Here is a 53,252-nt window from a genome sequence, read left to right as displayed (position 1 = left end):
TGGGGGTATCCACGCCCTCCATCGGCAACCAGGCGCCACTGGTCACGATCACCAGCGCCGTCATCGTGCAGACAATGATCGTGTCGATGAAGGTGCCGAGCATGGCCACTGAGCCCTGCAGCACCGGATCGCCGGGCTTCGCCGCGGCCTGGGCGATCGGAGCCGTACCTAAACCAGCCTCATTGGAGAACACCCCCCGGGCGATGCCCTTCTGAATCATCACGCCCAGGGCGCCACCAGCCAGGGCTTGGGCGCTGAAGGCATCCTGAACAATCAGCGAAAGGGCCGCCGGGATCTCCGCCAGGTGCGACAACAGGATCGTGGCCGCACCACCAACGTAGATCACCGCCATGAACGGCACCACAGCGGAGGCGACGCGGCCGATGCGCTCGATGCCGCCGATGATCACGGCGAAGGTGATCGCCGCAAACACAATGCCCGTGGCGAGGGGCGGCACACCCAGAGAGATGTTGAGCGCTTTGGCGAGCTCATGGGCCTGCACGCCATTGCCGATGCCAAAACCCGCCAGCGTGCCGAACACGGCGAAGAGCACCGCCAGCCAATTCCAGGCCGGACCAAGGCCGTTGCGAATCACATACATCGGCCCGCCGACGTGTTCACCCAACTCGTCGACCTCGCGGTGGTGAACGGCGAGCAACGACTCGGCGTATTTGGTGGCCATGCCCACCAGGGCAATCAGCCACATCCAAAACACAGCCCCAGGGCCGCCCACACCAATGGCGCCGGCCACGCCAGCCACGTTGCCGGTGCCGATCGTGGCGGCCAACGCCGTCATCAACGACTGGAAGGCGCTGACGTCGCCTTCACCGCCGGAATGACGGATCGAGAGCAAGGTTTGCCGCACCGCAAAACCGATGCGGCGCAAGGGCATGAACCGCAGCCCCACCAACAGATACAAACCGGTGAGACCAATCAACCAAAGGGTGATCGGTCCCCACACGACGCCATTGATTTGATCCAGCAGGTCTTTCAACGGGCCTCCCGCAGCCAAACTTGCGGGATCGTGTCATATCTGCAGCAACTCAGCTGTTGGGGCTGAGTGCTTCGAAACGGAACACCTGCTTGCCGGCGGGCGTGTCGCCAAAGGCTTCGGTCTCCACCACGCGCTCACTCAACACCCAGGGGCCTTCGCCCGCGAGGGGCACAAAGGTGTCGGTGAAGGTGCTCTTGCCACCGCGGGCGGCGCCAGTGGCGGGATCGGCGTACTGGCTGCTGTAGCTGTGGCTGAGATAGCCACTGCCGGTGTCGGTGGTGCTTTCGGTGAAGATCGTCACCACGGTGCCGTGGATGTGGCGGTGCACCATCGTCACCACGTCATCTTTGATGCGATAGCGATCACCGGCATTTTTGCCGCCCACGATCACCTCGGTGCCCACCGCATCGGTGTCGCCAGCGGTGAAGGTGTTCTCGCCGTGGGTCTGCTCAAAGCTGCGGCGCACCCGGTGGATGCACACCTCCCAGAGCTGGGAGGCGATCGCCTTGTGGATTTCCTCGTTGTCGATGCCCTCCACCTGGGCCTTCAGATCAGCACCCACCTTGAAGGTGCCCTCCACGCGCTGGTCGCCCTGCTCCCAGACGCAACGGCCGCTGTAACCAGCAAAGCCAGGATCCCAGGTGTAGCGGTTTTCGTAAGCGGCGCGGAATGCGGCGGTGCAATCGGTGCCGGCAGTGAGCACAGCAGGGCTGGGGGCAACGGTCACGGCAGCAAGGCAGGTGACTTCAGGCTACGGGGTTGAGCCCGGTGGCTGCCCCTCAGCTGTGAATGTCCTGCAGAGCATTCACCTGCAGCTGCTGGACTTGGAGGGCGGCGATGCCTTCCACGGCGGCGCGGGCTCCGGCGAGGGTGGTCACCGTGGTGACGGCGTAATCGATGGCCGCGCGGCGCAGGTATCTGTCGTCGTGGGCGGCCTGGCGGCCAACGGGGGTGTTGATCACCAGCTGGATCTCACCGGAGCGGATCGCGTCTTCGATGTTGGGGCGGCCCTCATGCACCTTGAGCACTGGCTCCACGCTGAGACCGACTTCGGTGAGCCAGCGAGCCGTGCCTTCGGTGGCCACCAGACGGAAGCCCAGCTGCGCCAGGCGTTGAGCCACCGGCAGCAGGGCCGGCTTGTCGCGGTCGTGGGTGGAGAGGAACACAGTGCCGCTGGTGGGCAGGGCTTCGCTGGCGGCGAGTTCGGCCTTGGCGTAGGCGAGGCCGAAGCCTGTGGCGGTGCCCATCACCTCGCCAGTGCTGCGCATCTCAGGGCCAAGGATGGAATCGGCTCCGGGGAAGCGCTTGAACGGCAACACCGCTTCCTTCACCGCCTGCAGCGGCGGCACGGGCTCGGTGGTGAGGCCGATCTGCTCGAGCGTTTTGCCCGACATGATCTGGCTGGCCACCTTCGCCAGGGGCACGCCGGTGGCCTTGGCCACGAAGGGCACTGTGCGGGAGGCACGAGGGTTGGCCTCAATGATGTAGACGTCGCCGTCCTTAATCGCGAACTGCAGGTTGATCAGGCCGTTCACCTGCAGCGCCAGCGCCAGCGCTTCGCTCCACTGGCGAATCGTGGCCAGGGCCTGCTGCTCAAGGCTCACCGCCGGCAGGGCACAGGCGGAGTCACCGGAGTGCACGCCGGCGGGCTCGATGTGCTCCATCAGGCCGCCGATCACCACGCGGCCGGTGGCATCGCAGAGGGCATCCACATCCACCTCGGTGGCGTTTTCGAGGTATTGATCGATCAGCACCGGGTGATCGGGCTCCACGTTCACCGCCTCGCTCATGTAGCGGTTGAGTTCTTCCTCACCGAACACCACCTCCATGGCGCGGCCGCCGAGCACGTAGCTGGGGCGCACCACCACCGGATAGCCCACCCGCTCGGCGATCACACGCGCTTCGGCTTCGCTGCGGGCCAGGCCGTTGCGGGGCTGGCGAATGTCGAGCTTGCGCAGGATCGCCTCGAACTGCTCGCGATCTTCGGCTGTATCGATCGATTCAGGCGAGGTGCCCCAGATGCGGGTGCCGGTGGCCTGGCCAGCGGGAGATTCGAGCCAGCGCAGCAGCGGGATCGCCAGCTTGAGCGGTGTCTGGCCGCCGAACTGCACGATCACCCCCTCGGGCTTTTCGGCCTCGATCACGTTGAGCACGTCTTCAAAGGTGAGCGGCTCGAAGTAGAGGCGATCGGAGGTGTCGTAGTCGGTCGACACCGTTTCTGGGTTGGAGTTCACCATCACCGTGGCGAAGCCCTCGGCCTGCAACGCGAAGGAGGCGTGCACGCAGCAGTAGTCGAACTCGATGCCCTGGCCGATGCGGTTGGGACCGCCGCCCAGGATCATCACCTTGCGGCGGGTTTCGGGCTGCACCTCGCTTTCCGGGGCGATCAGCTCCAGGGAGCCGTCATCGCGCAGGCGCTCGATCGGCCGCTCGTAGGTGGCGTAGTGATACGGGGTGGTGGAGGCAAATTCGGCGGCGCAGGTGTCAACGGTTTTGAACACCGCGTTCACCCCCAGGCGCTGGCGCTGGTTGCGCACCGCGAGCTCCTGGGCTCCAGTGGCCCAGGCGATCTGACGGTCGGAGAAGCCCAACTGCTTGAGGGCGAGCAGCGCCTCCGCATCGAGATCCTCCAGGCGCGAGCCCTTAAGCCACCGCTGCTCCGCCTCGATGATGCGCCGCAGCTTCGCCAGGAACCAGGGATCGATCGCCGAGATGCGGTGGATGTCGGCATCGGAGTAGCCGTTCACCATCGCCGTGCGCACCGCAAAGATGCGATCAGGGGAGGGCGTGCGCAGGGTGCGATCGAGATCCGAGCGCTCGGGGCTGGGATCGGGCCGGTCGCAGCCCCAGCCGGCGTGGCCGGTTTCCAGAGAACGCAACGCCTTCTGGAACGACTCCTCAAAGTTGCGGCCGATCGCCATCGCTTCACCCACCGACTTCATCGCCGTGGTGAGCACCGCCGGGCTACCGCGGAATTTTTCAAACGCGAAGCGCGGCACCTTCGTGACCACGTAATCAATGGTGGGTTCGAAGCAGGCCGGCGTCTTGCCGGTGATGTCGTTGAGGATTTCGTCGAGGGTGTAGCCCACGGCCAGGCGGGCGGCGATCTTGGCAATCGGGAAGCCTGTGGCCTTCGACGCCAGCGCCGAGGAACGCGACACGCGCGGGTTCATCTCGATCACGATCACGTCGCCATTGGCGGGGTTGATCGCGAACTGGATGTTGCTGCCGCCGGTATCGACACCGATCTCGCGGATGATCGCGATCGCCTGGTCGCGCAGGCGCTGGTACTCGCGGTCGGTGAGGGTTTGAGCCGGGGCCACGGTGATCGAGTCACCGGTGTGCACGCCCATCGGATCGAGATTCTCGATCGAGCAGACGATCACCACGTTGTCGGCGGTGTCGCGCATCACCTCCAGCTCGAACTCCTTCCAACCGAGCAGCGACTGCTCGATCAGGATCTGGTTCACCGGGCTGGCATCGAGGCCGCTCAGGCAGATGGCGCGGAATTCTTCGGGGTTGTAGGCAATGCCGCCGCCGCTGCCGCCGAGGGTGAAGGCGGGGCGGATGATGCGGGGGTAGCTGCCGATCTGCTCGCCCACCGCCTCGGCTTCTTCGAGGGTGGTGGCGATGCCGGAGGGGCACACGGCCACGCCGATGCGCTCCATGGCCTGCTTGAACAGGTCGCGGTCTTCGGCCTTTTCGATCGCCTGCAAGTTGGCGCCGATCAGCTCCACGCCGTACTGCTCGAGCGTGCCGTCTTTGGCGAGGGTCACCGCGAGGTTGAGGGCGGTCTGGCCGCCCATGGTGGGCAGCAGCGCATCAGGGCGCTCCTGCTCAATCACCCGCCGCACCACATCTGGGGTGAGCGGCTCGATATACGTACGATCCGCCATGTCCGGATCGGTCATGATCGAGGCCGGGTTGCTGTTCACCAGTACCACCTCAAATCCCTCGGCCCGCAGCGCTTTACAGGCCTGGGTGCCGGAGTAATCGAATTCACAGGCTTGCCCGATCACGATCGGACCCGAACCCAGCAGCAGGATGCGACGCAGATCCGTGCGACGGGGCATGGGCGGATGTCCGGCAGGCAAACCTCCCTACCCTCTCACGCGGGCGCGGCTACTCTGATTTCAAGCAAGCGATGAAGCCGGCATGAGCGAACTCCAGCGCCTGAAGGGGCTGCTGCCTCCCGAGATGCAGAGCTGGGTGTTTGTGGAAGCCGCCGCTTCGGCTGATCCGCCGCTGATAACCATCGAGGAGATCGGCCGCGACGAAGTGGAGATTCAGCTGGATTTGCAGAAGTGGGATGCGCTGGCGATCGACCACCGCAACCTGCTCTTCTGGCATGAAGTGGGTCGCATCCAGAACGACGCCGTACCCCGCGACGGTTGGGAGATGGCCGCACTGGCGATCGGCCTCGGCGGTGCGATCGGTGAGCTGTGGGTGCAAGACGGCCTGCTGCTGCTGATGGCCCTGGGCCTCTCCGGCTTCGCCGGCTACCGCCTCTACCTCAAAAACAATTCCGAGAAGCGCCTGCAAGACGCGATTGCAGCCGACGAGCGCGCCATCGACCTGGCCTGCCGCTTTGGCTACAGCCTGCCCAACGCTTACAAGAGCCTGGGCGGCGCTCTCAAGGAGCTGGTGGAGCAGACCCGCAAGAAGAAAAAGCGCGGCTTCTACGAAGACCGCCTCGAGGCGCTGCGCAAGAGTGCAGGCAAGGCCCGGGCCGAGATGGCTCAGCAACAGGGGTCCCGTCAATCCGTGAGCAGCGAGAACGTGTATGGCTGAGGCCGTAAGCCCCCAGAAGCCCAGTCCTGACCCCAGCCGCCCGCGGCTCAACCTCGACGACAGCCATCAGCTCGCGCTTCTGGCCGCTGAAGCCTGCGACGACCGCAAGGCCGGCGACATCGTGCTGCTGCGGGTGGAGGAGATCTCCTCGATCGCTGACTGGTTTGTGATCGCCACCGGCTTCTCCGATGTGCAGGTGCGCGCCATCGCCCGCTCGGTGGAAGACAAGATCGAGGATGAGAGCGGCGGCCGCCTGCCCCTACGCAAAGAGGGCCAGAAAGAGGGCCGCTGGATCCTGCTGGATTACGGCGAGGTGATCGTGCACGCCCTCACCCCCGATGAACGCAGCTACTACGACCTCGAATCCTTCTGGGGCCACGGCGAGAAAGAGGTCTACCTAGGGTCAGAGCAAGATTCTCCGGCCTGAGGCCGGGCCCCAATGGCCGGCAGCAGCGACCTGAGCTCAATGGTGTGCCCGGTGCCGCGGGAGCAGCGGCCCCTGGAGCAATACAAGGAGCTGCAGGCCAGCTGGTTTTTCGTATGGCCCCACAACGGGGATCGAGGCCTGGCCACACCGCTGCTGCGGGCCTGGCTGATTGTGTTGCCGCTCACGATGCTCGTGGCCAGTGGCAGCGTGCCGTTGCGCCACAACCTGCCGCGGCTGGTGGTGGCTGGTGCCGTGGCAGGCCTGATGGTGCCGCTCCTCCTACTGGTGCGGCAATGGCTGGGCTGGACCAACCTGCAGCGCCGCCTGATCGCCACCTCGGTGGAATACGAGGAATCGGGCTGGTACGACGGCCAGGTGTGGGAGAAGCCGGTGGAATGGCGTCAGCAAGACCTGCTGGTGGCCAACCACGAGGTGAAGCCTGTGCTCTGGCGGCTTCAGCAAGCGATGGCCATCATTGCGGCCTTGATGCTGGTGGGGGCGAGCCTCTGTCAGGCTCTGTGAGCGATCGGGCCTGAGCCCTGCATGAGCTTCTCGAGCAGCTTCGGAACAAGCGGACGCCCAAGCGTGCCGCCCCTTGAAGTGCGGCTCACCCGCAACGGCATCCATGAGTCGCTGCACCGGGTGCATGCGGTGGTGTGTGACCAGCGCGGCCGCGTGTTGATGCGCGCCGGCGACCCTCAGCAGCTCAGCTTCATCCGCTCAGCCCTCAAACCCTTCCAGGCCCAGGTGTTCGTGAGCAGCGGCGCTGCTGACCTGGGCAACCACGATGAGCGAGCCCTGGCCATCGCCTGCGCCTCCCATGCGGGCGAAGCCGAGCAGGCTCGCGAAGCCTTCAAGATCCTGTGGAAATCGGATCTGGAGAGCGAGCAGCTCCAGTGCCCCACTCCAAAGGGGCGCCAGAGCCCCCTGGAGCACAACTGCTCGGGCAAACACGCCGCGTTCCTGGCCACCTGCAAACGGATGCAATGGCCGCTGGAGAGCTATCTCCAGCTCGACCACCCGTTGCAGCAGCAGGTGCTCAAGCGCGTAGGCGAATTGCTGGGCATGCCCGCCGCGGAACTGCTGGCCGCCCGCGACGACTGCGGCGCGCCCACCCTGCAGCTGCAGCTTTCGCAGATGGCGCTGCTGTTTGCCCACCTGGGCGCCAGCGAGCAACCGGAGCTGGAGCGCCTCAGCCGGGCGATGCTCGCCCACCCCGATCTGGTGGCCGGTGCAGGCCGTTTCGACACGGTGGTGATGCGCAGCGGCCACGGCCAGGTGCTGAGCAAGGGCGGTGCTGAAGGCATCCAGTGCCTGAGCCGGGTGGGCGAAGGCCTCGGGCTGGCAATCAAGGTGGAAGACGGCGCCAGCCGCGCCAAACACGCCGTGGCCCTGCACCTGATGCAGCAGCTGGAGTGGCTCACACCGATGACGCTGGAGGAGCTCGGCCAGCAGTTCCTCCACCCCAACGAAGGCGTGAAGCTCGAAGTGAGCGGCGAACTGCGCTTCGACAACGGCCGCTGAAACCGATCGAGCCCCATCTGCGGGGGTCCGTCGACTGTCTGCGACGCACTGTTGCAACGCACTGTCGGCAGGTGCGCCCACATCGGCCGGAATGTGGTCCCACCTATGGATGCCGTGCTTCAGGTGTCTTCGGCGTCGCGCTCGAACTGGGCGGCCGCCGCGAGGGTGGGCTCCACGGCGAACAGGGCTGTGGCGATGTCAGGACTGATGGTGAAGGTGTCTAGCCCTTCAGCAGCGAGGAGGGCCAGGTCGTTGGGAGAGCGCAGGCTGGCCACGAGCAGCCGCAGCGGCGGCGAGGCATCCGGCCTATCTCCCGGCCCATCTGGATCCACCCGGCGGACGCTCTCCACGATCCGCTGCATGCGGGTCAGGTTGGCGTGGCCATCGCGGCCCAGGTCGGAGATGCGGCCGAGGTAGGGGGCGATGTAGTCAGCGCCCAGGGCAACGGCCAGGAGCACCTGGGCGGGTTCGTAGCAGGCGGTAAAGGTGACAGGGCACCCCTCCGCAATCAAGGCGCGCGCGGCGGCGGCACCAGCGCGGGTGATCGGCAGCTTCACCCAGATGCGGCCGGGGGCCAACTGGGCGAGGGCGCGACCACACCCAAGCAGATCAGCTCCCCATGCCTGCAGGTGCAGCTCCTCCGCCCCCAGCTCAAGGGCGCGGGCCGTGAGCTCAGCGAGATGCTCGAGGTTGCAGGGCTGAGCGGCGCGGCGCAGCAGCGTGGGGTTGGTGGTGACGCCCCGGAACAACCCCGTGGGCAACCACTCGGCCCAGGCGCTGGGATCGGCACTGTCGAGGAGCAGACGCAAAGCCATCGGCCGCAGGCAGCGAACACCCATGCTGCCGTTCACAACGAACGCAAGGGGCCAAGACACCCTGCGGTGTATGCTTTTGGGGTCGCCGCGGGGTAGAGCAGTCTGGTAGCTCGTCGGGCTCATAACCCGAAGGTCGGTGGTTCAAATCCGCCCCCCGCCACCAAACCAAAAGCCCCGGCCATCGCAAGATCGGTCGGGGCTTTTTGATGTTCAGTGCTGAGGCAAACCGGTGTTTCCAAACACCGATTCACCGGCATCTGAGCGAATCGCCTTTGAATGGCGAGCCATGTTCGCCGTTCACACCCGCAAGCCCATGGACAGCGCTTCCCCCGCCAGCACACCGGCCACCACCAGCCCGGTGATGACGGCCGCCAACAAAGCAGCCGCCACCCATCCGCTGATCCTGGCGGCGGCGTTGGTGTGGCTGAGCGTGGATCTGATCGGTGATGGTTTGCTGGCGCTGCGCAACCTGATTGCGAGCGTCACCAGCGAGCGCACCTCCACCCCCTCCTGATGGCCGACGCGATCGTGGTGGGCAGTGGCGCCAGCGGTGGCGTCGCTGCCCTGGCCCTGGCGGAAGCCGGCCTGAAGGTGCTCGTGCTCGAGGCCGGCCCCGAGCTCAGCGCCCCGCGCGCCTTCGGCAGCGAGCCGGCCAACACCCTCAAGCGGCTAGCGGCTGTGAGCAGCGGTCGCCAAAGCCTGGCCGCCCAGCACCCGGGTTACTGGAAGGCCAACCCCGATCTCTACGTCAACGAGTGGGACAACCCCTACAGCACCCCTGAAGGGCAACCGTTCCTCTGGACCCGCGGCCGCCAGGTGGGCGGCAAGAGCCTCACCTGGGGCGGCATCACCCTGCGCCTCTCGGATGCTGAATTTCAGGCCGGCGAGCGCGATGGCCATGGCCCGAGCTGGCCGATCCGCCACGCCGATCTGGCCCCTTACTACGAACGCCTCGAGGCACTGCTGCAGATCCATGGCCAGAGCGATGGCCTCCCCCAGCTGCCCGACCCGACCGGTGCACCGAAGCCCGCCCTGCCGATCACACCAGCTGAGCAACACCTGCAGCACTGCATCCAGCGCGATCTCGATCTGCCCCTGATTCCCTCCCGGGGCTTTGCGCTACGCCGCCCGGCCGATGGCCCCTGGCCTCGCTCCTGCTCCCAAGGCGGAGCCCTGAAGGCGGCACTGGCCACCGGCCGGGTGCAACTGCAGAGCGAAGCGGTGGTGAGCCACGTGCACGTGGATCCGCGCAGCGGTCTGGCTACAGGGGTGGAGTGGATCCACGGAGGCACACGGCAGCGCCACTGCAGCGAGGCGCCGCTGGTGGTGCTCTGCGCCTCCACGATCGAGAGCCTGCGCCTGCTGCTCCATTCCAGGCAGGTGGGCGGCCTGGATGACGTGAGCGGCCTGCTGGGGCAGGGGCTGATGGATCACGTGTCGGCCAGTTGCTTCTTTGCACTGCAGGAGCAGCCCGCACCGGGTGCCACGGAGCTCTCGGGGGCTGGCAGCTGCTTCATCCCCAACACCGTGAACATCGGCACTCCAGGGAGCGAGGCCACGGATTTCCGGCGCGGTTATGGCCTCTGGTGCGGCATCCAGCGCTTCGATCCACCGCAGCTGCTCAAGCGCCAGCGCAATGCCGCGGTGGGCTTCCTGATCGGCCACGGCGAGGTGCTCAGCCGCCAGGAGAACCGCGTCAGCCTCCACAGCGAGCGCACCGATGCCTGGGGCCTCCCCATCGCCCATATCGACTGCCGCTGGAGCGCCAACGAAGAGCGCATGGTGGATCACATGCAGGCGCGCATGCAGGCGGTGGTGAGCAGCGCCGGCGGCCGGATTGCACCGCTGGCGGATTTGTTTGTGATGCCGCTGATCGAGCCGCTGGTGCAGGGCAGCCTGGCGATGGCAACGGGAGCGGCACCACCCGGCTACTACATCCATGAGCTAGGCGGCGCCCCAATGGCCGCAAGCGAAGAGCACGGTGTGTTGAATCCCTGGAACCAGCTCTGGCGCACCCCCAACCTGCTGGTGTGCGACGGCAGCGCCTGGCCCAGCGCCGGCTGGCAAAGCCCCACGCTCACCACCATGGCCCTGAGCTGGCGCGCTTGCGCTCACGCGGCTGAAGCCCTGAAGCGCGGTGAGCTTTAGCTGACGCACCCCATCATTTGGTTGCAACCACCACATCCGTCTGCGCCGGTGCCCCGCATGCTGTGCAGGCGACCTTTCAACGGGTCGGGCAAGGGAGAAACACCAGGCGGGAGCTCGGCACTCCCGCTTTTTTGTGTGCATTTTTTGGCAGCCTTGTTCAGGCGCCAATCACTCACCGGGCTTCATGAACAGGCCGTTGAGATAGTGCTGCGCCACGCAGCGATCGCCGCAGCCGTTCTGAAACAGAAAACCGGCCAGGGCGGAGGTGATCACGCGGTATTGGTCCCACTCAGGGCGGCTGCTGAGGAAGGCGCGCATGCCGTCAAACAGGGCCTCCGGCACCTCGGCCTCGAGGCTGATCCGGGCAGCGCCAGTGGCATCGCCCTGATCAAGGCAGCGGCTGAGGTGGTCGCGAGCGCCCGCTGCCTGCATCGACTCCAATTGCACCTGCTGCTCCGGCTCCAAGCAATCTCCATTCGGCGGTGCAGCCATCAATCCACACCGAAGCGGGCGGCGTCAAAGGGGCAAATACAGCTCAAAACCACCCCGAGACGCAGCGAGACAGCCCACCGCATCAGCACCCTGCTCCGCCACCAAGGCGTACCGCTACCGCGCTTTAGCCATGGGCACAAGGCTGTCAAGAACGATTCAAACCAAATGGCGCAATCCCCAGGAAGCCCTTCGCGCCGACCATGCGCCCCATTCACCTGTGGGAAACCAGGACTCGACCTGTGGAAAGCGCGGCGATCCTGGGGAAACGCAAAAACGATCAGCAGGGCTTATAGGCACGGGTCTCGTGCGACCAGCCCGCAACCGAGACGGTTGAGCCGCTCAAACCCCCGGGTTCTCTTCCGGTTTCTGCCGCGGTTTGTAAAGCGTGCGCGGCCCCAGCGGGTGGTCGGCGTGGGGATAGGGCGCATGGGTGTGGCCGTGGTCATGGCTGTGGTCATGTGAGTGACCATGGCTGTGGTGCCCGAGCGGGATCGGGATGCCATCGGGCTGACAAGCCCCGGTGCACTCGTGCTCGCACAAGGTGCAAGCCTCCACCAGGCCTTCCACGTGGTGGTGATGGCTCTGCTGGGGGGCGCCCACCTCGGTTTCAAAGCCGAGAACCTGGGCGCGGTACTTACAGAGGGAGCAGTTCATCTGCGTCTCACCGCGCACCACCTCCTGCACGCGCTCCAGGAAGGTGTTGAGCACCAGCGGGTGATCGCCCAGGTAGCTCGCGTCCACAAATTCCAGCTCCGGGTGGTCGGCCGCCACCAGCTGGGTGTGCTGGCGGATGCGACTCACCAACACCCCCGAAAAGAGGAAGTAGGGGAACACCACGATGCGGCGGAAGCCGAGTTTCACGGCATGGCGCAGGCCCGGCTCCACCAAGGGGAAGGTGACGCCCGAATACACGGTTTCGCCCCAGCCAAAGCCAAAGCCCTCCACCAGCATCCGCGCCACCTTGGCGACATTGGAGTTGGCATCAGGATCGGATGAGCCTCGGCCCACCACCACCAGCAGCGTGTCGCTGAGGGGCACCGGCTCATCCCCACGGGAGGCAGCGGCGCTGTCTGACGCATCCAAAGCCTTGCGGATGCGAGCTCCGGCCGCCTGGATCATGCTCAGATCGACGCCGAGCTCGCGGCCGTAATCAATGCGCAGGCCGGTTTCCGCCGCATAGGTATTGAGCACGGAGGGGATGTCGTTCTTGGCATGGCCGGCGGCGAACAGCATCCCGGGCACCGCCAACACCCGCTTCACCCCCTGGGCCCGCAGGCTCTCGAGCCCATCGCGCAGGATCGGCCGCGCGAACTCCAGATACCCGTATTCCACTGGCACACCCGGCAGCAGCTTCCGCAGGCCTTCAGCGAGCTGGGCAAATTCACCCACGGCCTGGCGATTGCGGCTGCCGTGGCCGCAGATCAACACCCCGATCGGGCCGCCTTCAACGGCGTTGAAATCAAGCTGCGGCGAGGGGTTGCCCATGGGAACACATTCCTGAACCGACCCTATCGGCACAACACCACCCAACCCTGATCAGCCCAGGAAGACCCAACACCTAGGGTGCCTCCAAACAACCGATCCACCCGTGCAGAAAGGAGAAAGCAACCGCGCCGGTGAACTGAAGGAGCTGGGCTGGAGCGCCGAAGACGTGCGCCGCTACGAAGAGCTGTGGGAATACCGCCAGCGTTGGGGTGCGATCAACCTCGAGCGGGAAGACCGCCAGTTCCTGCGCAAGGCCGAAGCCGCCCTGCCCAAGATCGTGGCCAAGGGCTCTGAGAAGAAGCGCACGCAGGACAAGTCCCACTACCGCTGGCTGGCCTTCTATCTCGAGGCGATGCAGGCCGTCCCGCTCAACGAGGGTGAAGTGGCTGCCTGGCCGATCGTGCTGCAGGAAGAACTGCGCACCATCGATTACTACGAGCCGGTGCTCGGCCTGCCCGACACGCTCAAGGCCAAAGAGCTACTGCCAGTGCGCGAGCAGCTGGTGGCGCAAGCGGCGGCATCGGCCGCCCGCAGCATCAGCTTCGATTTTGTGGCGCCGATTGAGGAGCTCAAGCAACGCGAGAAAACCAGCTGGAAGCCCCTGCGGGGCGAGGGCAACACCGACACCACTTACCCGGTGCTCAGCGCCGAGGCCGCCGAAGCCTTCCGCCAGCAGGCCCGCGCCACGATCACAACCACCATCCGCGAGCTGTTCCCCTCGCTGAAGGACACCGAGAAGCCGGAGCCTCCGGCGGACTGGATGCCCTGAGCCTCAGTGTCCGGCCGCGAGCGCTCCGCCGCGGCCACCGGCTTCCTCCGCCACGCCGATCCGGGCGAACAGATCGGTGCTCTCCCGGTTGAGGTGCAGCACCTCCACGGCACTGCCGCCGAGCTTGAGGCGGCGGATCACCTGATCGAGGGCCGTCACACCGCTCTGGTCCCAGATGTGGGCGTCGGCCATGTCGATGGTGACGCGGGCCGGGTGCTCATGCAGCTCAAAGCCCTGGCGGAAGTAGATGCTGCTCACAAAGAACAGCTGGCCGCGCACGGTGTAAACGCGGTGATCGGGAGCCACCAGCGAGCTCTCCACCGCGATCACCTTGGCCACCTTGCGGCTGAACAGCAGGCCGGCCAGAGCCACGCCAGCGAGCAGGCCCACTGCCAGGTTGTGGGTGAGCACCGTCACCACCACGGTGAGCAGCATCACGGCCGTGTCGCTCTTGGGGATGCGGCGGATGCCGCTGATCGAGCCCCAGTTGGCGGTGTTGATCGCGATCATGATCATCACGCCCACCAGCGTGGCCATCGGGATCTGATTCACCCACTGGCTGGCCAGCAGGATCATCGCCAGCAGCGCCACACCCGAGGCGAGGGTGGAGAGGCGGGTGCGGCCGCCGTAGCCCACGTTCATCACCGACTGACCCACCAGGGCGCAGCCGGCCATGCCGCCGAACAGCGAACTCACGATGTTGCCGATGCCCTGGCCGCGGGCTTCGGCGTTTTTGTGGCTGGAGCTATCGGTGATGTCGTCGAGGATGTCTTGGGTGAGGAAGGTTTCCATCAGGCCCACCAGCGAGATCGCCAGGGCCGTGGGCAGGATCAGGCCGAGGGTGTCCAGGTTGAACGGCACCTGCGGTAGGGCCAGCTGCGGCAGGCCCTCGGGCAGGGTGCCGAGGCTGGCCACGGTGGGCACCTCCAGCCCCAACTGAATCGAGAGGCCGGTGCTGATCAGGATCGCCACCAAGGCCGAGGGCACCGCAGTGGTGAGGCGGGGCAAGAGATAAATGATCGCCAGGGTGAGCGCCATCAGCCCCCACACCGCCGGCAACTGACCAGCTGTCACCACCACCTTCTCGGGATGAAACACGTCCAGCCCCAGCTGCGGCAACTGCGCCAGGAAGATCAGGATCGCCAGCGCATTCACAAAACCCGCCATCACCGGCTGGGGCACGAAGCGCATCTGGTGCGCCAAGCGCAGATAGCCCCAGGCGATCTGGAGCACGCCGGTGAGCAGTCCGGCGGCCAGGAGGTATTGCAGGCCCATGCCCTCGCCGAGGCCATTGCCCTGTTGCACCAGCCCGGTCATCAGCAGGGCGGTGGAACCGGTCGCCGAGGTGATCATCGCGGTGCGACCACCCACCACCGCCAGCGTCACCGACAGCAGAAAGGCGCCAAACAGACCCACCCGAGGATCCACGCCGGCGATGCCCGAGAAGGCGATCGCCTCCGGGATCATCGCGAAGGCCACCACCAGGCCGGAAAGGATGTCGCGGTGGGGCCGGCCCCACCATTGCTTCCACGTGAACATCAACGTCGCCCGGCTGGCCGGACCCTATCAACGCAGCAACCGCAGCCAAGCCCACCAGATCAGCACCACAGGCACCAACGCCAGCGCCAACACCTGCAGGCTCTCGAGCTGCTCTGGGTTCACGGCACCGGGCAGGGCTGGGAGTTGATCAGCAGCAATCCCAACAAACCGCATTGCAGGCGGGTGAGGTCATCGAGGGCCACCTCCACATCGGAGGCGAATCCAGGATCGCGGGCGGATTCCGTCGCCGCCGGAGCCGGCTCGAGCGGCGGCGGTAGGGATTCGGCCATCGCCACAGGAGCAGCAAGCAGCACCAGACAACTCAGCAAGACAGCTTTCATGGCATCAAGGCCTCTGCACCTGCCTTAGCCAAAGGGGCCCACAGTGGCCGGCAAATGACCGGTTTTCACCCAGATCGTGCAGCCGGATTCGCTCCAGGGGCGATGCACGCTGCCGGGGGGATTGCGCAACCACGAGCCGGCGGGGTAAGTGCCGTGCTCGTCTTCAAACACGCCCTCGATCACGAAGATCTCCTCGCCGCCGGGGTGGCTATGGGCCTGGAACTGGGTGCCGGGCGCCCAGCGCACCAGCGCCACCTGTTCACTGCCGAAGCCGTGCAAGGGCATCACCTCCAACCCATCCACCAGACCCGGATGCCAGGCCGCCGCTCGCGTGTTGATCACCACGCGCTCGTGATCCTGGGAATGCATTTGCTGCAGTTTCACCAACAGCGTGCAGCCGCCGGCGCTGAAGGGGGCATGGGCGGATCCGGGTGGATTGCGGAGATAGGTGCCGGCGGGGTAAGTGCCTTGCTCATCCGCCAAGATGCCTTCCAGCACGAGGAGTTCCTCGCCGCCGCCATGGCTGTGCTGGGCGAAGCGGCTGCCCGGGGCGTAGCGCACCACAGAGGTCGCCCGTGCCACCTCGCCGCCCAAGCGCTCCAACAGCCGCCTCTCCACCCCAGCGGCCGGTGAGGCCATCCAAGGGAGAGCCGTGCTGTTCACCGCCACCGCCTGGCGCCAATCGCCATGGAGCTCGATCGCTTGCTGCTGCACCAACGCGTCTGCCCCGTTCATCCGTTGTTGCGCACCCGTTTCACCGCCAACCCCGCCTCGGTGGCCGTCACCCCAGCCAACGCCAACAAACCGATCAAGCCCACCAACTGGTTCTGCGCTTCGGCGGTGGCATCAGCGTTCTGGCCGAGCACTGCACCGGCTACAAACCAAGCGGTGGCGAGGGCTGAAGTGATCCAGTAGGCCTTCCAGCGGCGCTGATAGAGGTAGCCGGCGCCAAGGCCCGGCACCACATTCAGCAGCACCGCCACCCAACCGGCCGAAGCGGCGAGGATCTGCTCACGAGTGGGTGTCATGGCGGGGTCGGCTGCAGAAGCAAGCACTCTGGCGAGCCGAACCTTGCTCTGGCGAGACGCCACCCACAAAAGAACCCCAGGCCATGGGCGCCTGGGGCCTTTGGAGCCCGTGGGTCCTTGGCCTACCCACGGCTCCATGGTCATGACTCAGGTGAGGGCCAATGCGCAAGGGCGGCTGGCGGTTCAGCGACGCTGGGAGTTCTGCTTCCAGATCCGCTCCAGGCTCCGCTTGAACTCCTGCTCGTTCATGGGCCTAGCCAGACGGCGTCCGCGCATGGTGCTGCTGATCCACCAGATCTGCAGTGCAGCAAAGGCCAGAGCGAACAACCCCAGCTGCAGTTCACCCCCGTTGAGCGGCCAGATCATGACGTTGGTTCGCTCCTCAACGACGCAACGCCCATTGAATCGCCGCCACAGCAATCGTGAGCCCCACCACGCTGTTCCAGAGCAACGCATCACGGGCCGTGAGGCGCTGCACAAAGCGCGGGAGCTGGCGATGACGCCCCGCCAAAACAGCCGTGCTGATCACCAGGTAGGCGATGGGGAGCCCGAGGGCGATCAGCAGTTCCTTGGTCATCGGCACGCCTCCTCCCAACAAGCTAGGGATGCCATAGCGACTGCAGCCATGGCGTTGCGCCAAGCCTTGCGATGCCGGCCTGTGAACCGCAGCTGGCCATTGAAAAGGCGAAGGTGGGATCGCGGGCTGGCTCAGCATCTGCCGCGAATAGGAAACGCACCAACGAAGGAATCTCGGTTCACCAGAAACTCCCCGACAACAACCTGGGAAGACGCCTGGTGGAGGTCCATCAAGCCTGCGAGGGTTAAGACATCGAGAGGACGACACCTCCGATCAACCCATCACACCACCAGGACAAATCGATGAACATCACCATCACAGAACTGAGCACAGACGAGCTGGAAACCATTCAGGCCGGACGCAGCGGCTCCACACACCTTGGCTACATGCCGAATCCCTGGGTGGAGAAAAGCGATCTGATCTCCTTCTACAAAGACCTATCCGAGTAATCTGCCCTCCAAAGAAGACAAGGAATCAGGTCGAACAAAAACGACAAGCACGCCTGAATGTTGGTACGGTTGAGAGGCGTGCTGCGGTGAAGCATGGATGATCTGAGCCTGCTGATCGACCTCCACATTCACGGCCAGCGTCAGGGCCCAGGAAGCGACGCCTGCACCAAGAAAGCCATACAGCTCGCGGGATTGAACCCAGAGCAGCCCTTGCGCATTGCGGACCTTGGCAGCGGCACCGGCGCCTCGGCGATGGTGCTGGCAGAAGCGTTGAGCGCCCAAGTGATTGCCGTCGATTTCGTGCAACCCTTCCTCGATACGCTCACAAGCCGCGCTGGCGAACGAGGCGTAGCCGATCAGATTGAAACCATCTGCTGCAGCATCGATGAGCTGCCATTCGAGGAACACTCACTCGATGTGATTTGGTCCGAAGGTGCGATCTACAACATCGGATTTGAGCATGGTGCCCGCATCTGGAAGCGCTACCTCAAGCCAGGTGGAACGCTCGTCACCTCCGAGATCACCTGGCTGACATCCGAGCGACCTACCGAATTGAATGAGCACTGGTGCACGGAATACCCGGAGATCGGCTTGGCATCCGAGAAGCTGGCCGTGCTCGAACAGCTCGGATATGAACCAGTGGCTTTCTTCGTGCTCCCAGAAGAATGCTGGATCGATCACTACTACAAGCCGATGCAGGATCGATTTGCGGCCTACCTCGAACGCAACAACCAATCAGACGACGCACGCGCCATTATCGCTGCCGAGCAGCTCGAGATTGATCTCTACCAGAAGTACCGCTCATTCTTTAGTTATGGCATGTACATAGCCCGAGTCCCTGCGAGAGACTGAGCGCTGTCGCGCAGACCTTGGGCAACCTATTGATCGACGTACGCCTTCAGCCGATGAAGCACATGCCCCCAATGCGTATTACACCTTGGGAGATGCGGATCAGCGGGATCCCAGCCGTCATGGCTCAACTCAATCGATGTGTGCTGGCCTGATTCACGCAGCTGAAACGTGAGGGCTTTACCGGTCGAAGAACCAGGGCCCTGCGTGCACTGTTGGACAATCTTGGAGCTAGGAATCAGCTCGCGTGTTGTCCAAGTGAATGTCGGCCCTTCGTCGCTCTCCAGCGTCAGAGTTTGACCAATCGCGACCTCTCCATTCACCTGACCACAGTGCCATCGAGCAATTTGGTCGAGGTTGGTGAGCGCTTGATACACCGTGGCGGGCGAAGCGTTCACGTTGATGCTGTGCTGCAGTGAGATCGTCATGACTTGGCCTCCCGGCGGGCATTGTCTTTGAGTGGGGGAATCGCTGGCATCACGGGGAAGCTGGAAAGATCATTGGGATCGATCTTAAAGACTGGGTCATACAGTTCAGGATTGGTCATTGACGCTGGCTCTGTGCTTCTCCACGTAAACATGCAAGTGGTGCATCGGTAGAGCTCCCAGGCCCCTTGAACGGGTGAGCGGAACTGAACCTCAGTTGTTTTGCAATTGCAGCGAGGGCAAGTGTCGAAGACTGGATCTGGCATGACTGGAGATTAAACGGCAGATGACGAAATGGACTGCATCAGCTCTTGAAGTTTTGGCAGCCAATCATGAGCCTCAGGAGGATCCTTGATTTGCATGGAATAATCTCCGTGATCGTCGGGCGGTACGGGTGTCGCCGCATCGAGAATCATTTTGTGCGAGATGCCAACAGGATCGGAGCCTGGGTCCAATGCCAGGATTGAGCATCCTGGAATGATCACGCAGTCAAACTTGGGATTGAACTTGGTTGACAGCGCCCACATCACTTGCGGGAGGTTATAAGGATCCACATCGGCATCAACAACGATCACGACCTTGGCGTAACCGGTTCCATGTGGCGTCTGCAAGACAGACATCCCGATTGTTTTGGCAAAGCCCCCAACGCGCATCTCTGTTGAAACGATCACTACAAGGCCGTGGGTATACAGCGCATTAACAGCGACGACCTCAGGAAACTTCTCCTTGAGTTGCACATAGAGAGCAGGACTTGTGTTCAAGAACATGTAGTCGATCTCTGTCCATGGCATGCCAATGGCGCAGTACTCATAGAGCGGCTTGTTGCGGTGATAAACCTTCGACACCTCGACGCTGCACATGTTGCGAATACCCGAAAGATGCCCCGTAAACTCTCCGTAGGGTCCATCGGGCTCTCGAACTCGAGGCAAGATCTTCGCCTCGAGAACATATTCAGCACCCCAGGGCGCCTGTAATTGGCTATCCAGGGTGACAACAGGATAAGGCTCTCCACTGAGAGCACTGCACATGTTGTATTCATCTTGACCGTAAAGCAATGGCATACTGGCCACGAGCGGAAGCAGCGGCTCATTGCCAATCGAGATCACAATGTCAAGCGGCCGATTGCTTTCTTCAGCGGCTTTGAAGTGAACAGCAATATCATGATCGGGCACCATCTGGATGCTCAGATGTCGCGGCCCCTTCACCTGCAACCTGTACATCCCCACATTCTGCTGGTCAAAGTCATCCATGTGATCCGGATGCCTTGACACAATGGAGGCTTTGTTGATGTACAGGCCTCCATCTCCAGAATTCAGGCGGAAGTGGGGCATCAACGCAAACAGGTTGATCGCATCCCCTGGGAGGCAATTCTCCTGCCATGGCGCAGACTCCCGCTCCTCAATACACCCTTTCGAGAAGTTTTGATACCTCTGATTAAACTCTGAAGCGAGCTGCTTCAGAGGCGTATTCTTGGGCAACCCAAAAGCAAGCGCGATATTCGGCCATGAGCCATGAACATTGGCCGCCAAACGCGTCTCTTCGGTATAGCCTTTGATATTCTCAAACAACAAAGCTGGCGCCGTCTCGCCAAAGCCTTTGTTATTGGCACTCATCGCGGCCGAGATATCAGGCTCTGGCAGCACTTCTTCCTGAATGCGAAGCAGCTGCCCCTCTTCCTCCAGCTTGGCCAGAAAAGTCCTGAGATCCTTAAATGACATCAACAACCAATGGCGGCTGGACGGACGTTGCCGAGGGGCTTGGGGCCTTGCTCAAGAAAGCCTTGGCGTGTTCAACCGGAAACTAGCCACGGGCCAAGAAACGAGCAAAGCCAAGAAACACCCAGCAATACAAAGCAATATTTGGTTGCAATTCATGACCCGACAACCGCGCCAGTCAACAGGGAACAGCAGGTGCCGTTGTTGCTGTTAAATCCGAATGCATCTGGGGTGCCACAAACGATGAAGGCTTCTAAAGTGCGAACAAGCAAGCCTTACCTCGAGTTCTGATGACCTACACCGGAGGCGATCTGATCCGCGATTTTCTGAATCTTGAAGAAATCCCATACGTCTTCGGCAATCCAGGAACCACAGAAACCACATTTCTCGATGCGGTGGGGCGCTCCAAGGCTCAATACCTCTTGGCGCTTCACGAATCGAGTGCCGTGGGGATTGCAGCGGGATATGCCATGGCGACCCGTAAGCCCGCGATCGTGAGTCTCCACACCTACCCGGGCTTGGCCAATGGTTTGTTCAACATGCGCAACGCCCTTCTGTCTGGCGTGCCGCTATTAGTGATCAATGGCCAACAGGACTCCCGTTTTCTGATCCATAACCCAGTGCTGGGGGCGCCTAATGCCCAGCTGGCTGAAACAGCCACCAAATACAGCTTTGAGGTTGCGCAAGCGGAAGATCTTCCGATTGCCCTGCAGCGCTGTTGGCTACAGGCCCGTCTTCAACCAAGTGGTCCGGTTTTTCTCTCTGTTCCCATGAATTTCATGCAGGAACCGATGGCTGAGGTGGGGCTGCGGCGCACAACCGTGCTGGATGACGTGGTGCCAGCCGGCCTGCATCAGCTCGCCGATGCATTGCGTGACCCTGACGCTGGACCTCTGGCCATCGTGGCCGACTACGCCGTGGGGGCATCAGGTGCTGTGACGCACCTCAGCCAGCTGGCCTCTCATCTGCAAGCCGATCTCTATTCAGCGCCATTCCATGTGCAGGGCGTGGTGGATCCCTTGCATCCCAACTACAAGGGGCAATTGCCCGCCACAACCCGTGAGATCCGGAAACTCTTAAGCCAATACAAACGCCTGCTGTTACTCGGAGAGAAGATCGACACCTTCACCTTCAATGGCGAACAGGCCATTCCGGCCAACCTCAAAATCTTCCATCTCGCTCCCTCAACGCGCCAGTTGGGTTTCGATTACCCCTGCGACCTCGCGGTTCTGGGCGATGTGGGCGCCTGCTTGAAGGCTTTGGTCGATCAGCTCGCTGCTCCTGCGTTACCCAGTTTCCAGTGCGATGACGCCACGCTGTTGGCTCAACTGCGGGCGGAGTATCCAGATCATGGAGCTCATGCCAGTGACGCCCTGATCCTGGATGTGTTGCAGCAGCTGCCACGCCAGTGTCACCTCATCACCGAAGGGTCTTCAGAAGATGCCTTGGTCCAGCGGATGGCCATCACGCTGGGCTTCAGCAACGTTCATTTCGCACCCCGTGGGGGTGGACTGGGCTGGGCGATGCCACTGGGTGTAGGCCTGTCACTGGGATTGAAGCAGCCTGCGGTGTGTTTTGTGGGTGATGGAGGCGCTCAGTTTTCAATCCACTCCATCTGGAGCGCTGCGCGTTATCGCATCCCTGTGGTGTTTGTTTGTTTTGTGAATCGTGAGTACCGAATCCTGAAAGATCTTTGGTGTGGCGCCCTCAATACCAGTTTCGATCAGGCTCAATTTATTGGTCTTGATTTTGATGATCCAGCACTTGACCTGGAATCCATTGCGCGTGGCTACGGCGCTCGCACCAGCTGGTTGCGCGATACCACCACGGTGGAACAGGAGATTCAAGCGGCGCTGCAGCATCAAGGCCCTTCCTGTCTGTTCATCGAACGGGAACCCTGACGCGTTAAAACCCCCGAGCGATGCGCCCGGGGGTCATGAAGCAATCAATAGTCCAATGGCTTTCGTTGGTCGAAGCTGCTGGCGTTGGCGCCTGGGGCCGAACGTTCCAGATGTGAGCTGCTTTGATCTCCTGGGGCACCTATAGCGGTGCAAACGGAGTGTCGATCAGTCAGGCGCACAGGTGGAGGCGGCGATGAAGGCCATTCCTCGTCATGCCCGGCTGAACGACCTGCCCACGGTTGGGTGAAGACTGTTGGAGCAGGGGCCTGCAGTCAGCGTGCTTCTGGCAGGTAGCGGGGTGGCGTGTCGTCCATCCGGGCGCCTCCTTGATTGATGCCTGCAGCATCGCCACGGTGGACACCCCACGGCAATCGGGATTTACACGCATTGCCTTGGCGCCCGAGCGGGAGCAAGGTGGATTGTTTGGCGACGCAGCGAGCCCAGTCGCATCTGGTCAGACGTTGATCAAGTTCAGTCACCCTTCAGCGCAGGGCTGCAACGCCGCAGCCGGCCGTGGACCGTTGCCTTGGTGAGCGGGCGCTCAGACCTCGGCCGTCCAGATCCAGCCCTCCTGTTCTGCGATCGCCAGATCCTCCGGAGGGCGTGCACGCCCCTTGATGAAATCCGCCGCAGCGAGCACGCAGACCAGGGCGTCGATGGCATCCTCTGAGGCCGGTAGCCCTGCATCAAGAGCTGAGAGATCCAGCAATGGCTCCAGCCCCTCGATCGAACCGCCTTTTCCTGGGGAGCCATGGGCGAGCCGGGTGGCAGCCGGATACACCTCAATCGCAGCGGTGTACTGCAGGTCAGCCGGAGACCATGCCAACGGGATCGGCTGATCCGTTGTGTAGCGGAGTTGCTCCAGCAGATTCAATGCAGCGACAGCCGTGCGAGAGATGAAGTTCGCCCCCACCTCCAGCGGCCGCTTCCTGAAGCGCTGGTAGATGGCGTCGTCGGTTTCACGGCGAAACAGCTCATGGGCCGCTGCTCCCATGCCGGCACCGGCCTGGTGACCCACGAGCACCGCTCCCATCGCCCGCGGCCACCCCAAGGGGGCATCCAGCGCCAATAACGCTAGACCGTTGGCCTCAATCCAGCGGCTCACAATCCAGGCGGGTTCCTCCCGCGGGCTTCCGGTTCTGCAGGCCTTGATGCGGATGATCTCGCCATCCAGCTCACCGAGAGCCAAGCCAACCTTGGCGGGCTGTGTGGCGCAGTCGATGCCGATCAGGGCAACCATTGGCCGAGGAGTAGCGGCTCAGACTTTCGCCTGGATCCACTCCTGCAGAAGTTGCTCGGGATCCACACCCTCGAGGAGTTCATCCGGGATCACGGCCACGCGGCGTAGATCCGGTACGGCACCTCGCACCTGAGCGATGGCGTGGTCTGGATCCATCGCCCGTACAGGCTGGATGCTGCAGCGCTGGGCATCGCAGAAGAACACCGAGAAGCCAGCCATCCAGAGTCCACGTGAAAGAGGGGGGCCGCGGTGTGAGGAGTGCGGCCCGGTGCTGCGCCATAGGACCGCCGGGGGGTGAGAACCGCTCCCGGCTGGTGAACGAGCACGGCTCGGTCATGGCTCAGGTGAGTGGAAGACCGCAAGGGGAGCGCAGCATGACTGGCTCATGACTCAGGCTCAAATGTGTTGTGAACAATCCCGTGTCCATCAGGTCCCGGGACGGTGACCACAGCAAATCTCGGGCGAGTGGGATCCGTCATCGGCTCACTCCTGGTGGTGGCGACGCTTCTCGCGATCGAGCACATCCCCGATCACCATCGCCATCACCACCGACATTCCAATGGCCAATGCCGCGGCGAGAGAAGCACAGCTGGCCAACTGTGCAGAAAGGGCAGCGATCGGGTCGGCCATGCCACCAGCCTGTGACGTGACCCCCTTCATTGGTCCAGGCGCAATGAGAGTGGGTGGTTATGCAGCAGCTGGTTGAGCTGCCTCCAGGGGCGTACGCCCCTGGAGGGCTGAATGCGGCCTCAAGGTGTTGTACTCCCAGCGCCAGCGATCAGCCAAGGTTTGGGCCTCGCTCACGGTGGTGAACAGCTCGGTGTTCAGTAACTCATCCCTGAACCGGCTGTTGAACGACTCGGCAAACCCGTTCTGCCACGGTGATCCTGGTTCGATGTAGGCCGTGGTGGTGCCGCTGTTCTCGCTCCAGCGCTTGAGGGCGTGGGCGATGAATTCGGGCCCGTTGTCGCTGCGGATGAACGCTGGGGCTGGGTAGAGGCTGGTGAGCTCCTCCAGCACCGCCACGACGTCTCTGGACTTGCAGCGCCTGCCCACCCGGATGGCCAGGCAGAGACGGCTGTGCTCGTCGATCACGTTGAGGAACTTGAGCCGCCGGCCATCGGCCGTGGCGTCGAATTGGAAGTCCATCGCCCAGACCTGGTGCGGGTGCTCAGCCTGGTGACGTCGCACCGAGCCGTCAGCCGGGCGTGCCCTCTTCTGCTTGCGGGGGGTGGGCCGCTGCAGGTTCTCCTCGCGCCAGAGCCGGTGCACCCGCTTGTGGTTCACCGTCCAGCCTTCCCGCCGCAACAGGCGGTGGGCCATGCGCCGGCCCCAGCGGATGTGCTCAGCTGCGATTTCGCGGAGACGATGCCTCAGCTTGGCCTCCTCAAGATCGGCGACCTTGCCGACATGGCGCTGGCTGCTGCGGTGCTGGCCCACCAATCGGCAGACCCTCCGCTGGGATGCCCGGTAACGCTCCTGCAGGACTGTGACGGCCCGCCGGCGACGCTCCGGGCTCAGAAGTTTCCCTCAGCGAGGTCCTTGAGCATCGCCTTGTCGAGCTCTGCTTCCGCCAGAAGCCTTTTGAGCCGGGCGTTCTCTTTCTCCAGCTGGCTGAGCCGTTTGGCCTCTTCTGCCTTCATTCCGCCGTAGAGCTGCCGCCAGCGGTGGTAGGTGGGCTGGGAGACCTCGAGAACTCGGCAGGCGTCCGCAACTGTCTGGCCCTGGGCAAGCAACTGGTCAGCCGTTTTGAGCTTGCGGATGATCTGCTCGGGTGTGTGGCGGGTTCGTTTCATGGTGGAGTCCCCGGCCCAGTCTGGCCGGATGAGGACTCTCATTCACCCTGGACCGATTTTTAGGGGCCACGCCACTCCTCCCTGCCAGCCCCGATCGAACTGCTGCGCCGATCCGAGCTCATCGAAGCTCTAAATCAGATCCAAGCCCTCGGCGCTTAAGGGGCCAGAGGGGGCCAGAGGCCCCTTTGCGATTCAGATCCTGACCACTCGCACACACCTCACACGCGTATGACTGCAACCCTCACCGCCACTTCTGCCTCCCTGGGTGAACCCGCTCCGGGCACAGCAGAAGCCCTGCTCCTTCTCGCCAATGCGGGAGTCCTCCCCGCCAGCTCTGGCACGGAAGACCCGCGTTTCTCACCTGACTCCATCACCACCTGCGTGACCCGCCTACTTGAGGTGAAGCAACAGCAAGAACTCCTCACCGCCGAGCAGAAGGAACTGAGCGAACAGCTGCGGCTGGCTCACCTACGCGGCGATCTGCTCACTCTCCTACCTGCCGGCAAGGATGGGAATGGTTATCAGATCACACCCGAGCTCGTGCTCAACCGCCGCCCCGGCCGCAAGCTGTGGACCTATTCCATCGACTGCAAGGAGATCGAATGCCAACTCAAGGCACGCCAGAGCTATGAGCAGCAGAGCGGCCTGGCGAGTTACAGCCTGGGTGCAGCGTTCTGGGAGGTGCGGGCGAGCAAGAGCTGACACCCCACCACACTCCGCCAGTCATCAAGAGCCCTGGGTTACGGCCCGGGGCTTTTCACCTACATCCACCAGTTGCACCTGAACTAGCCACAAGAGGGGACAGATGCGTTAGGGAAACTCTGGACAAGCGGTGTTTGAGCGGCGGCAGCGAGCAGAAAGAGTGGTTTTGGCTGCAAATTGCCTCTGAGGCCATTTTTTGATGACCTTGGCTCACATATCCAGCCACTTTCGGCTGGTTTTGAGGCTAAATAGAGGTGTGCAGGCACACCAAGTCCCTGTTCACACTGTCGCGAGTAATTGTCGTCGGGCCTGGTACAGATTCGACAGTGCCGCAAGCACGTTGATTTTGCAGCGGTTCTTGGCCAAGCCTCGCAGCCGGGTCTTTTGAAAGCCGAACTGCTGCTTGATCACACGGAAGGGATGCTCAACCTTGGAGCGGATGTGAGCTTTGGCCGTCTCGATCAGATCCTGCACCCTCCCATCCGGGGTGTCAGGAAGAGCCCTGCGCGTGCCGGGCCGCATCGCCACTCTGAACTCCGCTGTCTTGCCAGCCATTTCTGGTCTCTTGGCGATGCCCTGGTAGCCAGCATCGCCGTACACCACCTCCTCATCTCCATGCAGTAGCTCAGCTGCCGGGGTGAGGTCGTGCACGTTGGCGGCGGTGACGACAACCGAATGGATCAGGCCTGAGTCCTTGTCAACGCCGGCGTGGACCTTCATGCCGAAGTACCACTGGTTGCCCTTTTTGGTCTGGTGCATCTCCGGATCCCGCTTCCCATCTTTGTTCTTGGTGGAGCTGGGCGCTGCGATCAAGGTGGCATCGACGATCGTGCCCTGACGCATGGTTACGCCCCGAGCGGCCAGGAGCGCTTTGACGGTGTCAAAAATCTGCTCACCCAGCCCATGCTTCTCAAGCAGATGGCGGAACGTGAGGATCGTGGTCTCGTCCGGGATCCGATCGCTGATCAGCTCGATGCCGGCAAAGCGGCGCATGGTGGGCACCTCGATCAAGGCCTCTTCCATGGCCGGATCGCTGAGGGAGTACCACTGCTGCAGCAGATGAATGCGCAGCATCGTTGCCAGCGGATAGGGAGGCCTGCCGCCTTTCTTGCTCGCCTTGGGGTAGTGCGGCTCGATCAGATCGATGAGTGCCTGCCAAGGCACCACAGCCTCCATCTCGGAGAGAAATTTCTCGCGCTTGGTGCGCTTCTTGGCCGTGGTCAGCTCATAGTCCGTGAAACCGAGCTGCTTGCCGCCCATCAACCCAGTCCTGGTCTGCGATTACAGGTTCATTTTCGCGCAGACGGGCTGGGTTTTCCAGAATTTCCTTAGCACAATGGGCGAGAAGACGTCGAAACCAGTTCATCCAGACTGGATACACTTAAGACACGGCGTCAAACCAAACAACCGTCACCAGAGTGCAGCATATACATTGAAAGCATCGTCAAGCATCGGATTACTTTGTCTTAGACTTAGACAGCCTAGATCGTCGCCAAACATCCAGGCCTTGAGCACGAGAAGCCTTACGAAGGGGAACAGAAAAATCCCTTCTTTTTCGATCTTTCCCGATCGAGACGATTCCCACAACGCATAGGCAAGCTGACACAGGCAGAAGAGCCGCGCACAGATGCGGGTGAATCAGCACACCCACCAGAAAAGAGGTCAGGCCAGCAAAAATAAACTTCCCACCATCAAGTCGCAGCATGCCATTCAGAGACTGCCTCGAGAAACAATCACGCAGAGTCAAACACCTATCCCTCGGCAAGACAGCTCTCTTTTTGATTCTCACAATCTAAAGAGGGGGTAACAACTTTTGCAACTCTCTAGCAGCCCCTTTGCAGTGAGTGTCAGGCCGGAAGGCCGGCTCATCGCTTCGAAGTTCAATTCTTATTTTTTTCATATTACGATTTTCCCACATTACCAACAGCCTGACATTCGACCAATACCCGCCCACAAAGCAAGGATCCTTCAGAGCAGATACCTGCATTGAGGTCGTCCCTCCTTCATCAACAGTAAAACCGGCAGCAATCAATTCCCTCTCAACGGAACCACGTACATCCAGGTCACTCGCCTTCGCTGTCCAGAACTCGAATGCCACAGCCAGCATTAAATCTTACACCTCTTAACCTTCACTAGAGACGCATTGAGTGTAAATGCAGTTTTTGCAAAGGCAAATGCGTTCAGCGCATAGATTCTTTCATGCCAAGGCTTGTCCAGGGAGCTGCCTCCTCTTGCCGAGCGAATCCTTGATTGATGCAGGAAGCATTGTCATCCCAGCGGGGGGAAGAGCCATCGGAAATTGGAGGCAATGCCTTGGCTCCCAAGCGGAAGCATCGTGACTTGTTTGGCCTTGCTTGAGGGCTTAAGAAGCGTGCACAAAGGAGTTCTGGAGCATGGGCTCCTGGGCTTGTTGAGACAGTGAATCCTTGGCTACTCACCGCCCCTTGCTCATCGCTGAAATCCGCCGCATTGCAAAGGACCTGTCGGAACCCTTCTGGGCCTCACACCATCCCCTTTGCTCGCCTTCTTCCGATCACTTCTGCCTCTAGTCCCAACCCTGCTGCCGATGCTCAGCTGGACGCGCTCCTGTCTGACGCCGCCCACTCACCAGGCAGCCTCAGCCGACGAGCTCACGCTCCCTCACTTCCAGCAAGACCACGCCTTTGCGGCCTTTGAGCAGGGCGACTGGTTGGCGGAACTGGATCTCCTGCAACTGGGCACGGCTCTGCAGCGCAGCGCCATGGCCCACGGCGGTTACGACGGCCGCTCCTTCGATGTCATGGTCGCCATCGCCGATGTGTTGGAGGCCGATCACGGCTGGAGCTTGGAGCAGTCCGATGCCTGGCTCGAGCGGATGGGGCTCTGGGAGGAGGAGTTCTGATCCAGGCGCGGGCACCCCTGGAAATACAGCCACCAGCTCAACGGCCAGCCGCCTCGCTCGCTCGCGCAAAAGCGGCCGCCGTATTGCTCGCTGAAGCCCAGGGGTAGCTGCGTAGATGCACCTCAAGCGAATGGCCCATGCTGTGGGCCATCGCACCCGCATCAATCCCGCGTCGGTGGCCGCGAAGGCTGTAGGTGTGCCGGAAGCTGTAAGGAACAATCCGGCGGCTCTCTCGGCTGGCGGCGTCACGAACCTCAGTCCAGGCCGCCTGCCGGTTCAGATAAGTCCCGAACGAATCACCCGCACCATTGCCGCTACGAAGCGGTGGGAGCTCAATCTCCCCGGCCTGCCAACGACTCAGTAGTTGCCAGTCGGTCAGGCCACCATCTCCATCCAGAGGCAAAGGGAACACACGGCGGGCGGCTGTATCGCCCCCTCCCGATCGCTTCTGGTAACTGCACCACCAATAGGCCTCACCGGTCGCGCCGTCAGTCCGCACAGAAAGGTGAAGCAGCTCGATGGGCCGCAGTCCGAGTTCGGCCAGCAGTTTCAAGGCGTCACACCAACGCTTGCCGGCACCCTCAGTGGGCAGGGCCTCCAGAAGATCGAGGATCTGCTGATCTGTGGTGAAGGGGTCACCCTTCTGGGTCCTGTTCACCGTTGCATCCCTGCGGCCAACATGCCGCTTGAGATCTGCCGGTGGGAGCCAGAGATCGGGGAAGCGCTCTCGCTGAACGCAGTGGTTCAGGAACTGCGCGAGGGACTGGGCACGGATCTGACGCATCCGACTCCCTGGTGCCCAATCGCGGATACAGGCGTCAAGGAGATCGGCTGGATTCCCTGGTGGCCTGCGCCCGTTAAGCAGCTCAACCGCCATCGACACCACGGGCTCGTAGGCGTGGTTCCAGGTGGCTTCCTTGATGTGGTTCCCATGGTTGCGCTTCTGTTCCTGGAAACCGTCCGCCGCCTGCCGCCAATTCAGAACGGTGCTCGGCGACTTGCCATCAGCGAGCTCCGCGGCCGCGCGCAGCGTGTGACCCTCGCTCCAGTGCACATAGATATTGCGGATGCGCGTGTAGGCGTCGCCGCGTGTGATGCGGTCCCAGGCAAAAGGGAGGGTGATGCTCTCCGGGGTCTCGCCACGGCGGCGGACCGTCAGTCGCACCTTTCCATAGTCTTCGCGCACAGTCCAGCCAACGGCGATTCCGCTCACCTCCTCACGGAAGAGCACCTCCCAGGCCTGTTGCCGTCTGACTTCTGGCACTCCAGAGTTCCGCTCAAATCCCGCTCAAAACTAGCCAATTCCGGCCAGACAGGCCATGACAGAGTCCGCCAGAACCGTTGCAAACACTGAGTTCGCAGTTCTGGCCTCAACCCATGATCTGCTTTGGGAGCACTAGGTCGCAGGTTCGAATCCTGTCGCCCCGATTGACTTCTCAGGGACGGGGTTTCTGAGGCTGAGGCAAACAAGCCCTCACGCCTCAATGCCTCTGAGCCACGCCCTGAGACGTGGCCGCCAATGGCTTGCGGATTCCGGCGAGGGCAGAAGTCATGCGTGCCGCCCGATCAGCGTCGAGCACCCGTGACTGAACCTCTCCGGCTCGTCATCAGCTTTCACAGCCCCGAACTCCACGAAGGCACTTCCTTGTTCACGTACAGCCACGATTAAGTCTTTCCACGGGAATCAAACACCATTCACCCGAAGCCAGTATTTTATGAAAAACAATTCGATCCAAAATGCCTGCAAAGACCTGGTCCAGAACGCAAGCTAAAACAACAAGAAATTCCAAGCAAGGCTCGACCGGCTCACCAATTACTTAATCGATGGCGATTGGCACGGCAGCTTCAGCTCAAAGACTTTTGCCGAAGCCGATGACATCACAAATGTTGTAGCCACCAAAAGCACCCTGCCCTCATTCACGCTCGAGTTCTCACAGATCCCAGGCGGAGCATTAAGAGCAGAAAGAAGCTACGAGGACGAACTTGGCGAGATTGTCCGCGAGAACTACATCGCAGGGATACAACCCTTTGAGGGCACTTTCTACATGCTCAGCCTTGAAGACAACGACATCGTTACGGGCACCATCAACAAACGATCTGGCCTGATCAGCGTGACATTCCTAGAGCAAGACCAGTCGGGCGACGAAGCCTTTCTCGGGATCGAGCAATATACAAATCTATCCATGTGAACATCATCCACTCTATGGATCCCCGCGGATTGGCCTGACCGACCCAGTTGGCCGCACCTGTAGCCAGCACTTAACCCTTCGAATCTCACGCCAATCAATGCAGACCCTTCTTTCACCGTGATGACCTAGGTATCAACCATATCCCAATCAACCGATAACAGGCCCGGCACGAGACGAGCAGGGAAAAGCTATCTCAGAAGTCATCGCCCCACTTAACGCCAGCGATGGCAGAGCCCACCGGAGCTACGGATTACATTTCCGACTGAGCTTGCTGCGTACAGATTGCCCTTGCGGCATCAATATTGTGCGTTTCATTCAACTGCTGAGCCACACAGGTGCAGGTCTGCTGGATCAATCCGGCTGGAGGCGTCTTGCCTGCCTTGTCAAAGTCGGCCCGCATCGCAGAGGAGCACTTGTTGATCACGATCTGATCAAGCATGCTCTCGGCTCTAGCGGCCACCGTGATTCCGGCGCTGAGCAAAGCGGCAGAAGCGACAAAAAGAGTGAAGCGCATGTGCAGATATCTCAATTCGGATGACTCTGACAGCAACAATCGACTCACGCAAGCCACATCCAGCTATGCAAGTTTGCTAACAATCCGACGATCAAGGGCGAGCTTGAATCAAATCGGCCTGGCGTGGCCCCTAAAAATCGGTCCAGGGTGAATGAGAGTCCTCATCCGGCCAGACTGGGCCGGGGACTCCACCATGAAACGAACCCGCCACACACCCGAGCAGATCATCCGCAAGCTCAAAACGGCTGACCAGTTGCTTGCCCAGGGCCAGACAGTTGCGGACGCCTGCCGAGTTCTCGAGGTCTCCCAGCCCACCTACCACCGCTGGCGGCAGCTCTACGGCGGAATGAAGGCAGAAGAGGCCAAACGGCTCAGCCAGCTGGAGAAAGAGAACGCCCGGCTCAAAAGGCTTCTGGCGGAAGCAGAGCTCGACAAGGCGATGCTCAAGGACCTCGCTGAGGGAAACTTCTGAGCCCGGAGCGTCGCCGGCGGGCCGTCACAGTCCTGCAGGAGCGTTACCGGGCATCCCAGCGGAGGGTCTGCCGATTGGTGGGCCAGCACCGCAGCAGCCAGCGCCATGTCGGCAAGGTCGCCGATCTTGAGGAGGCCAAGCTGAGGCATCGTCTCCGCGAAATCGCAGCTGAGCACATCCGCTGGGGCCGGCGCATGGCCCACCGCCTGTTGCGGCGGGAAGGCTGGACGGTGAACCACAAGCGGGTGCACCGGCTCTGGCGCGAGGAGAACCTGCAGCGGCCCACCCCCGCAAGCAGAAGAGGGCACGCCCGGCTGACGGCTCGGTGCGACGTCACCAGGCTGAGCACCCGCACCAGGTCTGGGCGATGGACTTCCAATTCGACGCCACGGCCGATGGCCGGCGGCTCAAGTTCCTCAACGTGATCGACGAGCACAGCCGTCTCTGCCTGGCCATCCGGGTGGGCAGGCGCTGCAAGTCCAGAGACGTCGTGGCGGTGCTGGAGGAGCTCACCAGCCTCTACCCAGCCCCAGCGTTCATCCGCAGCGACAACGGGCCCGAATTCATCGCCCACGCCCTCAAGCGCTGGAGCGAGAACAGCGGCACCACCACGGCCTACATCGAACCAGGATCACCGTGGCAGAACGGGTTTGCCGAGTCGTTCAACAGCCGGTTCAGGGATGAGTTACTGAACACCGAGCTGTTCACCACCGTGAGCGAGGCCCAAACCTTGGCTGATCGCTGGCGCTGGGAGTACAACACCTTGAGGCCGCATTCAGCCCTCCAGGGGCGTACGCCCCTGGAGGCAGCTCAACCAGCTGCTGCATAACCACCCACTCTCATTGCGCCTGGACCAATGAAGGGGGTCACGTCAGGCCGTTGCACGGCTTCCATCCAAGCAACCTGCCCACGTTGACCGCACTCGGAGGCCGGCCATGGGGCGCGGCAGCAGCAAGGGGCACTCTGAGACGCAATGGACTATGAGTGGAGAAGACCCAAGGGAGCATCCCGTGTCCAAAGCCCAGCTCAATGCCTTCATGGTCAAAGTGGCGGGCGACGCCGCCTTGAAGGCTCGGGTCGATGCAGCAGCGGATTCAGCAGCCGTGGTGGTCATCGCCAACGAGGAAGGTCACAGCTTTTCCGCTGCGACCTGGTCTCGCCACGTTCGAGGCTGAGGGGACAAGCCCCTGCGCTTGGCCGTGGGGGCTGAAGTCTTGAATGTCTCAAAACCGTTGTTGGATTCAGAACGACCAAAGCCCTAGGGCCGCACACCAACAGACTGGGACACCAGAGCCGATAGGCGCAGCCCTTGCTAGAGAAGGAGGTATCGCCAGGATCCATTGCCCTTCCTCAAAAAAGCCTTCACAGCGCTAACAGCGTCAGCACTGCTGATCCCAATTGGCGCCCAAGCCGTTGAGAACATTGACACGCAAAGCTACTGGTATGGCTTCTTCATTGGCTCGGCAGCAATGACATGCGCCTTTCTTGAAGACGGACTGATTACTCGAGCACAGGCCAAAGAAACCCTCATCAAGATCTTCAGCAAGGATCCCGAAATTCCCGAGGTCTCACGAAAAGCAGCACTCAAAGAAATGGTTCAAGACAAACAGAACAAGTCTTGTCCACTCCCACCCCGTTGAAGCTCAGTCTGACCGTCCGACCACCTCAGCAGCCAATCGGTCCGCCAGCTGCAGACACAGATCCATCTCCTGCCAAAGCAAAGCGCGGCGCTCATCCGTGACGGCAAACGAACGGTGATGCAAATCGCGCCCGAGATAGCGCAACGCATCACAGATCCGGCGCCAATCATCACTACTGAGCTCAGGACTGGGGTTGGTCATCGCGTGATCATGACGAGGTAGGAAGGGCTTGCGCCAAGGCGGTAGGGAGAGCTGTATCGACACTCAGCACTCGCCCGCCGAGATGAACCCGTTGTGCAATCAGCTGTTCTGCCAGCTCTACCTCAAACGGAACAAACCCGCCTTCCGGACCAATCATCACCACAGAGGGCACGGGCGGCACGTCCGCCAGTGAACGCTCGCCACCCATGTGAGCGATCCAACAGGGTCGCCCGGCGCAGATCTCCACCAAGCGATCCTCCACAAAGGGGCGAAAGCGTGGATGGAGATGAATCACTGGTGCCACGGTGTCGCTGGAACGCTCCATCCCAGCCACAAGAGCCTCCTGCAGCTTCTCCGGCCGAAGCAATGGGCTCTGCCAATAGCTCTTCTCCACACGAGCCGTGTTGATCAGGTGAAGATGGGCTACACCAAATTCGGCCACCGTCCTCAGGATGCGGCGGAGCATCTTGGGCCGAGGTAGGGCCAGCACCACATCAAAACGATGGCGAGCGGGAGGCTGTTGATGGAGGTCAACCCGGAGCTTGACGCCATCAGGCTCGAGCTCCACCACGACGCCTTCGCCTCGAAGACCGCCGAGACAACCGACACACACGCCATCACCAACAACAACATTTAACAACGTGCGTAGATGCTCTGCGCGATGATCACGCAACAGCACCAGATCTTCAGCAATCCAATCGGAGTCATACAGGAGAACAAGATTCATCCGGTCCCATCCGATCCACGACTTAATGCAACCCAGGACTCAACATCCCGCCAAAGCGACCCTACCAGCAGGGCTTGAATGATCAGGAGGTGAAATCGAAATCAACCCTTGAGATTGGTAGCAGTTTTTTCCAACTGCCGTCATGCTCTGTCGCAGCGCGAGAACCCATGGATCAACACTTAGGGCGCGCCTTCAGCACTGAGGTGGTGAGGCGTGAAATCGATGCCATCACCTCGCTTGACGAAGCCAAACGAGCCGCTCACCTGCTGCTCCAACAGATCGAAGTGCAACGCCAAGCCATGGATCTCTTGATTCGCATGGATTGGGATAGCAACGACGTCATCTGAGTTCCGTCTACGGCAGCAAGCAGGCGACCTAGCGTGATTGACGTCTCAGCCGCAACAAGTCCTGTGCAGACCTGGCAGACCTGGCAGATCTGGGCCGCCTTGGCGGCGCTATTTGCCGCCTTCACGGCACTGCTCACCAAGCTTGGCGTTGAAGGGATCGATGCCGCACTGGCGACCTGGGTGCGCACGCTGGTGGTGGCGATCGCGCTGACCGTCGTGCTTGCCGGCAGCGGTCATCTGAGCTGGGGTCCGCTGCTACAGCTCCCGCGCCTTGGCCTGCTGGCGCTTGCACTATCTGGAGCTGCCACTGGCCTCTCCTGGTTCTGCTACAACCGCGCACTGCAGCTGGGACCTGTGGCTGGAGTAGCCGCACTCGACAAGCTGAGCGTGGTGCTCGTGGCGCTCCTGGCCTGGCTGCTGTTGGCGGAACCATTGGGGCTCAAGGCCTGGATTGGTGTGGTGCTGATGGCCATTGGTGCGACGCTGGTGGCCTGGGCCTGATCAACGCGCTGTGAGCACAACGCCACTGGAGCAGTTCCTGGCCCGGGTTCGAGCAGACCCCTTGCTGCGCCGCAGGGTGAGTGAAGCGATCACAGCCGATGAGGTGTCGTTGCTCGCCCAAGACCTCGGCTATCCCGTGAGCGGCAGCGATCTCCTGCGCTTTTCCGGCCGCACAGCCTCAGGTGTCAGGGTGACGCGCATCGAGCACCCCGGCGAATACCCGGGGCGATACGTATAAGCAGCGTTGATCGAGGTAGGCGGCCAAACTTTTAGAGCTTCACGACTTCTTCACAGGCAGCACTCCACGATCGAGTGAGCATGAAGGCTGGGCTGGGCCTACCCATGGCATGAAGGTGCTGATCGTGGAAGACGATCCCGTCATTGCTGGCGCCGTGGCTGAATTGCTGCAGCACTGGGGTCTGGTGACCGAAACCACAGGAAACGGCCTTGAAGCGCTGGCGCTGCTGGAGGCCAGCCCCTTTGACCTCGTGCTCCTCGATCTCAACCTGCCTGGCCTTGATGGCCTCGAGGTGTGCCGCCGGCTGAGGCGCATGCCGGGCAATCAGCCTCTGGTGCTGATGCTCACCGCTCGCGACAGCCTTGATGACAACGTGCTTGGGCTGGAACAGGGGGCTGACGACTATCTCGTGAAGCCATTCGAGCCGGCACTGCTCAAGGCACGCATCCAGGCACTACTGCGGCGCGCCTCACGCCCTCTACAAGAAGACTGGAGCTGGGGTGGGCTGAAGCTCAGCCTCGATGGCCGCACCGCCAGCTTCAACCAGCAAGACCTGCGGTTAACACCCAAGGAACACGCCCTGCTGGAGGCACTGATGAAAGCCGGAGGCCGAACCTGCTCAAAAGATCAGTTGATTGAAGCCGCCTGGGCCTGGGCGGATGTGCCTGGGGATGAAAGCGTGAAAACCCATGTGAAGAACATCCGAGCGAAGCTCAACCAAACGGGCGCGCCTGCCGACCTCATCGAAACGGTGTACGGCGTGGGCTTCCGCCTCAACGCCAGCCACGCGTGACCACGCCTGCCGCCATGGAGCCCGATCTCAGCCGAATCCGCTGGAAGCTCACCGGGCGTTACGCAGTGATCTCATCCTTTGTGCTGGTGATGTTTGGCATCGCCGTGTTTCTGGAAGTGAGCCGCGCCCGCTCTGCTCTACTGCGCGAACAGGTGCAGCAACTGGCCTCCACTGCGGCCTCCCAAATGCCGCTGATCCTGCATGAAATGGAGGAGTACAACCAGCTGCCCCATCAACAACTGCTGCGCGAATCAGGCCATATCGCACGCCTGGAATCACAGGCTTCCGCGTTGCAGCACAAGAAGATTCTTCTCTTCGATAAAGACCGCACGATCCTGAGCCAGTTCGGCGACATGCCTGCCGATCTCAAGGCGCTAGAGACATTGGCTCAGCCCGATGAACGGCAGTTCATCACGGTGCCGAACGGCGTGGCTTACTGGCGCCCGGTGTACCTGAGGGAGAGCACAGCTTCCAACCGTGAACTGGAGGGCTACGTGTTCACATCGCTGTCCACGGCACCAACCGACCGCGAAATGGTGCGCCTACGCAATGGCCTCGTGGTGGGTGGTGCCGTGGGCGCCCTGGCCGCCGCGATGTTGAGCCAATGGATGGTGGGCAGTTCGCTCAAACCGATTCGCGATCAACTGCGCCGCTTGATTCGCTTCACCAGCGATGCCTCCCATGAATTGCGCCATCCCCTCACCGCCATCCGGGCCGTGATCGGCGCGGCACGGGAACGGGGACAGCTGGAGCATGCCGAACCAGCACTGGCCGAAAAAATCGAACGCATCGACCAGGCCACAGCAGAGATGAGCCGCCTGGTGGATGATCTGCTCCTGCTCACGCGCCTCGACCGCTCTGCACCGGATCAGCAGCACTGGCAGCGCTTTGACCTCTGCGATCTAGCCGAGGATCTAGTGGCGTTGTATCGGGATCGCGCCGCTAGCCAACAGCTCCAGTTGAAGGCGGATCTGCAGCGGCCGGCCATGATTCACGGCCACCCCGAACAGCTGCGGCGATTGCTGAGCAATCTGCTGGTGAATGCCATGCAATTCACCCCGCCAGGGGGAAGCGTTGCCCTGCAGGTTCAGCTCCAGGGCCATCAGGTGATGGTGGTGGTGGACGACGAAGGTCCGGGCATTCCCGCCGCGCAGCGCCGGCTGGTGTTTGAGCGCTTCTGGCAAGCCGATGCAGCCCGCAGCGGACCCAATTCAGGCCTCGGGCTATCCATTGCCCGCGGGATTGCCCAGGTGCATGGGGGCGTCATCGAAGCCCAGGGCAGCAGCAGCGGTGGCTGCCGGATGGCGGTGCAGCTACCAGCGGCGGCCTGAGGAGCGGATCTTCATCGCTTCTTCACGAGTTCTTCACCCATCCCTGAGAAAGTGATCTTTTGGCGCTGTAGGCGCCGCATGCATGCCCTGGCGTTGGTGGGTTGGTCTGCTCTGGATGGGAGCACTCCTGCTGTTGTTCAACCACCTGGGCGACCTTCCCCTGCGGGATTGGGACGAGGCCCTGGTGGCAAGGGTCGCCCAAGAAATCAGCCTGCGGCCTTTCCCCGCCAACCTGTTGCCCACGCTCTGGGGCGAGCCCTACCTCAACAAGCCGCCACTGCTCCACAGCCTGATCGCCGCAGCCATTGGCCTCTGGCGGGGTGTGGTTGGCCTCGAGGCTGCGGGTCAGGTGCCCCCCGAATGGGTGGTGCGGGCCCTACCAGCCCTGGCCTCCAGCTTGATCGTGCCCTTGCTGGCGCTGGTGCAATGGCGGCTCCGGCCGGGAGATCGGCTCGCTGCCATCTGCACGGCAGCCGTGGCCCTCACCTTGCTGCCCCTGATGCGCCATGGGCGGCTCGCCATGCTCGATGGCAGCTTGATCAGCGCCATGGCCCTGCAGTGGTGGGCCTTGTTGAGCCTGCCGCAGGATCCGCAGCCTGCCGAGCAACGCCGCTGGGGCCTGATCGCGGGCGGAGCCGCCTCAGCGATCCTGCTGTTGAAAGCCCCCGCGAGCCTGCCGTTGCTCCTAGGCGCGTGCCTCTTGCTGGGCTGGGAGCGGCGCTGGCGCCCGAAGCAATGGCTGCCTCTGCTCGGCTGGATCGCGATTGGACTGGTGCCAGGCCTTCTCTGGCATGGCTGGCATCTCCTAGATCGGGGGCCGGAAGGTCTCACGATGTGGGGGAGCCAGGGGCTGGCACGGGTGGTGAGCTCCCTAGAAGGCCATAGCGGTGGCTGGATGGTGCCGGTCACGGAGGTGTTGGAGGGGGGCTGGCCCTGGCTCAGCCTCTGGCCGCTGGCCATGGTCATGGCCCTGCAACAACGGCAGTCGCGCTGGGGCTTCTGGAGTCTTGGCCTCACGCTGATCACCGCAGCAGCCGTACTGCCGCTGCGCACACAGTTGCCCTGGTACAGCCATTTGCTCTGGCCATCGTTTGCTTTAAGCGTGGGGCCGCTTCTGGCTCAACTGATCGAACGCAACAGCTCCCGTTCCTGGATCTGCACGCGCGTGCTGCCGTGGGTGCCGTGGTTATGGATCCTGGCGGGGGCCGGGTTGCTGGCCGTGCATCGCCAACTGCCGTTACCCATGGCGGTCAGCCTGCCGGTGGCATTCGCCCTCCTGGCTGGAGGAAGCTTGCTGATCAGCCGGCAACAGCGCTGGCGCCTCTGGGGTGCCGTGGTGCTGGTCACACTGCTCTGGTTGGCGTTGTTCGATCTCTTTGCCAGCCGAATCTGGCTGTGGGAGTTAGCGGAAACCTGGAGCGTGCCGCCGGTCACCGCCTGGATGAAGCCACGGCTGGGCGCGAATGGGGCAGCACCACTACTGCTGCAGGGCGATGAGCGGCCCAGCCTCAGTTGGTATCTGGATCGGGAGGTGATCACGGGAGCCAAAGCGCGACGGCAACTGCGCCGCGGCGATCAACAGCAATGGGTGCTTAGCGACGAGGATCCATCCACCCCCGAGCTCAGCTGCGGGCTGGCAGAGCAGGCTTCCGACACCACACCGCAAGGGCCAGATCTCTACAGCTGCCGGCCACTCTGAGGGCCTCACGAGTTCCTCACGGGACGCTGCATACGGTGAAAGAGTTCTCCGAGAGCAGCCAATGTCTCGCGACCGCAAGCGCAATCGGCGTGATCGTGATCATCACCGCAACGATCATCGCGATCACAAGCGCAACCGAAACCGTGATTCGCTCACGGCAGCTTCATTTAGTGATGATCCGATCATTTCAGGTGGCGACTCCAACGATCACGATGGCGAACGCCACTACGGCAGCCGTGATGATCATCGAGAGGATGATGGGCGCCGCGTCGGCAGCGTTGTGTATTCCGACGACAGCGAGCATTCGCTCGGCGGCAGCGATAACCACCACGACCGTGATGATCATCGCGATCACCTCAGCCTGATGACGGCCCCGGATCCCCTGGCTTAACCATCAGACGCCAGGATCACTCTCACTGTGGCCGGCAGGCGACATGAACCGCCCCATTCCTTACCAACCCTCGCTGCTGCGGCTGCTGCACGGATGCACCGCCCTACTCGTGCCGCTGGCCTGGCTGAGCGGGCTCGTGGTGTTCAGCAATCACGACGGCCGCTGGTTGCGCCTGCCGACACTCCCCGGCGATTGGATTGACATCCATGGAACGGTGGGGGTGCTGCTCTGGCCCGTGGCGCTGGTGTTTGCGCTCTACGCGCTGAACGCTGGTCGGAGCCGCCTGCGCCAACCGGCCAATGCCGCAGCCCTGATCGGTCTGATGCTCGCGATCGGCAGCGGCAAGTTGATGCAGGAGGACTGGTTACGCACGGGGCAGCTCGATGCCTTTCCGTATCACTTGCACCTGCTCGCCTGGCTACTGATCAGTGGTGCGGTGATCTGGCATGGGGGAGCTGTGCTGCGCCGCGGGGGCTGGCGCTTCGCGCGCTCGATGGCGCAACTCCAGGTGCGCGAGAACGACGGGCCGCGCAGCTGGCCGAGGCAACTCCTGCGCCGCCGCTGATCACACAACCGAAAGCCCAGCCGCCGCAGGGAACAACTCTCCTTGCACCGCGGCCGTGACACGGCGCTTGCGAGGCCGGCGCACGGGAGCAATGGGGATGCGGGCGTGATCGCCCTCCACAACCACAGGCGGAGCCTGGGGCGGCCAGATCACATCAACAGCGCGGAACACGGCATAAGGGGAAGCGACAGCCATCATCCCAAGGGCGGAGTACACCTGTACTAGCCAGTACGGATGGGGATGTCAACGGAGCATCATCAGCGCAGCATCGAGACCGCCATGAGCGATCACACCCAGCAGCAGCTCACCACCCGCGAGATGGTGCGCGCCCACGCCTACCCCGTACTGGCCACCATCAGTAGCTGCAGCCTTCTGGCCATCGCCCTCCTGCAAATTCCCCAAGCGGTGAAAGCCCATCGCTACAACCGCTGCGTGGATGCCCAGATCCAATTGCGCCAGAGCAGTGCGCTCCAGGGGCAGAGCGGCCCTGGAAAACTGATCTACCTCAAGGCCGTGCAGCACTGCGAAGGACTCTGAGCCCCTCGGCTAACGGCCACCACAAGATTGCCAGCTGGACAGCATGGCCTGTAGATCGGACTCCAACGCCTGAAGATCTTCGATCCGGCGTTAAATCTCACGCCACAGGAGACTGCATCGTAGGTGCACTGTGAAGCCGGCCACGCTCAGGAAAGGCGCGCATCACAACCATGCGTCAGCACTGGCTCAGGCAGACTTCCTAGCGAAAGCCAGCGCGCGTGACCGCTCGTGATTCAACGCCCATTGATCTGGAAAGCCCTGGCTTACCGGGTGATTGCAATTGCTTTTACAGCACTATTTATTGGATTGAGACAATCGATAGAAATCCATATCGGCCTCACCTTGATCTATTACCTCTTTGACCTCGCTTGGGAGCGGCTACCAAGACGCTAAGACTCTTGATCGACAGCGATACAGTCGCGCCCGCTGTTTTTAGCGTCATAAAGAGCTCGGTCGGCGCGCTGAAGCAGACCTGCACTGGATTCCCCTTTCCGGTGACGTCCCACACCAAAGCTAAGGTTGACATAGATCGCCCCCGCAGGCTGTGGCACCTCAATCGGAGTACCCCGCAATCGATCCCGGAGGGCCTCTAATCGTGCAAGGGCCTGGGGCAAATCAGCCATCGGCAACAAGAGCAGAAACTCCTCACCGCCCCAACGAAACACAGGATCGGTGTCACGAACACTACTGCGAATTGCAGTCGCCACGATGCGCAGAGCTTCATCACCAACAGCGTGGCCATACGTGTCATTCACGCGCTTGAAATAGTCAATGTCCATCAACGCGGCCACCAGACCACCCTGGCCTGCCGCTGCATCTGCCGTGCAGGCATCAAACAAAGGAGCGAAGGCCGTACGGTTCAACAGGCCTTTGAGGCCATCGGTGTGAGCAGCTTGGTGAAGCTTCTCATGCTCACGGCCAATCGTAAAACGGCCAGCCACAATCAACAAGGCCCCAATCAATAGGGCAACCAACGTGTTCTAAATCAGCAAGCTGCGCAATTGCTTTTCGTCGGGATCCAGGGTCTGGACAACCACCAGAGTCAAACCAGATCCACGAATCTGCTGTACATTCACATAGAGTAAGTCACTTCCAAGTTGGCGCTGTATGGAGCTACTCGGCTGAGACAGAATCACCCGAGCCTGATCGCCAAGACCAGGAATATGACTGAGAATGCCTTGTGTTCCGTCTGAGGACAACACCACAGATCCGACGCCGTTAACCAGCAGAACCCGAGCGCCATAATCGGATTGAATCGCCTTGAGTTGCCGCTGGATGGCCTCAGCCGACACGCCCAAACCAGCAACCCCCAGCAACTGCTGATCACGCCCCTGGATGCGGACGTTCACAAACGCAACAGTCCGACTTGGATCAGCCGTATCACGATCGATATCGATCTCAACCATCTGGCCAGAGGCTAGAAAATCTCGATACCAACGATCCTGGGGAGATTCAGGCTGAATCGTCTTGATCACACCTGAGGAATGAAAATACTGAAGCGTGCTCTGAGGCACCAGAAATGCAGATTGCGCGCCTGCAGCCTTTTGAATAGACAAAAGATACGACGTAATCGCACCAGAGTCGTTGCGTCCAGATGAGAGCAAACCAAGGATCAGGCTGTTATCAGCAAGCAACCTGGAAGCCAAAATAGGCTGACTGATCACATCATCGATGCGAGCCGTCACGGCATCTGCCGTAAGCGGCAGGATCTTGGTGGCCATCTGACGATCGAACTGCCGGGTCGAGCGCAGATACGCAAAAAGCGACAGGAAACCCAGACCTGCCAACAGCAGAGCCGATAAAAGAATCGCGGCACGACGGGAGCTTTTGAAGGGAAGAGCAAGCCCGTTCATGGCGACTGCCAATCCTTCAGCGGCCTTACTGTAGGCAGGCGTCGAGAAGCGGTGAAGCGCCCATCCCGCCATGACTGCCGACGCTCTCGTTGACGGCTTTGCCGCCTATCTCTACCTCTTGCGGATCGCCACGGCCGTGATCGGAAGTGCCTTGGCAGCCTTCGGCACAGAGGATCTGCTCATCGATTTGCTGTACTGGCTGCGCTTCAGCTGGCGACGTGCCTGGATTTACAGCCGCCGCTCATTCGCAGACGAGCAAACCCTTTATCGCGAGAGTGAGCGTCCCCTCGCAATCCTTGTGCCCGCCTGGAACGAGGTAGGCGTGATTGGCCAGATGGCTCATCTGGCAGCCACACACCTCGACTACGAGAACTACCAGATCTTCGTTGGCACCTATCCCAACGATGCCGACACTCAGAGCGATGTTGACCAGGCCTGCCAACGTTTCAGCAATGTGCACAAGGTGGTGTGCGCCTTGCCGGGGCCAACCAGCAAAGCCGATTGCCTCAACAACATCCTGGCAGCCGTTCTGAGATTTGAGCAGGAGGCGTGTGTGCAATTCAGTGGCTTCATCCTGCATGATGCCGAAGACGTGATCTCGCCCCTGGAACTAAGGCTATTCAATCTATTGGTCGACCGCAAAGACCTGATCCAGGTGCCGGTCTATCCCTTTCTGCATCGCCATTGGTGGAACTTCACGGCCAACCACTACGCCGATGAATTCGCAGAACTGCATGGCAAGGACGTGATCGTTCGGGAGGCACTGGTTGGGCAAGTACCGAGCGCCGGTGTTGGCACCTGCTTCAGCCGCCGAGCAGTTCTACAGCTTCTCAATGAGGGAGAAGGCATTGCCTTCTCAACCCAGAGCCTCACCGAGGACTATGACATCGGATTCCGCCTGCGACAGGCTGGGATGCGCGAGATTTTTGTGCGCTTCAGCCCTCGGGATCCTGCCCTGGCCCCGCTGCGCGAACAACGCTTCGGCGTGAATGAACGCACCTCCAAGGTGATCTGCGTACGCGAAAACTTTCCCGAGACGATGGCCACAGCCATCCGGCAGAAATCACGCTGGATTACTGGGATTGTCTTTCAAGGATCCCAGACGATCCCCTGGACGCGAAACTGGCTTCTGAACTACTTCCTGTGGCGCGATCGACGCGGTGGCATCAGCAATCTAATTGGACTGCTGTCGATGCTTCTAGCTGTACAACTTGGGATTGCTTGGTTGATCAGCCTGGAGGGGTGGAGCGGCTGGGAGTTTGCATCGATTCTCGGAAATAGCCGCTTTCTCCATGGTCTGCTTCTGTACAATGGACTTCTGCTACTCAACCGGATCATGCAACGCATGATCTTCACGGGCAGCTTCTATGGCTTCGTTGCCAGTGTTATGGCCATTCCACGCATGGTGTGGGCCAACTGGGTGAATTTCTTCGGCAACTTGCGCGCCTTCCGGCAAGTGATGGCGATGGGCGATGCACGGCGAGTGGCCTGGGACAAAACCACACATGTGTTCCCAAGTGTCGCCGAAAGTTCGAAGAGCCAGCCGATTGGCGAGATCCTGATCGAGCAGGGATCCCTCGGAAGAACCCAGCTGGAGCAGGTACTGGCACGCAGTGGACGCCGAAGGATTGGGCAACAGCTCCTTGACGAAGGCCTGATCGACAGCCGTCAATTAGCCGCCGCGCTGGCCCAGCAACATCAGCTCGGCTGGCGCGATTGCAATCCCTTCCAACCAGATGCCGAGCTGCTTGAGCGGATTGGAGAACGGTTGGCGTTCAAATACTCCGTGCTGCCCTTATGCATGGAAGAGAACAACTTAGTGTTGGGGCGCGAAAGCGCCGCCAGTGCCGTGGCCCTGGGCGTGATCAGCCGTCAACTGGGCTGTCCCTGCCGCCAGGTTCTGGTGCCCCAGGGCCGTGTTCAGATCGGACTGATCCATGGATACCGGCCCGATGAGAACAGTGACCTGGCCGCAGGCATCCGTGAACTAGCGCGGGATCCCAACCCTGAACGCGTGGAAGCGCTTGGCCGCCACTTGATCCTGCTAGGAGATCTGGCCGTGGAGATGGGTCTGCTCAACCAAGCCGTGCTCAGCCAGGCCCTGATCAGCTTTGACCCGTTGCAGGAGCGCCTGGGAGATCACCTGCTGCAACGGGGTCTGCTCAACCAAAACAGCCTGGAGACGCTGTTAATGGAACAACAACGGCAACGGCAACGCGGTCTGGCTGGACTCACGATCACAGCTCCATGAGACAACAGCTCACCACGTTGCTGTTAGGGCATGGGCTCACGCTGTTCTGGGTGGGAACGGGCTTGAGCGGGCTGATGGCCAGTGCTCCTGCGCAAGCGTTTCCCAATCTGTTGCGCGATTGGCAGCGGTTCAGCAGCTACCCCCATTTGGCGCGTGGAGCCAAGGCCCTCCAGCAACGGCGCTTCGCTGAAGCCGAACGGGAGGCACGACATGTGCTCAACAAGATCGACGCCAACTCCCGTGAGGCTCGGCTGCTGTTGGCCGAGGCGTTGCTGGCGCAACGGCGTTTTGGAACAGCCCTGGATGCTCTGGCACCTCTACCGCGAGAACCGCTACGCCGGGAGATCCAGAACAGTTGGTTGAACCAACCCAACCCCGCTCCAACCAACCGGGTGGAACGCTGGTTGCAGCAAGCCCGCTCCAAGCAAGATCGCGATGCGCTGGCAACCGCCTATGCGGAACAGCTCCGGCGCAGGTGGGGAGCCCCTGCCGCCTGGCGTTGGCTGCGAAACCATGGCGGCTTGATCGACTACCGCAGCGGCCTGGCCGAGCTGGCTCGTGACTGGCGCTCCGTGGTGGCTGAGCTCGAGCCCCTGAGCCGCCAGGGCCGAGGACTGTCATCACTGCTGAGCAAACGCCTCAACTTGGCTCGAGCATTTCTCAACCCCGCCATACCGCTACAGACAACAGCCCAGGCGCAGGCCCAACAACGGGAGCCTCCGCCGACCCTCGATCAACTGAGCTACCGCTTGATTCAAGCGGGCCGGAGCTCCGAGGCGCTAAGCCTGCTGGAGCATCGCTTGCAGGATGACCGACCAGGGGCACCACCCATCCCAGAACCACTCGCCAGTCGGTTGGTGAATCTCTACGCCCAGCTCCGGCCACCAGAGGCGGCTTGGCTCGGGCGGCTGGCGCCGCGACTACCCGCAACGCTGCGCGGTGACCTCTACGAACTCCTGGTTGATCGCGGCCAGTGCCATCGCTTACCGCCCTTCACCAGCGCTGCTGCTCAATCAGCTGCCGCGAGCGAATGGTTAGCCCGAGGCGAATGCGCCTTAAGCGAGCGTCCCGGTGAAGCGGTGATCCAGCTCGAGCGCGCCTCGGCGATGGGGCGCCGCGATGCCGATGCGTTGCTGGCCTTTGCCCTGGCCGCCAGTGGCGAACCGGAGCAGGCTTATCAAATCTGGACAGCCCAACCGGACGAGGAGCGCAGGAAGCCAGTCGTACAGGCCGGCATGGCCCAGGTGGCACTGGAACTGAACCAACCGGAACAGGCTGAAGAACACTGGCTTCAGCTTCGCGAGCCAACGCTCGCGCAATGGCGGCTCGGGGGGCTGATTGCCCAAGCCCGTGGTGATCTGACATCAGCGCTGGAGCGCTACGAGCATGTGCTGCGTGACAGCAAAGACGCTGCTGATTTCTATCAAGCCGGGTTAATCGCGCGCGCCCGAGGGGACCGAGGCAAAGCCCTGACCTGGCTGGAGAAGGCCACTCAACTGAGCCCAGGCCAACCGAGCTATCTGAGCGACTACGGCTTCACCCTCAGCCAGGACCCAAGACGCAGCGTGAGGGATCAGGCCGTGCCGGTGCTGCTGGAGGTCAGTCGTCAGAACAACGGCAACCCAGCCGTGGAGACGGAATTAGCGAATCGGTATCGGGAGCAGGGCAACCGCTCCGCAAGCCTCGTTCACCTGGCCAAGGCCATCGAGCTCGAGCAGGATCAGTCGACCGCCACCGACCGTCTTGATTTGCCAGCGCAGCGGCAACGGATCTATGGGCTGAAACGCACGTACGAAAGTCTCGCCCGCCAAAACAGTCTGCTGCTCAACGTGACGGCAGCTCCCGATGGTGCCGCCCAGACGGTGAATGAAGCCTTGATCAATGCCAACAACACCTTGGTCGCCACAGCGCTTTATGAACACCGTCTGCCGATGGAGGGCCTCTATGGATACGGGCGCATGATCAGCGCCAACGATGCGACGAACAACCAGAACCAAACAGCCGCCGGTGCGGGCCTGCGTTATGCACCGATTGCTGGTGTGAACATGAACCTGTTCACTGAAGCTTATCAAGGGCAGATTGGCGAGGCTCAGACCAACGATTTGCTGCTACGCATCAACGGCTCTCTGCTCGATCAGGGCCGCTGGAATGCGGAATGGAAAGAAGATCAACGGGCCTGGAATGAACGCTCGCTCTATCTCGATGCAGCCTGGTTTGTGAATCAGAACCAGACCCTCAGCCTGGCCCGTTACAGCCAGGGAAGAACCTGGCGAATTGGTCGTGGGCTCGCGCAGACCCTCAGCCCCTATTTGCTCGGGCAATTCACCCAACAGAACAGCCTCGCCGACCTGCGGGTGGGGCTGGGTCTGCGCTGGCAGCTGTGGCTGCAACAGGATCGCCTGCGGGCCTACCGACGCAAGATCACAACGCGCATTGAACTGCAGCAATCGCTAGCCGGTGATCTGTATCGCAACAGCACGGGCCTGGTGCTCAGCCTGCAGGCCGATCTATGACGCGTTGGATGCACCGCAGACTCGGGCAGCAGGTCCTGACGATCGTTGCCGTGCTCCTGGCCAGCGGCACCAGGGTTGGCGCTGAAACACTCTTCTATCAGCCCCTCAACCGTGATCAGGGGCTGAGCGTTGAGGAGTGGAGCCAGATCTGGCAGCGCAGCCGCAGCCAGGGCTACGAAAGTTTGATCGTGCAATGGAGTGCCTTTGGTGATGAGCGCTTCGAGCAAAACGATTGGCTGCTCAACGCTCTAACCGAAGCCCATCAGCAAGGTTTAAAGCTGGTGATCGGGCTGGCCGCGGATCCGACTTACTTCCAAACGGTGCTGCAGCCAGGCTGGAAGGATCGCCTCAGCAGCTACTGGGCCGCGTTACAGCGTCAATCACTGAACCAACAGCAGCGCCTGATGCCGTTGCTGGAGCAGCGCCAGCTACCGGTGGCTGGCTGGTATCTACCCGCTGAACTCTCCGACCGACTCTTCAACGACCCAGGGAGACGAGACAACACTCGGAAGCAACTGCTGGAGTTGGCGGAACGGCTGAATCGCCCCCTTCACATCAGCGCGTATAGCCATGGACAGCTATCTCCCCGGGCAAACGCCACCTGGCTGAGCAGCCTCCAACAAGCGGGCCTGCAGGTGTGGTGGCAAGACGGTGAAGGCATCGCTGAATTGCCCCCCCCGATCCGGACCGCATACAGAGATGCCCTTCCCTGCCCCATCGGGATCGTTCGCGAAGCGTTTCGACAAACCTCCGCCCCCGGCGCTCCCTTCAGCGCCGTACCCGCCTCGCCTCAGCCAGCAGTCCCCTGCCACCCGAATGCGGTGTTCGAACTCCGCTACCTGCCGTGGGCCGCTCCACTGAGCCAACCCCCTTGATGTCCAAACCGAGGGATGACACCACCAGATGTGGCGACTAGCGGCCGCCTGATCACCAGTGGTAGAGCCTCCCCCGTGACGGATCTCGCCCGCGCCCGCCTGGGGCGCATCGACCCTCACGCTCTCGCTGAGCTTCTCCAGCTGAGCCCCGAACAGCGGGTCCAACTGCTGCAGACCCTGCAATCCACCCCGCAGGCCCTCCGAGCCGACGGAACCGTGCCGATCGAAGTGGGGCTTGGCATCAGCACGCGCCTTCGCGCCGCCGGCTGACCCGCTGAAGCAAGCGGCGCCAGAGCCCCGGCCGCGCCTGGGCTGCTTCCGCCTGCCGCGCATCCGAGCAGGTGGAACACAACACCTGACCCTTCACCCGCCGGTAGTGCTGGGTTGAGCGCTCGATGAACGTGCCGCATCCCTTGCAGGGAAAAATCGGGCTCATCCGCAAAAACGCTCTTCTAGCCGGCGATCACGCGATCCACTGTCCAGCGGGAACCCCTGGGAGCCACCAGGACCCAGCGCCGCCTTGAGCGCGTGTTGAACCGCTCACACGACTTTGGCCACCCCAGACCCAAAATCGTTCACGATCCGTTACGGTTGCTGAAACGTTCCGTAACGTCTCATGTCCGACTCCAATGCTCGCTTCGGTTTCGTCGGCTTTGCCGAAACCTGGAACGGCCGTCTCGCCATGCTCGGCTTCGTGATCGGCCTCGGCACCGAGCTGCTCACCGGCCAGGGCATCCTTTCCCAGATCGGCCTGGGCTGAAGCCATGACCAATAGCCCCGCCAACGAGAAGTGGTACTGGGATCGCGCCACCCAGCAGATCCATATGGAACAGCTGAAGCGCGTTGAACTGTTCAACGGCCGCGCTGCCATGCTCGGCATCGTGATCGGCATCCTCACCGAGGCGCTGACAGGCGCGGGTATCGCCCACCAAATCGGTCTCGGTCCCCTGGTGGACGGCTATGCCGCCTGCCGGACCCAGTTCCTACCCTTCTGCTTCTGAAGCACCGGCACCTTGATCCGGTTTCATCAGCCCCAGGCGAAAGCCTGGGGCTTTTTATTGCGCTTAGGAGAGGTACCAGCGCAGCAGATCCAACACTTGCCCCGCTGGGCCATGGCCCGTGATCCACTCACCCACCACGGCTGCCGCAAACCCGAGCATCGCGACGCGACCGTTCAAGCGCTCGACTCCAGCCAAGGCTGTGGTGTTCCAGGGCCGGCGGGTGGTCAACCCCTCGCCAAACGCTTCGTGTGGTTCGTAGAGATAGTCGGGCTTGGCCACAGATCACCTGGTGAGCGACCGCGAGGCTATGCCCTGAACAGGCGCGCCACAATGAATGTCGTCGCTCGACATCGTGGACATCTCCCAGCTGCGCGCCCTGTTCACCAAGCCCTATGGAGCGCCCGCGCCCACGGAACAGCAATGGCGCCAGGCCTACAGCGACGACGTGGTGTTCGAAGATCCCACTCAGAAACAGAAGGGACTGAACGCCTACCTGGCCGCCCAGGAGGGCTTGCTACGCCGCTGCGATGACGTGGTTCTCAGGCCCGGGGCGATCGCGATGGACGGCAACACCGCCTTTGTGGAGTGGGAGATGGGCCTCAAGATCAAAGGCATCGAATTCATCTACCCCGGCACCACACGCGTGCTGTTCAACGACGCTGGGCTGATCGTGGATCACCGCGACTATTTCGATTTCGTGGGTCCCACGTTTGCGCCCGTGCCGGTGATCGGTGGCTTCGTGCGCTGGCTGTACAAGCGCTTTGTGGACTGAGACCAGCAGAGCAGACACAAAAAAGCCCCGCTTTGGCGGGGCTTTTGAAGTTCCACTAGGTGGCGATCACTTTTGGTAGCGAACGCCGCGGTACTGCAGAGCAGTGTGCTGCTGGGGAGCAGCCTGCTTGTTCTGCTCGTACTTCTGGCCGCGGTAGGTGAGAGTCATGGTCGGTGTTCACAGGCAAGTCCAGGTCCCCGTTCCATGGCCTGGATCGAACTGCGCCTCGCCGGGGCGAGGTGAACGTTTTGGTAGCGGTTGCTACGAGCACACTCTGCGGCTCGGCGAGCATGGCTGAAGTTCACGCGGCTACCAATGGCAGGCCCAGGCCGCAAAAGCAAGGATTTCTTAACGTTGCCGCCGATGAACGACAAGCCGAGCGCGATGAAACTCCCTGAAGGCTGGCGCGTGTGGGCGCTGGTGCTGGCCCTCAATGCGGCGGCTGGCTACTTGTGGTTCCTCGATCGCAACATGGAGGTGCCCATGACCCACAGCGGCATCGGAGCCTGGCTGCGGTCGCTGGGGATCTGAGCTTCAACCCGAGGTGAACAGATTGATCACCGCTGAAATCACCGTGGAATAGAAGAGAAAGCTCACCACCGAGTGAAAGAGCACGACTCGCCGGGTCGAGCTGTCTTCCAGGTTGGTATCACTCATGGCGTAGGTGAGCCCCACGGCATAGGAGACATAAAGGAAGTCGGTGAACTCCGGCTCATCCGAGCCCGCAAAGACGAAGCCCTGGGGGTCGGGACCATCCGCAGCAGGAGCCGGGTTGAGCTTGAAATATTTCTTGGCGTAATAGATGCTAAAACCATTGTGCATCTGCAGCCACACAGCAAACAGTGCCGCGAAATAAATAAACGTGCGCCAGTCCTGGGGGAGCGTTGAAGTGGGATTATGCACATCACGCACACACAGGCTCAGCAAACCAACGCTGATGAAGGTGAAAATCACCGTGCGCTCCAACAACAGCGCACGGCTGGGCAGCCAACGCCCAAAAATCTCACGGGTCTGCTCGGCGTTAATCCGAAACGCTTCCAGAAAAAAGCGCGTTTGATCGAACACAATGGCGGCCAGGAATCCAACTGGAAACGCTTCTTGAAGCCGCAGCGCCTTGGAGAGCGCAACACTCACCACGGTGCCGACCAACAGCGCCATGACAAAGCGGCTGCCATCCCTAAAACAGGCTGGATGTGTTCGGCTCACAGCACGAAAGGCCTTGCAGCGGCACACTAACCACAATTCAGAGCCATGCCAGCCGAACGCACGTGACCCAGAACTCCACCCCCACACCAGCCCAGGTCATCCGTGAACTGCAGGAGGGGCACCAACGCTTTCAACAGGCGGAGTCAATCCACCCGCACGCCACGGAAGCCCGCCTGCATGAGCTGGAACAAGGTCAGGCGCCCCATGCCGCGGTGCTCACCTGCTCGGATTCACGCGTGGCCGTGGAGCTGATCTTCGACAGCGGATTCGGTGATCTGTTTGTGATCCGCAATGCCGGCAATTCCTCCACCCCGGGAACGTTGGCGTCGGTGGAATACGCGGTGGAGGCCCTTCAGGTGCCGGTGGTGCTGGTGATGAGTCACGTCGGCTGTGGCGCTGTCGGCGCCGCCTGCACACCGGAGCATCTGCTCACCCCAACCCTCATGGACCACGTGGGCCACATCCGCAATGGCCTCAAAGGAGCCGGGCTGACCTTTGAACCGGCCTCCGATCTCGTCCATGCCTACGCGCTACACGCTGAGGTCACCGCACGCGAACTGATTAACAGCAGTGTTCTGCTGCGCGAGCGCATCAAGGGCGGCCAACTGGAGGTTCACGCCGCCTGCTTTGAGCTGCACAACCTGGGGATCAACTGGCTGGGGGTGCAACACGGGGCTTGATTCGACTCACCAGCTGGTGACGACTCCAACTGCTGGCCCAATCGATCTTGCGGCCGAGGGATCCACCCAGACGGGTGCCGAGTTGCGCCCCCCACTCCTGCCCACCACTGAGGCCGCGCCCGAGCCCTCCCAGCAGGGCCTCGCTGGCCCGCTCACCGGCTTGATCTTCCCCAAGCCGCACCAGCCAACTGACGCGGCCCACCTGGCGGTCGCGCCCATGGCTGGCGATCAGATCTTCCACCGCCTGGCCGGCCACCATCGAACCCAGCGTCATACCTGCCACGGCACCAGCTGGGCCCGCCAGGGCGGCACCAATGGCGGCCCCGGTGCTCCAACCCGCCTCTTCCCCCAGTTTTCCTCCGAGCTTGCGCATCGAGACCGAACCCAAATCACCCTTGCGCAAGGGGCTATCGCCATCGGCCAGCTCACCACCGGCCACAGAACCCACCACCGAACCCAACAAGGCGCCGCAGGCACCACCCATCACGGCTCCGCGTGCTCCCAACAACCACGCACCCAGCGCAGCGCCGCCGCCACCCAGCAGCACCTGGCCAACAGCCGCTCCCATGATGTTGCCGCCCATCTGGCGCACCATTCGCACCCAAGGTGAATCGATCGGCGCCTCGGTGCGGCGCCGATCGACCAAGCCACAGCCCAGATCAGCCAGAGCGAGATGCCATCGCACCGGCGTACACCCCGGCTCGAGCTCCAGCACCAGGCTTCGGCTAGCCCTCCTCTGCTGCAACGCATGCACCCACGGCTGGCCCCACAGCGCAGCGATCAATGCCTCCAGCGCGGCGTCCGGCATCAGCTCGCTGTAGCGGAGGCGCAGCCGCTGGTTTGTGGCATGCATGAGCTGAAGCTGGGCTGAGCTCATGGACGCCTCCCCCATCGTTGTCATTGAGCACACACCATGCTGCTCAAGCTGAGGCGATTGGGGGGCATCTTCAAGGCACGGGCGTTAAATTTCGCCCAAGTGCCTTCTTTGGTTCGTCATGCTCGAGCTGGAAACTCTGCTGGCCTTTGGCTTGGGCGCGGGCCTGATGGCCCTGGCTCCGGTGGTTGCCG

The 53,252-nt window shown here is 62.0% G+C and carries 66 protein-coding genes, 1 tRNA gene and 1 pseudogene (2 of these 68 running past the window's edge); 36 read left to right on the top strand and 32 right to left on the bottom strand.

The annotated features are described in order from the left end of the window. The 3 genes in view from CB0101_RS00930 to carB are tightly spaced (at most 52 nt apart) and all read right to left on the bottom strand, a layout consistent with a single transcriptional unit that may run on beyond the window. Positions 1-994 carry the 5' portion of a sodium:alanine symporter family protein gene (locus CB0101_RS00930; protein ID WP_043717763.1) on the bottom strand. It extends 353 nt beyond the left edge of the window, so the window shows 994 of its 1,347 coding nt (coding positions 1-994); the start codon lies at positions 992-994; its stop codon lies beyond the left edge, outside the window. Between the two features lie 49 nt (positions 995-1,043). After that, complete coding sequence (locus tag CB0101_RS00925) at positions 1,044-1,721, bottom strand: DUF3386 domain-containing protein (protein WP_010309730.1); 678 nt, start codon at positions 1,719-1,721, stop codon at positions 1,044-1,046. A gap of 52 nt (positions 1,722-1,773) precedes the next feature. After that, positions 1,774-5,067 carry a carbamoyl-phosphate synthase large subunit gene (gene carB / locus CB0101_RS00920; protein WP_010309732.1) on the bottom strand — a complete coding sequence of 1,098 codons (3,294 nt, stop codon included), beginning with the start codon at positions 5,065-5,067 and terminating at the stop codon, positions 1,774-1,776. An 82-nt stretch (positions 5,068-5,149) separates the two neighbouring features. Between carB and CB0101_RS00915 the strand changes: the two genes are divergently transcribed. The 4 genes from CB0101_RS00915 to CB0101_RS00900 are packed head-to-tail and all read left to right on the top strand — an operon-like array spanning position 5,150 to position 7,736. After that, positions 5,150-5,785 (top strand): DUF3318 domain-containing protein, encoded by a 636-nt coding sequence (locus tag CB0101_RS00915; RefSeq protein ID WP_010309735.1) that lies wholly within the window; start codon positions 5,150-5,152, stop codon positions 5,783-5,785. Then, on the top strand, positions 5,778-6,212 hold the full coding sequence (gene rsfS / locus CB0101_RS00910) for a ribosome silencing factor (protein ID WP_010309737.1): 435 nt from the start codon (positions 5,778-5,780) through the stop codon (positions 6,210-6,212). The genes CB0101_RS00915 and rsfS overlap by 8 nt, the downstream gene beginning before the upstream one ends. A 12-nt stretch (positions 6,213-6,224) precedes the next feature. Continuing rightward, a complete protein-coding gene (locus CB0101_RS00905; protein WP_010309739.1) occupies positions 6,225-6,734 on the top strand; it encodes a CGLD27 family protein in 510 nt (169 codons plus the stop codon). 21 nt (positions 6,735-6,755) lie between these two features. After that, entirely contained in the window at positions 6,756-7,736 is a 981-nt protein-coding gene (locus tag CB0101_RS00900; protein ID WP_029553029.1) for an asparaginase, read from the top strand. 119 nt (positions 7,737-7,855) lie between these two features. On the opposite strand, the gene CB0101_RS00895 is transcribed toward CB0101_RS00900, so the two are convergent. Next, entirely contained in the window at positions 7,856-8,551 is a 696-nt protein-coding gene (locus CB0101_RS00895) for a transaldolase family protein (protein WP_043717766.1), read from the bottom strand. 86 nt (positions 8,552-8,637) lie between these two features. On the opposite strand from CB0101_RS00895, the gene CB0101_RS00890 reads away from it, so the two are divergent. The 3 genes from CB0101_RS00890 (at position 8,638) to CB0101_RS00880 (ending at position 10,699) form a co-directional block, all read left to right on the top strand. Next, positions 8,638-8,714, top strand: a tRNA-Met gene (locus CB0101_RS00890). 123 nt (positions 8,715-8,837) lie between these two features. Then, complete coding sequence (locus CB0101_RS00885; RefSeq protein ID WP_010309754.1) at positions 8,838-9,065, top strand: hypothetical protein; 228 nt, start codon at positions 8,838-8,840, stop codon at positions 9,063-9,065. Beyond that, complete coding sequence (locus CB0101_RS00880; RefSeq protein WP_010309757.1) at positions 9,065-10,699, top strand: GMC oxidoreductase; 1,635 nt, start codon at positions 9,065-9,067, stop codon at positions 10,697-10,699. The genes CB0101_RS00885 and CB0101_RS00880 overlap by 1 nt, the downstream gene beginning before the upstream one ends. A gap of 168 nt (positions 10,700-10,867) precedes the next feature. Here the strand turns inward: CB0101_RS00880 and CB0101_RS00875 are convergent, their stop codons facing one another. Together CB0101_RS00875 and CB0101_RS00870 are read right to left on the bottom strand one after the other, a co-directional pair. Beyond that, a complete protein-coding gene (locus tag CB0101_RS00875) occupies positions 10,868-11,191 on the bottom strand; it encodes a DUF2811 domain-containing protein (protein ID WP_010309759.1) in 324 nt (107 codons plus the stop codon). A 339-nt stretch (positions 11,192-11,530) separates the two neighbouring features. Then, the gene (locus CB0101_RS00870) at positions 11,531-12,676 is read right to left on the bottom strand and encodes a sirohydrochlorin chelatase (protein ID WP_010309761.1); all 1,146 of its coding nucleotides are present in this window, start codon (positions 12,674-12,676) and stop codon (positions 11,531-11,533) included. Positions 12,677-12,779: 103 nt separating this feature from the next. On the opposite strand from CB0101_RS00870, the gene CB0101_RS00865 reads away from it, so the two are divergent. Further along, the gene (locus tag CB0101_RS00865; RefSeq protein ID WP_010309763.1) at positions 12,780-13,445 is read left to right on the top strand and encodes a hypothetical protein; all 666 of its coding nucleotides are present in this window, start codon (positions 12,780-12,782) and stop codon (positions 13,443-13,445) included. Between the two features lie 3 nt (positions 13,446-13,448). Here CB0101_RS00865 and CB0101_RS00860 read toward each other — a convergent pair whose 3' ends face one another. The 6 genes from CB0101_RS00860 to CB0101_RS00835 all read right to left on the bottom strand — a co-directional run bounded on the left by CB0101_RS00860 (position 13,449) and on the right by CB0101_RS00835 (position 16,930). Continuing rightward, on the bottom strand, positions 13,449-14,984 hold the full coding sequence (locus CB0101_RS00860) for a SulP family inorganic anion transporter (protein WP_010309766.1): 1,536 nt from the start codon (positions 14,982-14,984) through the stop codon (positions 13,449-13,451). A gap of 119 nt (positions 14,985-15,103) precedes the next feature. Beyond that, a complete protein-coding gene (locus tag CB0101_RS00855; protein ID WP_010309770.1) occupies positions 15,104-15,325 on the bottom strand; it encodes a hypothetical protein in 222 nt (73 codons plus the stop codon). Between the two features lie 24 nt (positions 15,326-15,349). Further along, entirely contained in the window at positions 15,350-16,060 is a 711-nt protein-coding gene (locus CB0101_RS00850; RefSeq protein WP_010309772.1) for a cupin domain-containing protein, read from the bottom strand. Further along, positions 16,057-16,353 carry a hypothetical protein gene (locus CB0101_RS00845; RefSeq protein ID WP_010309774.1) on the bottom strand — a complete coding sequence of 99 codons (297 nt, stop codon included), beginning with the start codon at positions 16,351-16,353 and terminating at the stop codon, positions 16,057-16,059. Before CB0101_RS00845 ends, CB0101_RS00850 begins: the two co-directional genes overlap by 4 nt. Positions 16,354-16,536: 183 nt before the next feature. Then, positions 16,537-16,719 (bottom strand): hypothetical protein, encoded by a 183-nt coding sequence (locus tag CB0101_RS00840; RefSeq protein WP_010309777.1) that lies wholly within the window; start codon positions 16,717-16,719, stop codon positions 16,537-16,539. Between the two features lie 16 nt (positions 16,720-16,735). Continuing rightward, positions 16,736-16,930 carry a hypothetical protein gene (locus tag CB0101_RS00835; protein WP_010309780.1) on the bottom strand — a complete coding sequence of 65 codons (195 nt, stop codon included), beginning with the start codon at positions 16,928-16,930 and terminating at the stop codon, positions 16,736-16,738. 302 nt (positions 16,931-17,232) lie between these two features. Here CB0101_RS00835 and CB0101_RS15180 point away from each other — a divergent pair, with 302 nt between their 5' ends. After that, positions 17,233-17,379, top strand: a complete 147-nt coding sequence (locus CB0101_RS15180) for a hypothetical protein (protein WP_010309783.1) — start codon at positions 17,233-17,235, stop codon at positions 17,377-17,379. A gap of 93 nt (positions 17,380-17,472) precedes the next feature. Beyond that, complete coding sequence (locus CB0101_RS00830; RefSeq protein WP_010309785.1) at positions 17,473-18,231, top strand: class I SAM-dependent methyltransferase; 759 nt, start codon at positions 17,473-17,475, stop codon at positions 18,229-18,231. 26 nt (positions 18,232-18,257) lie between these two features. Here the strand turns inward: CB0101_RS00830 and CB0101_RS00825 are convergent, their stop codons facing one another. The 3 genes from CB0101_RS00825 to CB0101_RS00815 are packed head-to-tail and all read right to left on the bottom strand — an operon-like array spanning position 18,258 to position 20,371. Next, positions 18,258-18,656: an SRPBCC domain-containing protein gene (locus tag CB0101_RS00825; protein ID WP_071778140.1), complete on the bottom strand. Its 399-nt coding sequence runs from the start codon at positions 18,654-18,656 to the stop codon at positions 18,258-18,260. Then, positions 18,653-18,919, bottom strand: coding sequence for a non-oxidative hydroxyarylic acid decarboxylases subunit D (locus CB0101_RS15810; RefSeq protein WP_071778141.1), 267 nt, complete (start codon positions 18,917-18,919; stop codon positions 18,653-18,655). Before CB0101_RS15810 ends, CB0101_RS00825 begins: the two co-directional genes overlap by 4 nt. A gap of 9 nt (positions 18,920-18,928) precedes the next feature. Then, positions 18,929-20,371, bottom strand: a complete 1,443-nt coding sequence (locus tag CB0101_RS00815; protein WP_010309801.1) for a UbiD family decarboxylase — start codon at positions 20,369-20,371, stop codon at positions 18,929-18,931. A gap of 287 nt (positions 20,372-20,658) precedes the next feature. Between CB0101_RS00815 and CB0101_RS00810 the strand changes: the two genes are divergently transcribed. Continuing rightward, complete coding sequence (locus CB0101_RS00810) at positions 20,659-22,269, top strand: thiamine pyrophosphate-binding protein (protein WP_010309803.1); 1,611 nt, start codon at positions 20,659-20,661, stop codon at positions 22,267-22,269. A gap of 541 nt (positions 22,270-22,810) precedes the next feature. Here the strand turns inward: CB0101_RS00810 and CB0101_RS00805 are convergent. The 4 genes from CB0101_RS00805 to CB0101_RS00795 all read right to left on the bottom strand — a co-directional run bounded on the left by CB0101_RS00805 (position 22,811) and on the right by CB0101_RS00795 (position 25,305). After that, positions 22,811-23,509 carry a DUF429 domain-containing protein gene (locus CB0101_RS00805; protein WP_010309805.1) on the bottom strand — a complete coding sequence of 233 codons (699 nt, stop codon included), beginning with the start codon at positions 23,507-23,509 and terminating at the stop codon, positions 22,811-22,813. An 18-nt stretch (positions 23,510-23,527) separates the two neighbouring features. After that, positions 23,528-23,728, bottom strand: a complete 201-nt coding sequence (locus CB0101_RS00800; protein WP_010309807.1) for a hypothetical protein — start codon at positions 23,726-23,728, stop codon at positions 23,528-23,530. 264 nt (positions 23,729-23,992) lie between these two features. Further along, on the bottom strand, positions 23,993-24,139 hold the full coding sequence (locus CB0101_RS15175; RefSeq protein ID WP_168187926.1) for a hypothetical protein: 147 nt from the start codon (positions 24,137-24,139) through the stop codon (positions 23,993-23,995). A gap of 57 nt (positions 24,140-24,196) precedes the next feature. Beyond that, positions 24,197-25,305 (bottom strand): IS3 family transposase gene (locus CB0101_RS00795; RefSeq protein ID WP_136643917.1). Its coding sequence is split into 2 segments (ribosomal slippage): positions 24,197-25,041 and positions 25,041-25,305, totalling 1,110 coding nucleotides; the frame shifts between segments, so codons are not numbered across the junction. 228 nt (positions 25,306-25,533) lie between these two features. Here CB0101_RS00795 and CB0101_RS00790 point away from each other — a divergent pair. Continuing rightward, a complete protein-coding gene (locus tag CB0101_RS00790; protein WP_136643916.1) occupies positions 25,534-26,007 on the top strand; it encodes a hypothetical protein in 474 nt (157 codons plus the stop codon). 279 nt (positions 26,008-26,286) lie between these two features. Here CB0101_RS00790 and CB0101_RS00785 read toward each other — a convergent pair whose 3' ends face one another. Continuing rightward, the gene (locus CB0101_RS00785; RefSeq protein ID WP_136643901.1) at positions 26,287-27,267 is read right to left on the bottom strand and encodes an IS5 family transposase; all 981 of its coding nucleotides are present in this window, start codon (positions 27,265-27,267) and stop codon (positions 26,287-26,289) included. A gap of 1,306 nt (positions 27,268-28,573) precedes the next feature. On the opposite strand from CB0101_RS00785, the gene CB0101_RS00780 reads away from it, so the two are divergent. Continuing rightward, positions 28,574-28,888, top strand: coding sequence for a hypothetical protein (locus CB0101_RS00780; RefSeq protein WP_010309818.1), 315 nt, complete (start codon positions 28,574-28,576; stop codon positions 28,886-28,888). 37 nt (positions 28,889-28,925) lie between these two features. On the opposite strand, the gene CB0101_RS00775 is transcribed toward CB0101_RS00780, so the two are convergent. After that, positions 28,926-30,152 carry a tyrosine-type recombinase/integrase gene (locus tag CB0101_RS00775; protein ID WP_029553033.1) on the bottom strand — a complete coding sequence of 409 codons (1,227 nt, stop codon included), beginning with the start codon at positions 30,150-30,152 and terminating at the stop codon, positions 28,926-28,928. Between the two features lie 781 nt (positions 30,153-30,933). Between CB0101_RS00775 and CB0101_RS15170 the strand changes: the two genes are divergently transcribed. Beyond that, positions 30,934-31,077, top strand: a complete 144-nt coding sequence (locus CB0101_RS15170; protein WP_010309822.1) for a hypothetical protein — start codon at positions 30,934-30,936, stop codon at positions 31,075-31,077. A 250-nt stretch (positions 31,078-31,327) separates the two neighbouring features. Here the strand turns inward: CB0101_RS15170 and CB0101_RS00770 are convergent, their stop codons facing one another. Beyond that, the gene (locus CB0101_RS00770) at positions 31,328-31,591 is read right to left on the bottom strand and encodes a hypothetical protein (protein ID WP_010309825.1); all 264 of its coding nucleotides are present in this window, start codon (positions 31,589-31,591) and stop codon (positions 31,328-31,330) included. 193 nt (positions 31,592-31,784) lie between these two features. On the opposite strand from CB0101_RS00770, the pseudogene CB0101_RS00765 reads away from it, so the two are divergent. The 3 genes and pseudogenes from CB0101_RS00765 (at position 31,785) to CB0101_RS00755 (ending at position 33,703) form a co-directional block, all read left to right on the top strand. After that, positions 31,785-32,892 (top strand): annotated as a pseudogene (locus tag CB0101_RS00765) (IS3 family transposase). Between the two features lie 181 nt (positions 32,893-33,073). Further along, positions 33,074-33,238: a Nif11-like leader peptide family RiPP precursor gene (locus tag CB0101_RS00760; protein ID WP_136643915.1), complete on the top strand. Its 165-nt coding sequence runs from the start codon at positions 33,074-33,076 to the stop codon at positions 33,236-33,238. 165 nt (positions 33,239-33,403) lie between these two features. Next, the gene (locus tag CB0101_RS00755; RefSeq protein ID WP_136643914.1) at positions 33,404-33,703 is read left to right on the top strand and encodes a hypothetical protein; all 300 of its coding nucleotides are present in this window, start codon (positions 33,404-33,406) and stop codon (positions 33,701-33,703) included. 3 nt (positions 33,704-33,706) lie between these two features. Here the strand turns inward: CB0101_RS00755 and CB0101_RS15575 are convergent, their stop codons facing one another. Both CB0101_RS15575 and CB0101_RS00745 read right to left on the bottom strand, forming a co-directional pair. Further along, positions 33,707-33,904: a hypothetical protein gene (locus CB0101_RS15575; protein WP_246833796.1), complete on the bottom strand. Its 198-nt coding sequence runs from the start codon at positions 33,902-33,904 to the stop codon at positions 33,707-33,709. Positions 33,905-33,911: 7 nt separating this feature from the next. Further along, positions 33,912-34,631: a 16S rRNA (uracil(1498)-N(3))-methyltransferase gene (locus CB0101_RS00745; protein ID WP_136643913.1), complete on the bottom strand. Its 720-nt coding sequence runs from the start codon at positions 34,629-34,631 to the stop codon at positions 33,912-33,914. 167 nt (positions 34,632-34,798) lie between these two features. Between CB0101_RS00745 and CB0101_RS00740 the strand changes: the two genes are divergently transcribed. The 8 genes from CB0101_RS00740 to CB0101_RS00705 all read left to right on the top strand — a co-directional run bounded on the left by CB0101_RS00740 (position 34,799) and on the right by CB0101_RS00705 (position 40,496). After that, entirely contained in the window at positions 34,799-34,978 is a 180-nt protein-coding gene (locus CB0101_RS00740; protein WP_010309840.1) for a hypothetical protein, read from the top strand. A 63-nt stretch (positions 34,979-35,041) separates the two neighbouring features. Then, the gene (locus CB0101_RS00735) at positions 35,042-35,479 is read left to right on the top strand and encodes an EamA family transporter (RefSeq protein ID WP_010309842.1); all 438 of its coding nucleotides are present in this window, start codon (positions 35,042-35,044) and stop codon (positions 35,477-35,479) included. A 10-nt stretch (positions 35,480-35,489) separates the two neighbouring features. Beyond that, positions 35,490-35,717, top strand: a complete 228-nt coding sequence (locus CB0101_RS00730) for a Nif11-like leader peptide family natural product precursor (protein WP_010309844.1) — start codon at positions 35,490-35,492, stop codon at positions 35,715-35,717. A gap of 109 nt (positions 35,718-35,826) precedes the next feature. After that, the gene (locus CB0101_RS00725; protein ID WP_010309847.1) at positions 35,827-36,510 is read left to right on the top strand and encodes a response regulator transcription factor; all 684 of its coding nucleotides are present in this window, start codon (positions 35,827-35,829) and stop codon (positions 36,508-36,510) included. Beyond that, positions 36,507-37,841 (top strand): HAMP domain-containing sensor histidine kinase, encoded by a 1,335-nt coding sequence (locus CB0101_RS00720; protein WP_136643912.1) that lies wholly within the window; start codon positions 36,507-36,509, stop codon positions 37,839-37,841. The genes CB0101_RS00725 and CB0101_RS00720 overlap by 4 nt, the downstream gene beginning before the upstream one ends. Positions 37,842-37,956: 115 nt before the next feature. Continuing rightward, positions 37,957-39,540, top strand: a complete 1,584-nt coding sequence (locus tag CB0101_RS00715) for a glycosyltransferase family 39 protein (protein ID WP_168187925.1) — start codon at positions 37,957-37,959, stop codon at positions 39,538-39,540. A 35-nt stretch (positions 39,541-39,575) separates the two neighbouring features. Continuing rightward, complete coding sequence (locus CB0101_RS00710) at positions 39,576-39,905, top strand: hypothetical protein (protein WP_136643911.1); 330 nt, start codon at positions 39,576-39,578, stop codon at positions 39,903-39,905. Between the two features lie 69 nt (positions 39,906-39,974). Then, entirely contained in the window at positions 39,975-40,496 is a 522-nt protein-coding gene (locus tag CB0101_RS00705; RefSeq protein WP_010309860.1) for a cytochrome b/b6 domain-containing protein, read from the top strand. On the opposite strand, the gene CB0101_RS00700 is transcribed toward CB0101_RS00705, so the two are convergent. Next, positions 40,497-40,691 (bottom strand): hypothetical protein, encoded by a 195-nt coding sequence (locus CB0101_RS00700; RefSeq protein ID WP_136643910.1) that lies wholly within the window; start codon positions 40,689-40,691, stop codon positions 40,497-40,499. Between the two features lie 84 nt (positions 40,692-40,775). Between CB0101_RS00700 and CB0101_RS00695 the strand changes: the two genes are divergently transcribed. After that, positions 40,776-41,033, top strand: coding sequence for a hypothetical protein (locus CB0101_RS00695; protein WP_029553035.1), 258 nt, complete (start codon positions 40,776-40,778; stop codon positions 41,031-41,033). 389 nt (positions 41,034-41,422) lie between these two features. On the opposite strand, the gene CB0101_RS00690 is transcribed toward CB0101_RS00695, so the two are convergent. Together CB0101_RS00690 and CB0101_RS00685 are read right to left on the bottom strand one after the other, a co-directional pair. After that, positions 41,423-41,974, bottom strand: coding sequence for a GGDEF domain-containing protein (locus CB0101_RS00690; RefSeq protein ID WP_246833889.1), 552 nt, complete (start codon positions 41,972-41,974; stop codon positions 41,423-41,425). A gap of 39 nt (positions 41,975-42,013) precedes the next feature. Further along, a complete protein-coding gene (locus CB0101_RS00685) occupies positions 42,014-42,886 on the bottom strand; it encodes a cache domain-containing protein (RefSeq protein ID WP_168187923.1) in 873 nt (290 codons plus the stop codon). Between the two features lie 70 nt (positions 42,887-42,956). Between CB0101_RS00685 and CB0101_RS00680 the strand changes: the two genes are divergently transcribed. The 4 genes from CB0101_RS00680 to CB0101_RS00665 all read left to right on the top strand — a co-directional run bounded on the left by CB0101_RS00680 (position 42,957) and on the right by CB0101_RS00665 (position 48,795). Further along, positions 42,957-45,137, top strand: coding sequence for a glycosyl transferase family protein (locus CB0101_RS00680; protein ID WP_010309870.1), 2,181 nt, complete (start codon positions 42,957-42,959; stop codon positions 45,135-45,137). Beyond that, positions 45,134-47,650, top strand: coding sequence for a bacteriophage N4 receptor, outer membrane subunit (locus tag CB0101_RS00675; RefSeq protein WP_010309872.1), 2,517 nt, complete (start codon positions 45,134-45,136; stop codon positions 47,648-47,650). The genes CB0101_RS00680 and CB0101_RS00675 overlap by 4 nt, the downstream gene beginning before the upstream one ends. 8 nt (positions 47,651-47,658) lie before the next feature. Continuing rightward, positions 47,659-48,525 carry a DUF4434 domain-containing protein gene (locus CB0101_RS00670; RefSeq protein ID WP_043717812.1) on the top strand — a complete coding sequence of 289 codons (867 nt, stop codon included), beginning with the start codon at positions 47,659-47,661 and terminating at the stop codon, positions 48,523-48,525. A gap of 75 nt (positions 48,526-48,600) precedes the next feature. Continuing rightward, positions 48,601-48,795, top strand: coding sequence for a hypothetical protein (locus CB0101_RS00665; protein ID WP_010309876.1), 195 nt, complete (start codon positions 48,601-48,603; stop codon positions 48,793-48,795). On the opposite strand, the gene CB0101_RS00660 is transcribed toward CB0101_RS00665, so the two are convergent. Further along, positions 48,767-48,961, bottom strand: coding sequence for a hypothetical protein (locus tag CB0101_RS00660; RefSeq protein WP_043717803.1), 195 nt, complete (start codon positions 48,959-48,961; stop codon positions 48,767-48,769). The genes CB0101_RS00665 and CB0101_RS00660 overlap by 29 nt on opposite strands. A 180-nt stretch (positions 48,962-49,141) precedes the next feature. Between CB0101_RS00660 and CB0101_RS00655 the strand changes: the two genes are divergently transcribed. Then, positions 49,142-49,285 (top strand): chlorophyll a/b-binding protein, encoded by a 144-nt coding sequence (locus CB0101_RS00655; RefSeq protein WP_010309882.1) that lies wholly within the window; start codon positions 49,142-49,144, stop codon positions 49,283-49,285. 4 nt (positions 49,286-49,289) lie between these two features. Then, on the top strand, positions 49,290-49,526 hold the full coding sequence (locus CB0101_RS00650; RefSeq protein ID WP_010309885.1) for a chlorophyll a/b-binding protein: 237 nt from the start codon (positions 49,290-49,292) through the stop codon (positions 49,524-49,526). A gap of 63 nt (positions 49,527-49,589) precedes the next feature. Here CB0101_RS00650 and CB0101_RS00645 read toward each other — a convergent pair whose 3' ends face one another. After that, a complete protein-coding gene (locus tag CB0101_RS00645; RefSeq protein ID WP_010309889.1) occupies positions 49,590-49,805 on the bottom strand; it encodes a chlorophyll a/b-binding protein in 216 nt (71 codons plus the stop codon). A 55-nt stretch (positions 49,806-49,860) separates the two neighbouring features. Here CB0101_RS00645 and CB0101_RS00640 point away from each other — a divergent pair, with 55 nt between their 5' ends. Further along, positions 49,861-50,298: a nuclear transport factor 2 family protein gene (locus CB0101_RS00640; RefSeq protein WP_010309891.1), complete on the top strand. Its 438-nt coding sequence runs from the start codon at positions 49,861-49,863 to the stop codon at positions 50,296-50,298. 66 nt (positions 50,299-50,364) lie between these two features. Here the strand turns inward: CB0101_RS00640 and CB0101_RS00635 are convergent, their stop codons facing one another. Next, positions 50,365-50,466 carry a DUF4278 domain-containing protein gene (locus tag CB0101_RS00635; protein WP_010309894.1) on the bottom strand — a complete coding sequence of 34 codons (102 nt, stop codon included), beginning with the start codon at positions 50,464-50,466 and terminating at the stop codon, positions 50,365-50,367. 216 nt (positions 50,467-50,682) lie between these two features. On the opposite strand from CB0101_RS00635, the gene CB0101_RS15165 reads away from it, so the two are divergent. Further along, complete coding sequence (locus CB0101_RS15165) at positions 50,683-50,829, top strand: hypothetical protein (RefSeq protein ID WP_168187915.1); 147 nt, start codon at positions 50,683-50,685, stop codon at positions 50,827-50,829. A gap of 3 nt (positions 50,830-50,832) precedes the next feature. Here CB0101_RS15165 and CB0101_RS00630 read toward each other — a convergent pair whose 3' ends face one another. Continuing rightward, the gene (locus CB0101_RS00630) at positions 50,833-51,456 is read right to left on the bottom strand and encodes a DUF1345 domain-containing protein (protein ID WP_010309898.1); all 624 of its coding nucleotides are present in this window, start codon (positions 51,454-51,456) and stop codon (positions 50,833-50,835) included. Positions 51,457-51,566: 110 nt separating this feature from the next. Between CB0101_RS00630 and CB0101_RS00625 the strand changes: the two genes are divergently transcribed. Next, positions 51,567-52,184: a carbonic anhydrase gene (locus CB0101_RS00625; RefSeq protein ID WP_010309900.1), complete on the top strand. Its 618-nt coding sequence runs from the start codon at positions 51,567-51,569 to the stop codon at positions 52,182-52,184. Here the strand turns inward: CB0101_RS00625 and CB0101_RS00620 are convergent. Next, positions 52,153-53,037 (bottom strand): hypothetical protein, encoded by an 885-nt coding sequence (locus CB0101_RS00620; RefSeq protein WP_136643909.1) that lies wholly within the window; start codon positions 53,035-53,037, stop codon positions 52,153-52,155. The genes CB0101_RS00625 and CB0101_RS00620 overlap by 32 nt on opposite strands. A gap of 142 nt (positions 53,038-53,179) precedes the next feature. On the opposite strand from CB0101_RS00620, the gene CB0101_RS00615 reads away from it, so the two are divergent. After that, a protein-coding gene (locus CB0101_RS00615; RefSeq protein ID WP_010309907.1) for a hypothetical protein crosses the window boundary here: on the top strand, positions 53,180-53,252 show its start. 218 nt of this gene lie beyond the right edge of the window; the window shows 73 of its 291 coding nt (coding positions 1-73); it begins with the start codon at positions 53,180-53,182; its stop codon lies beyond the right edge, outside the window.

It is taken from the genome of Synechococcus sp. CB0101 (genome assembly GCF_000179235.2).
Classification (GTDB): Bacteria; Cyanobacteriota; Cyanobacteriia; order PCC-6307; family Cyanobiaceae; genus Vulcanococcus.
This window is presented reverse-complemented; position numbering and strand designations above follow the sequence as displayed.

Bases quoted from the DNA above. Each gene is read 5' to 3' on its own strand.
- CB0101_RS00655 (WP_010309882.1), top strand. From the start codon at position 49,142: ATGTCCGACTCCAATGCTCGCTTCGGTTTCGTCGGCTTTGCCGAAACC.
- CB0101_RS00685 (WP_168187923.1), bottom strand. From the start codon at position 42,886: ATGAACGGGCTTGCTCTTCCCTTCAAAAGCTCCCGTCGTGCCGCGATT.
- CB0101_RS00830 (WP_010309785.1), top strand. From the start codon at position 17,473: ATGGATGATCTGAGCCTGCTGATCGACCTCCACATTCACGGCCAGCGT.
- CB0101_RS00850 (WP_010309772.1), bottom strand. From the start codon at position 16,060: ATGAACGGGGCAGACGCGTTGGTGCAGCAGCAAGCGATCGAGCTCCAT.
- CB0101_RS00860 (WP_010309766.1), bottom strand. From the start codon at position 14,984: ATGTTCACGTGGAAGCAATGGTGGGGCCGGCCCCACCGCGACATCCTT.
- CB0101_RS00675 (WP_010309872.1), top strand. From the start codon at position 45,134: ATGAGACAACAGCTCACCACGTTGCTGTTAGGGCATGGGCTCACGCTG.
- CB0101_RS00780 (WP_010309818.1), top strand. From the start codon at position 28,574: ATGCTCAGCTGGACGCGCTCCTGTCTGACGCCGCCCACTCACCAGGCA.
- CB0101_RS00670 (WP_043717812.1), top strand. From the start codon at position 47,659: ATGCACCGCAGACTCGGGCAGCAGGTCCTGACGATCGTTGCCGTGCTC.
- CB0101_RS00740 (WP_010309840.1), top strand. From the start codon at position 34,799: ATGGATCAACACTTAGGGCGCGCCTTCAGCACTGAGGTGGTGAGGCGT.
- CB0101_RS00815 (WP_010309801.1), bottom strand. From the start codon at position 20,371: ATGTCATTTAAGGATCTCAGGACTTTTCTGGCCAAGCTGGAGGAAGAG.
- CB0101_RS00835 (WP_010309780.1), bottom strand. From the start codon at position 16,930: ATGACCAAGGAACTGCTGATCGCCCTCGGGCTCCCCATCGCCTACCTG.
- CB0101_RS00905 (WP_010309739.1), top strand. From the start codon at position 6,225: ATGGCCGGCAGCAGCGACCTGAGCTCAATGGTGTGCCCGGTGCCGCGG.
- CB0101_RS00810 (WP_010309803.1), top strand. From the start codon at position 20,659: ATGACCTACACCGGAGGCGATCTGATCCGCGATTTTCTGAATCTTGAA.
- CB0101_RS00635 (WP_010309894.1), bottom strand. From the start codon at position 50,466: ATGACTCTCACCTACCGCGGCCAGAAGTACGAGCAGAACAAGCAGGCT.
- CB0101_RS00825 (WP_071778140.1), bottom strand. From the start codon at position 18,656: ATGACGATCTCACTGCAGCACAGCATCAACGTGAACGCTTCGCCCGCC.
- CB0101_RS00880 (WP_010309757.1), top strand. From the start codon at position 9,065: ATGGCCGACGCGATCGTGGTGGGCAGTGGCGCCAGCGGTGGCGTCGCT.
- CB0101_RS00725 (WP_010309847.1), top strand. From the start codon at position 35,827: ATGAAGGTGCTGATCGTGGAAGACGATCCCGTCATTGCTGGCGCCGTG.
- CB0101_RS00745 (WP_136643913.1), bottom strand. From the start codon at position 34,631: ATGAATCTTGTTCTCCTGTATGACTCCGATTGGATTGCTGAAGATCTG.
- CB0101_RS00705 (WP_010309860.1), top strand. From the start codon at position 39,975: ATGAACCGCCCCATTCCTTACCAACCCTCGCTGCTGCGGCTGCTGCAC.
- CB0101_RS00875 (WP_010309759.1), bottom strand. From the start codon at position 11,191: ATGGCTGCACCGCCGAATGGAGATTGCTTGGAGCCGGAGCAGCAGGTG.
- CB0101_RS00895 (WP_043717766.1), bottom strand. From the start codon at position 8,551: ATGGCTTTGCGTCTGCTCCTCGACAGTGCCGATCCCAGCGCCTGGGCC.
- CB0101_RS00845 (WP_010309774.1), bottom strand. From the start codon at position 16,353: ATGACACCCACTCGTGAGCAGATCCTCGCCGCTTCGGCCGGTTGGGTG.
- rsfS (WP_010309737.1), top strand. From the start codon at position 5,778: ATGGCTGAGGCCGTAAGCCCCCAGAAGCCCAGTCCTGACCCCAGCCGC.
- CB0101_RS00695 (WP_029553035.1), top strand. From the start codon at position 40,776: ATGAGCGATCACACCCAGCAGCAGCTCACCACCCGCGAGATGGTGCGC.
- CB0101_RS15180 (WP_010309783.1), top strand. From the start codon at position 17,233: ATGAACATCACCATCACAGAACTGAGCACAGACGAGCTGGAAACCATT.
- CB0101_RS00650 (WP_010309885.1), top strand. From the start codon at position 49,290: ATGACCAATAGCCCCGCCAACGAGAAGTGGTACTGGGATCGCGCCACC.
- CB0101_RS00805 (WP_010309805.1), bottom strand. From the start codon at position 23,509: ATGGTTGCCCTGATCGGCATCGACTGCGCCACACAGCCCGCCAAGGTT.
- CB0101_RS00630 (WP_010309898.1), bottom strand. From the start codon at position 51,456: ATGGCGCTGTTGGTCGGCACCGTGGTGAGTGTTGCGCTCTCCAAGGCG.
- CB0101_RS00785 (WP_136643901.1), bottom strand. From the start codon at position 27,267: ATGGGCGGCAAGCAGCTCGGTTTCACGGACTATGAGCTGACCACGGCC.
- CB0101_RS00790 (WP_136643916.1), top strand. From the start codon at position 25,534: ATGACTGCAACCCTCACCGCCACTTCTGCCTCCCTGGGTGAACCCGCT.
- CB0101_RS15575 (WP_246833796.1), bottom strand. From the start codon at position 33,904: ATGACCAACCCCAGTCCTGAGCTCAGTAGTGATGATTGGCGCCGGATC.
- CB0101_RS15810 (WP_071778141.1), bottom strand. From the start codon at position 18,919: ATGCCAGATCCAGTCTTCGACACTTGCCCTCGCTGCAATTGCAAAACA.
- carB (WP_010309732.1), bottom strand. From the start codon at position 5,067: ATGCCCCGTCGCACGGATCTGCGTCGCATCCTGCTGCTGGGTTCGGGT.
- CB0101_RS00680 (WP_010309870.1), top strand. From the start codon at position 42,957: ATGACTGCCGACGCTCTCGTTGACGGCTTTGCCGCCTATCTCTACCTC.
- CB0101_RS00915 (WP_010309735.1), top strand. From the start codon at position 5,150: ATGAGCGAACTCCAGCGCCTGAAGGGGCTGCTGCCTCCCGAGATGCAG.
- CB0101_RS15165 (WP_168187915.1), top strand. From the start codon at position 50,683: ATGAAACTCCCTGAAGGCTGGCGCGTGTGGGCGCTGGTGCTGGCCCTC.
- CB0101_RS00870 (WP_010309761.1), bottom strand. From the start codon at position 12,676: ATGGGCAACCCCTCGCCGCAGCTTGATTTCAACGCCGTTGAAGGCGGC.
- CB0101_RS00885 (WP_010309754.1), top strand. From the start codon at position 8,838: ATGTTCGCCGTTCACACCCGCAAGCCCATGGACAGCGCTTCCCCCGCC.
- CB0101_RS15170 (WP_010309822.1), top strand. From the start codon at position 30,934: ATGCTCAGCCTTGAAGACAACGACATCGTTACGGGCACCATCAACAAA.
- CB0101_RS00640 (WP_010309891.1), top strand. From the start codon at position 49,861: ATGTCGTCGCTCGACATCGTGGACATCTCCCAGCTGCGCGCCCTGTTC.
- CB0101_RS15175 (WP_168187926.1), bottom strand. From the start codon at position 24,139: ATGGCCGACCCGATCGCTGCCCTTTCTGCACAGTTGGCCAGCTGTGCT.
- CB0101_RS00770 (WP_010309825.1), bottom strand. From the start codon at position 31,591: ATGCGCTTCACTCTTTTTGTCGCTTCTGCCGCTTTGCTCAGCGCCGGA.
- CB0101_RS00840 (WP_010309777.1), bottom strand. From the start codon at position 16,719: ATGATCTGGCCGCTCAACGGGGGTGAACTGCAGCTGGGGTTGTTCGCT.
- CB0101_RS00660 (WP_043717803.1), bottom strand. From the start codon at position 48,961: ATGAGCCCGATTTTTCCCTGCAAGGGATGCGGCACGTTCATCGAGCGC.
- CB0101_RS00620 (WP_136643909.1), bottom strand. From the start codon at position 53,037: ATGCATGCCACAAACCAGCGGCTGCGCCTCCGCTACAGCGAGCTGATG.
- CB0101_RS00715 (WP_168187925.1), top strand. From the start codon at position 37,957: ATGGGAGCACTCCTGCTGTTGTTCAACCACCTGGGCGACCTTCCCCTG.
- CB0101_RS00800 (WP_010309807.1), bottom strand. From the start codon at position 23,728: ATGGCTGGCTTCTCGGTGTTCTTCTGCGATGCCCAGCGCTGCAGCATC.
- CB0101_RS00900 (WP_029553029.1), top strand. From the start codon at position 6,756: ATGAGCTTCTCGAGCAGCTTCGGAACAAGCGGACGCCCAAGCGTGCCG.
- CB0101_RS00855 (WP_010309770.1), bottom strand. From the start codon at position 15,325: ATGAAAGCTGTCTTGCTGAGTTGTCTGGTGCTGCTTGCTGCTCCTGTG.
- CB0101_RS00700 (WP_136643910.1), bottom strand. From the start codon at position 40,691: ATGGCTGTCGCTTCCCCTTATGCCGTGTTCCGCGCTGTTGATGTGATC.